Source organism: Zobellia sp. OII3 (assembly GCF_002211465.1).
Lineage (GTDB): Bacteria > Bacteroidota > Bacteroidia > Flavobacteriales > Flavobacteriaceae > Zobellia > Zobellia galactanivorans.
Map to the genome: position 1 here is coordinate 403699 of NZ_MWRZ01000002.1, position 57671 is coordinate 461369.

Consider the following 57671-nt stretch of genomic DNA (forward strand, 5'->3'; position numbering starts at 1 on the left):
ATATTCTAACTGATATATATTCAACTTCAAAAATTGAATCTCAAAAATTTTGGAGCAACCTGAAATCTCTCGAAAAGAATAGACATAATATCATTCATCAAAAATCAATAAACCGAACTGAGTTCTATAAAGAATATTTTAAAGAAAGTATTTTCAAGCAAATTGACTGTGCTCAATCTGTATTGCAATTCTTTTACGATACTCACTCAAAAGAAAACAAAACCAATCCTTTATGGCCTTGGACTATTGGAAAGGAAAAAGCATTCCCAACTGCAGGATTCGAATCAGAAAAATTTGAAGTTATAGGGAATCTTTATGAAGGTAAAAAGAAAACAAAAAAACGATAATACTAGTAACCGTTGCACAACCCGTCATCAGGAATAAATTGATAGTTTTTGAATCATTATAAATAATTAAAAACCAATACATTAGATAGTTATATTTTATAAAAAAAAATGACCTAACAAGTAGGTATTGATGGAATTTATGGTTGTGCAACAAGCACAATGGCTATAAGTAATCGCTTGTTCTCGCATCCTTCTGTAAATCCTTGCCACTAGCCCTAACCGAGACTTTCACATAATTATGAAAAAAATACTAGCATACTTCATTCTATTCCACTTCATGACTTCCTGCAATTCTGTTTTTAGTCAACAAATAGAAATCACGAAAGAAGAAAACTCTTCAATAGAAAAATTGTTGATGAGTAAAAGCATTGATTTTATTAAAAAGAATGATTTTCAGAATTGGGACGTTGGATTATATGGTGAAAGCATAGACTCTACAATCACTACAATGTATAAATCATATTATACAATTGATTGGGAAAAAGAAAATGCTATACCAAATGTTTTCTACAATAAAATCCCTTTAAAAGAACCTGCGTTCTTAACAAACAAGAATGATGAATTAAAAATATTTACTGCAACTGTTGGAAACACGCACCCAATAGAAGTCAGAGAATTAGATACTTTTAATAATGATCAAGTAATCAATCTTAAAACAATACTAACTGAAAAATACGGGAAACCAACTTATTACGAAGAAAACACTTACCAAGGAAATGTATATTATTGGGATGTAGAAAATAAAGTTATTAGGCTTAGTATAGAAAATGAATGTCTATGCAAAAATGCCAGATCCTATAGACCAAAAGATTATAATGGAACACCAAAAGGTGGGAGGTTTGGGTTACTCACTGTTTATTATGGAATTAAACCTCAATTTTTTTAAAATATGAAAACAAACGTATTTTTTATAATCTGCTTTATGCTTATTTCTCAATCTGTTTTATCTCAAAACACCTATTGGAAATACGAAAAAACGAAGACAGTACTAGCTACAGCTATAGACATTGAGGCATATATAGACCTATTTACCGAAAACGATTATGCTGAATATAACCCAGAATCTAAAGAGATTATATTGTATATGTATGAAGCAAATATGAAACCTACGAATCTTAAAGAAGAGAATGAAAAATATGAAATACTCCAATATAGCTTTAAAATCAACAATGACCGTTTAAAGATTTTAATAAGAGCCGGAGTTGACGATATTTATTTTATAACTTTCAGAAAAGTGGACATGACCAAAAAAGATTTTAGAAAGAAAATAAAAGAACTAAAAGATTAACTATACACAATAATGGTAAGCGTTCCGCAAGTCCTTGAACAGCGAAAAAAACACCTTCTTTAAGCCCTTTTCAGCGACTTTTTGTTCTTAGGCAGGTCTTTGCTCTGTGGTCGTTGGGCAGCCCAAAAGAGTGAAGAACTGTTGGCGCAGGACCATTTCACATACCCACCCTTACAAAGGACTTGTCAAAAACTTTCTTAAAAACCTTACGTAAATCTGTAAGGCAGGTATTCGTAAAGGTGTTAAATTAGAGGTTTAGAAAAAACATATAGGTTCGCTAGTGCTATACGTAGGATAGCATTAATAATTATATCCGATTGGTTAGCAAAAATTAAAAAATGAATTTCAAAAACAGATATAAAAAAATCATATTTCTAATAACAATATTTATTCTAACTACAGCTTGTAGCCAAACAGAAAAAAAATACCACGAAAATGGAAAACTAAAAGAAATTGGGAAATATAAAGATAACAAAAAGACTGGTATTTGGAATCTATATTATGATAATGGTCAATTAGATAAAACAATTGAATATCTCAATGGAGAAAAAAATGGTGAATGGAAGTCTTATCACTACAATGGTCAATTAGAAACTATAGGAGAGTTTAAAAACGGAAAAGAAAATGGTGAGTGGAATTCTTTTTATTCGTCGGGTCAACTAAAAGAAATTAGACAATACAAAGATGGAATATGGTTTGGAGAATGGAAATCTTATCACAGTAATGGGCAATTAGAAGTTATTGGAAGTATTGAAAACTCAAAGGAAATTGGAGAATGGAAATGGTACGATTACAATGGGGAATTAGAATTAATCGGAACGTTTAAAGAAGGTAAGGAAATTGGAGAATGGAAATCATATTACGGTTTTAATGAATCACAGTTAAAAAACATTGGCAAATACAGTAACGGAGAAAAAATAGGTAAATGGGAAACTTATTATATAACAGGTGAACTTTGGTCAATAACTAATTATGAAAATGGAAAAAAGTCTGGAGAGTATAAATCATTCTCACAGAATGGAGAAATAGTGGAATATGGACAATTCAAAAAAGGAAAAAAAATAGGAGAATGGAAATTCTATGATGAGGAAATTGAGAGCTACTTTGAGGGTAAATATAATGAAAATGGGCAAAAGATAGGAAAAGGTATATACTACTACCCTAGTAATAGAAAAATTAAAGCAGTAGGTTTTTATGAAAAAGGAAATAAAATTGGTGAATGGAAATATTATTTAAAAAATGGTAAGCTTGATAGAATTGAAAATAGAGAATAATAACATTTGCCAACAAAAGTAACCATTGCTCAAGCCATTGATAAGCCAAAAAACGAATTCATATAAGCCCCTTGAAGGGGCTTTTTGTTTTTAGGCCGGTCTTTGCACGTTGGTCGTTGGGCAGCCCAGAAGAGCGAAGAACAGTTGGCGCAGGACCTTTTCGGTTCTTTTCAAGGAACCAAATGCCCCCAAAACAGGGAAACCTTCAAAGCGACCCGGTTTTTCCGAAGCGCCACCTAAAAATTTATCTTGGTTCCTGAAGTAACTTAAAAAACGACAAAGGCCTTTCTGTATCATCAGAGCGCCTTTGTCGTTTAATTGAAATTGTTATTGTGTTTATTGGACAATAAGTTTTGTACTCTGACCATTCGAATTGATAAAGTACATTCCTTTAGCAAATCCTTCTAGTGATATTTTCTGATTTTCGGAAACCACACTTACTTTTTTCACTACTTGACCTGCACTATTATAGATGATTATACTACTTCCAATTTCACTATTGGGAACAGTCACAAAATCATCTGTTTTTGCGGGGTTAGGATATAAAAATTCCGTAGTTTCCACAGGATCTTCCAATGTTAATCCTTTTGCCGCTAACAAATTAGCGCTGTTGCTCGTAACTTTTCTAATCCAGATTCTTGTAATGGACCACACATCCCCGCCATTACCAACTGAAAATCGCAAATCTAGTTTTCCGTCGTTGACATTTACGTCAAACGACCTACTAACATATTGCCCGGCATTGGTGTTTATGTTTGTTAATTTATTTTGCCCTTCGGCCGCGACGTTCATATTTTTTCGGGCATAGGTGTCCCCAAAAGTGATCAATACGTTATAAGTGCCATTGGATAGGTCTTGAGTGAAGAACCTAGTTTGTGAACTAAAATTAATATCACGGTTTATATTGTTCCTTCCGTTAGAAGCCCCACGATCTCTTGATCCGATGTCATTGGTGTTCGCCCATCCAAAATTACCAGCCCTAGTGGTGTTGGAAACCCGTGTATACCCTGGCCATACTGCCGAGGTGTCCGTTCCTAAATCATATTGAAATTCAGTGGCACCGTCGTTACCGTTGTTTCCACCTCCACTTACCGCAACAGGCTTGTACACACGTATCCAATCGACCCAGAAGATATTTTTGCTATCATCGGCCAGTTCTTCTTGAGTAGCCGCAGGCCTCCAATCTGTTTGATTTTCACAATCAATAATAATATTTGTTGCCTGATTCAACCCTGTTCCGCCGAGATGATTATTAGGATCAATTTCGGCTCTTGTGACCGTTCTAACCTTTACCCCGTCAATATAATATTCCAATGTAAATGGATCTTTCCAATAACATCCATAACGGTGATATGCTGAACGCCATGGTGTACCTCCGTTGTAATACCATGTAGCGTCTCCCATAGGCTGATAATCCGTAAAGGGGTTACGAATAAATGTATGGTGGCTCAAATGCATTCTTTGGGCGAACCAAGTCCCCCCCCGATCACTGCCATAGCCTTCCATAATATCAATTTCCTGAGTCTCGTCGTCAGTCAAGGTCCAGAAAGCATTTGCTAGTACCTGGTCCATTATCTTGGCCTTAATTTCCATATACACCGGGTACTGGATCTTATTTTTGGAGGTGATAATTCCGTTGTAAGATTTTCCATTCCCTGCTGGTTGTGCCTGAATTGCCAATTGAGAACCATTGGTCCATGCCTGCGGCGCATTAAAAATTGTTGATCCAGGACCAGTCCATCCATTGATATAGGAAGGTTTCCATTTACTAGTAAAGGCAGTAGGCCTATTTCCTTCACTACTTGTGTAATTAAAACTATCCGAAACATTATCCTGTAATTGCCAAGTCATACCATTTCCGGGATTGGCAGGTACAGGAATTCCGTTCCAGTCCTGTGCAGCGATAGAGCCACACAAAAGAAAAATAAAATACAGTAAAAGATAATTTTTTTTCATGATAATGTAATTTTAGGGGTTAATAAAAATGTATTCAACAAACAAACAGATGAATCATCGCCAAATATACAATGCCGTGTCTGTTTTCTAGGTTTTACCAACTCGACAAAAACTGAACAAAGATGTTTTTTGTGTTAAATTTTCCTACAATATTAGTAAAGAATAATCCTATTAATACAGTAGGCTTTTGAAGCTATTTTATCAATACTACACCCTAATAGGCTAGGGCTTCATAGACGCCTGTAGAGAAGTGTCAAATATGGGAAGGTATCCGAACCCGCCAAATGAAGGACTGGAAATGTCCCTGCTATTGGCCGAGTATTTTGAATATTACAATAAGGAAAGAAAATATGAATCCATAGCTTATCATAGACCGATGGACATGTTTGGAAAAGTAGCATCAATTAACCGAGATATGTATAAAGGCTATCCTACTTATTGGGGAATGAACATAGAGCGAACTATACACGAAACCTATTCTTCGATTTTAATGAGGTTGGTGTACTTTTTTATTGTTTTGTCAACGGTTTTATCCTTCAGCTTTATTTTTTTATAGGTATTGTTCTTTATGGCAGCAGGAAAGCCCCTGTTCTCTATAATATAGTCCAACACATCTTCTTTATCTTCGGGGCTAAGGAGACGTTTCTTTTTTTCCTGACCATCAACGATTAAGTTTTCTCCTTTGAAAGTAAATTCTGCGTTTTCAAATTTCCTGATCTCATCGCTAGTTACATTATAGGCAATGATAAAATCGTTATATGCGTGAAGGGTTTCAGCTTCAAGTATGCTATGCAGTATTTTGGACTGACCATCCTTGGTTTTGATACCTAATTTTAAGGAGGTGGGTTTCTTTACATCTACTTGAAAAGTTTCATAACTATGCGAATAATTTTCCATTGCTTGCTGGGGATCATCGTCCAAGGCATACCATTGCTTGTTCAATTGCAGTAAGGGTTTACTTGGAGAATCGTAATTATAATACTGAATGCGAATGGTGTCTTTTAGGGTATCGTCCTTTCTGCCATACACTGCAAAGGCCTGCTTTTGTTCTTTGGGCACTTGTAGTTTCAAGGATCCCTTTTTTAAATGATAGGCTCCGTACATAACCAGGTCCATACTGCCCACACTTAGTGAGAAGAAAAACTGGTGGGTGTCTAAAAAGACTATGGAACTTGCCATTTCAAAACCGCCCATGTTATACCCGCCTTCCACCGTATCGGAACCTTTTGAAAAGGCTTGTAAGCGCTCTTGTTCTTCACTGTCTACCACTACATTTTCCCTAATCCGTACCCCATTTTTATAAGCACGGTATTCATCATTGAACAAGACTATACCTTCAAATGGTTTTCCGTCTTTATAGGTTGCCTCTGCAAGTACTTCCCCGTCATAATAAAAAGCGGCATAGGCCCCTTCTTTTATTCCCGCTTTTGCATGGTAATACCCTATGGTCATATCCCTGGCTACATTGTAGAATCTTTGTTGGCCTTCTTCCTTGCCATCCTTTAAATTCACAATAATGGGGATTTTAGACCAACCGGTAAATTGTCTTTTTTCAACAAAAGTCCCGTCCTGTTTTAGGCCTTCTTTATAAAATCCTTCGGCAATTTTCTTTCCCTTGTTCCATACCGTTTCCTTTCCATTTTTGGTCCCCTTGGTATAGGTTGTGATATAGGTCAGGTTATCCTCATCTTCCGTCTCAAAAGTACCTTCGTAAGGTTCGTTATCTTTGTAGATGCCGGAATAAATTACGTCGCCATTATTGTCATACCTCGTATAGGGGCCGTTAAATCCCCCATGTTCAATTTTTGTAATGGATTTTATACCTTTTACGTATCCACACCGATTTCCTTTGAAAAAGCTTATGGCCGCGCCATCCAAAACTTTTTCATCCATACAGTTGTTTTTTTGGATTACCCTTCCGGATTTGTCGTAAAAGATCTCTGTGTTTTCATCATAACAACCCTTATCGGGGCAAATACGTTCATAGGCCAGTATTTTAGTGTTTTCATAATACAATTGCTCTGCTATTATACGCCCCTCTTTATACTGTATAAAACATTTACTAATCCCTTCGTTTGCCCTGCCATCTTTATAGTGCAATGTGGTCAGTAATTTACCTTCCTTGTCATAGGATTTGGAGGATTGCCATTCGCCATCCAAAACTTCGGCATCACTTTTTACGGCACCATTTTCATAATAAGAGGTGATCGCTCCGTTCTCTTTCTTATTTTTATAGGTAATCGTTGTTTTTTTATGACCATTGGGATAATACCACACTACGGTACCGTCGTAATAAGTATTGGCGCCCAAAGGTGCCGCTTCCGTAGCGTCCATCCTTAGCTCCCATCCCTCAAATTGCAGGGTGCCATCGATATAATAGTCTTTTACCAAATATTTATTCCCGTCTTGCTTTAACGGCAAGGGCCTGTAAAAACTGGCATTTGATTTTGTGGTTTCGCCCCAATTGTGATCGTAATAAATGGTGTCATTTTGGGCGTTTATTTCGGTTTGAAAGAATAGGGTAAAAACTAAAAGGCAAAGGGTGTAGTATTTTGTGTTCATGATTTTATTTTAATTAGGCGGAAATGGCACCGCACATAGCAAATTTAGGCGTTAATAGATAGGGGACACGGTAAAGACGGGTAGGGGGGATAGGTAGGCTTGGTTCCCTTTTCCAAAGCTAAAAAAGCGGGTGGAATCGAGAAATTATTCGCCCCATTAGGGCAAGTGTCGCCCCCTTGGCAATTTATGTTTTTACTAAACTTGATGGCAATATGTGAAATAGGATTTTTCTTTTAATCTTATAATTAATTTACTAGCCTAAACCAACCCTTAAATTTTAGTGGAAAAAAATATGTTCACCCCGAATCCCATAAGGCCTATGCTTCAATTCAAGCTTAGCTACGCACTATTGGGGATATGGGCACAGAACGGATATAACATTTACAAAAAAAAACAAGGATTACTTTATGAGGCTATAAACGGTAATTTGTTTAAAATATTTTCAGGGAAAATGAACCCCGTCCCCATGTTGATGAAGATGACACCTATACAAGTACCCCTTAAAACCGAACCTGCCCTTGCCAAACTATTGGGCATCACGGAAAATCAATGCCAAGCCTTGTTTTAACTAAAATCCGAGGCCCCATTAAGGGAGCAACGCCACCAGAGATCCAAATAAAGTCAATTCGCCGTTATTTTCAACTTGCACATTTATGGTGTTAGGGCCAAAACTATTTGAAATGTATTGTGAACGTCGTTCCTACATTAACCTTGCTAGATGCAGAGATAACGCCGCCCATGGCTTCAATCTGCGTTCTTGTCAAAAATAAACCTACACCTTTTGCATCAGGATGTCTGTGAAAAACCTTATTCAATCCAAACAATTTATGCCCGTGTTGCTCTAAATCAATACCGAGTCCATTGTCATGGAACTTAAGTATGGTTTTTTCGTTTTCAATCTCTGTGGTAATACGTATTTCCGGTAAGCGGTCTTCCGATTTATATTTGATCGCATTTCCGACCAAATTGAGGAAAATGCTTTCCATGTAAATTCTATTATAGGGAATGGTAGAAACCTTGGAAAAGTCGCTCTTGATGATGACACCGGACTTTAATATTGCCCCACTAAGAATTTCTTTGGTATCTAATAGCACATCGGCCAAATTGATCTCTTCAAGGTCTTCCCCTGAATCACTGATCTTTGTTTTTAATGCATCGACCAAGGTATTAAGCGTTAAGGTCAGATGTTGAACAACTATTTTAAACTTGCTAAATATATCAATACGGTCTACTTCATTTTCCGACTGATCATATATTTGAAGTAAGGCATTAAGGTTGGCCACTGGGGCCCTTAAATTATGAGAGGTTATATGGGTGAAATCTGCAAGCTGCTTGTTTTGTGCGGACAGCGTTTGAGCTACGAGTTCTAAATTATTTTTTGCGTCATTAATTTTTTGTTCGGCTAATTTCTGTTTAGTAATATCACGTATAGCAGCGGAAACCAACAAACCCTCTTCTGTGTGAAGAGGACTCAAACTTATTTGAATGGGTACTTCTTTCCCATTTTTTTTTAATGCGAACAACTCTCTGCCATCGCCCATTTCTCGTGATATCGGGGAATGGAAAAAACGATTTCGGTGGTTGGAATGTTTATGATAAAATCTAGCGGGTATTAAGATTTCTACCGGTTTATTAACTAACTCTTCTGGTGTATATCCAAATAATTTTTCCGATTGTTTATTGATCAACTGTATAACTCCTTTATCATTTACGATAACCATGGCGTCAGGAGCAGATTCTAGAAGCCCTCTGAACTTCCTTTCCTCCATTTTAATTTCAGTAACATCTTGGCAAGTGCCGATCATTTCTATAATCTGGCCTTTTTCGTTTGTAAAAACTTCCCCAAAAAGTTGAATTGTTTTGACCTTGCCCGAGGTTGTTATTATACGATGCGTAAAGCTCTCCCACTTTTTGTCGTTTTCTACGTTCTCAAAATGTTGATCGACAATTTTTATATCCTTAGGATGGACAAACCTATAATACGAGTCAAAATTAAGGTCGGATATGTCTTCGTCAAGCTCTAAAATTTTATAGAAATTTTGTGACCATTTCACCTTATCGGCAACTGTATCCCATTTCCAACTGGCCATCATTGAAATCTGTTCCGCAAAATTCAAAAGCTGATTTTTTTTCAGTAATTCATTCTCAACGTACTTTATTTCAGAAATATCTTTTGAGATTGCAATAAACCCTTCATTTTCATTGTCGCGATTTTTTATACCCGTTATTGTAGAGATGACGTAAACCGGCGAACCATCTTTTTTATAATACGTCCATTCACGAGTGTCGTTTAACTCTATTTTATGAAAATTTACATAATGATCAAAGGTGGCCGGGTCTCTTCCGTTAAGTTCTGCTATGTCATTTCTAAATTTTATTATTTCTTCCTCGCCAATATATAATCTAGGCTTTTCTTTTCCTACCATTTCAGCCGCAGAATACCCCAATAAAGCCTCGGCACCCTGGTTAAAACGTTTAATAACACCCTTCTTATCCGTTGATACGATCATAATCGATTTAGAATCGAATATAGCCTGCAATTCAGAATGGGCCTTATTTAATTGTTGTTCGGCAAATTTTGTTTTATCAATGTCTTGTATTATTCCAAAAAGCCTAGATGGTTTTCCATTCGAGTATTCTGCCCTTCCAACCACCCTAGTCCAACAGACATTACCTTTGGCTGTAATAATTTCTAATTCTAAATTAAAATGAGTGCCGTCAGCCTCAGCATTATCAAACGCATTTAGTAATTTATCCCTACTTTCTCCTTCTTTGAAAAAGTTAATTCCATTATCAAAAACGGGGATAAAGTCTTCTGAAACCTCGTGTATTTCACGAGTTATTTTATTCCAATACACCACTTTTGTTATAAGATTCAACTCCCAAGCCCCTATTCTCGCAATTTCATTTGTTTTTTCAAATATGTCATCAATTCTGGCTTTTTCCAGCTCTTTTTCCTTTCGACGTGTAATATCGCCAGTATGCATTAAAATTCCGCCAATTTTGTCCTCTGATATAAACCAAGGGCGAACATCCCAATAGATCCATTGTATGGAACCATTTTTACGCTTAAAAGCCGTTTCTTCACAAATATCCGTAGCTCCGTTTAGGCATCTCTTGTGCATAGCTTTCCAATCATCACCTATTTCAGGAAAAATTTCATAGTGCGAACGGCCTATTATTTCAATTCCTTCCAGGCCATAATCTTTTATCCATGATCGAGATGCTGCAATGTAGCGCATGTCATTATCGACCATAGCCATTGCGGTAGAAGCCTGGTCAATGAACATTTTCTGATACTCTTTCTGTGACTTCGAATCGTTTTTAGCTACACCCAATGATTCTAATTTTATAGAAATTTTATTTAAGGTAATGAAAATTAGTGATGTAGAATAGAATAGTTGGCTTGAGTAGCTGTTTTTACCTAATAAAAAAAATCTTACAACATTTAAACGAATTATCGTAATAATAAACTGTTTTTTTTATATAACCCAATAGTCTTGACATTGTATGGGGTAGTAGATCGAATAGACGTATTTACGAACATGGGGCTTTTGGGTTTTCTTAAGCCTACGGTAATCGATTCCGTCAAATCTGCACACCGGTAAATACATTGTCCTGATCAAATATTATCGTGGGTGCCGAATATCATCATAGGCCGTTCCGTAATTATTATTAAATTCCCGCAGGAATTTCGAAATGATTTTATGCAAATGGACTTCACGCAAAGCGTAAAAAATGAATATAGCTACATTTGAGGCGAATTGCACCCAACCTACTTGCGGACATAAATTTGACGCCCCGTTATTATCGAATTTCAGCTATGGGGAATATATTTATAGTTCAAACGACGGTATGGAAATTAAATATTTTTGTGGTTTAAAAAGTGAAGCCTGGAAGCTTATTGGAGAAATAATATCCGAAGCGGATGAAAAAGATAAAACACTAAAAATTGGTCCTACTATTCAAAGGTTAATCGGACTTGTTGCAGACAGGAAAAATCCTGATTCCTATTTCACTCAAGATATCTATTGTCCAAAATGTCGCTCAAAAGTTTTCACTATCGATTCTGATAAAAAAACAGGAATTAACGATTACCTAACTTTGACATTTGAAAATTTCATGAATTTACCTGAGCTTAAACGAAAATATTTAATAGAGAGCTTGATAATGGAACAATAAATTCAAAGAACCTCGGGTTAATTAAACCTACAAACAAAAGCTTTCGCTATGGGAATATTAGATAACCTCTTTGGAGGAAAGAAACAGAAAGGGAAACCTGAAATTGATTCTTCCACATTCAAAGTAATTGAAAAAACCGATTACAACAGTTTTAAGGAAGCTGTTGAACAAAATGCTGGACTTTCCTTTGAAAAACAAATGATTTTCGGGGATGTAATCGGTTCAAAAGCTTGGGAGCTTGATATGGGAGAGGGAAAAATCATATTCGATTCCTTAGAGTTTCCTATTCAAATAATAGGCTCACTATCTTTTAATGACAACTCTTGGATGTGGGCCTGGGCGAATACGCAAAGTGGAATGCCTGAAAACCTGTTAATTCAATCCAACCAACTGAAAGCCATAGGGGAAGAGAAGCATATTGAAGAATTGACCGATCCTCATTTTAATGTGGAGGAAGGTTTTGAACACAAAATAGGAATGATGGTTTGTGGCTTGTTTGGCTCTAAAAGCTATTACTGTGCCAATTACGGGCAAGGAACCCTCGTTGTAACCATAGATGACGATAAAATACCCGGCATTGACAAAAACCACTTTGAAAAAATAATGACTTGTTTCCCACAATTAATAAGTGGAGTAGAATTAAACCATAAAAATGCTTTCATGAATTATCTGATCGACCGAGACTTTCAATTGGTTATTTCAGAAGATAAGGTTGAAGGATTGAGAAATGGTAAAGTCGTTGTAGCGGAATTTGACGAATTGAACCGGCTGAAGTCCTTGAAAGGGAAAATATAAAATAATTAGGAACAACAGGTATCAGATACACCTTCCTTTGGTCTGTCCCTCGATATCATCATAGGTCTACATACATTGAAAAAACATATACTGAGCATATACCCGCTGATTTTTGCGGTCCTGTTTCTGATTTCTTGCAATGCGGAAAAGAAAGAAATACCAACTACCGAAAAAGATTGGGATCAAGTCATACACTTAAGCGATCTATACTCCGAAGAACAAATTGACCAATATTTTACAGAGGTCAAATCCGATTTTAAAAAGTTTGTTGAAGATGATGGAATAATTACTTACGAGTTACAACAAGAACAAATAGCAAATAAAAGTGTCTTAGGATTATATAATAAAACCACAGCCTTTCCTCTAGATGTAGAAGAAAATCTATTTATGGGTTTTGTAATGGACCAAACCGTAGAATTATTAGATTCTAAGGAATTAGATTACACTAAAGTCGAAAACATTACCATAAATTCAACAAATTATGTGACGTATGAAGTTTTTTCGGATAATCGCAAATTTGGTTACTTTATATTATTTCACAAAAAGAATAAAATGTTCTCCGTAAATCTATTTGCCCTTCCTTTTATAGAACCTGATTTTGAACGGTTGAATAAAAAAATAGATGATATGGAGAAAAGTATAAACCGATAAGCGCCCTTTGTTAACGCTTAGCTATTGCACGACTTACGTGAGCATCCCATGTATGGGAGCATATGTAAATGGCCTCAATAAATTACCCCACTTCGGCAGGCTCAGTGCAAGGCTTTGAAGGGGCAAGCGCAGGCCGAAAAAAAGGAAAAGAATTTCACCATGTGCGTGGCGGAGAGCAAGAGGAGGTTTGTCACCCATCGTTAAGAGCTCATCCCTTGGCACCATTAATAACAGAAATGTGGATATAAAAAAAGTAGTTCAAAATGTATACGACAAAGTAAAGGGTATTGATGATAAGGGAAATTTAGCATCGTATATCCCTGAATTAGGAAATGTAAATCCCGATTTTTTCGGGGTGCATATTTCAACCATAGACCATTTAAATTTTGGCGTAGGAAATAGTTCCGATAAATTTTCTATACAAAGTATCGTCAAGGTGCTTTCGTTAATTATGGCATATCGTCTATTGGGCGAAGAACTATGGAATAGGGTAAAGGTGGAGCCCTCCGGAACCGCTTTTAATTCCCTTATCCAACTTGAAGTCGAAAATGGAATCCCTAGAAACCCATTTATCAACGCTGGAGCTCTTGTCATTGCAGACATACTCATAAGTAATTTAAGATATCCCAAGGAAGATTTTTTGAACTTTGTAAAAAAACTTTCAAACAGTAAGGAGATTCGTTATTCCGAAAGAATAGCGACTTCCGAAAAAAATGTAGGCTACCGCAATGCCGCCTTATGTAATTTAATAAAGTCGTTCGGGAACATTGAAAACAATCCCTCAGAAGTTCTTGACTTCTATTTTAACCTTTGTTCACTCGAAATGAGTTGCGAAGACCTTTCGAATCTATTCTTGTTTTTAGCCAATGACGGCTTTACTTTAGGCGATAAGCAACAAATACTTACAAGAAGCCAAACCAAAAGGATAAATGCCCTAATGCAAACCTGCGGCTTCTATGATGAATCTGGGGAATTTGCTTTCAAGGTAGGACTTCCGGGCAAAAGCGGTGTTGGTGGAGGAATTGTAGCGGTGCACCCAAAACAATATGCCATAGCCGTTTGGAGTCCCAAATTAAACGAAAAGGGGAATTCATATAAAGGAGTGAGATTCCTTGAAGAGTTTACAACAGAAACCGAATTATCAATATTTTAAGAGACCGAAGCCATACCAAGAGGTAAAACCAAGGGTAGGTAAGCAACCTTGATTTCCTATAAAAAAACGGCATATACCCCTTTCGATACGTGTACAAGTAAGGCCTCCTCAAACATTTATGGGACCGGAAAAAGGAAAAAATTACAAGCGTTGATTTTCAACCCTCTCTAGCTCGAGCAGTATGCTTGTGCTATCAATTCCTACCCGCAGGGCTGGGGATGTTCTCCCGGAACCAAGCCATCAATGGTCCTATCCGATTATTGGCCAATGGAGACAAAAAACGCGTCGGCAAAGAATGAAGAAGCGAATCAAACCCCATAAAAATTTGCTTATCCATATACCGTAGAGTATATTAGCAATATGATACGATCGGAAAAAACCAGGCAATTAATCATTGAGAAAACCGCTTCCATATTCAATAAAAAGGGATATACAGGAACGTATTTGTCCGATTTAACCAAGGCTACCGGGTTAACAAAGGGTAGTATTTACGGTAATTTTAAAGATAAAAACGAGGTTGCACTAGAGGCTTTTCGGTACAATTATAAATTTCAGACGAGACAAATACTAGATAAAATTGAAAAGGAAAACAAGGCGATAGATAAATTAATCGCTTTCTTGAACCATTACAAAACATCCTTTAAACCCATTTTTAAAAACGGTGGCTGTGCCATATTGAATACGGCTGTAGATTCAGATGATGGAAATGATCTATTGAATAAGGAAGTCGTAAAAACCATTCACAATTGGCACCACAAGGTCACTTCAATTTTAGAAGACGGGGTCAATAGTAAGGAACTTAAAGAAATAGACGTCAACCAATTTTCCTACCGAATGATTTCTATGATCGAGGGTAGCATCTTACTGGCCAAAACACTGAACAAACCAGAAATTTTATTAAACAATATAGCCTATCTAGAAACAGAAATTCTTCAATTAAAACAAGAGTAAAAAAAATTTAACCCACTATATACCTTACGGTATATGAAAAAAAAGACAATTATGAAAAGAGTAGTAGTAACAGGATTGGGAGCAATTACGCCGATTGGCAAAAACGTAAAGGAGTATTGGGATAATTTATTGAAAGGGGTTTCAGGGGCGAACAAGATAACGCGTTTTGATGCGAACAAATTCAAAACCCAATTTGCTTGTGAAATAAAGGATTATGATGCTTTGGACTATTTTGACCGCAAGGAAGCAAGAAAACTCGATAGGTTTAGTCAATACGGACTAATCGCGTCAGAAGAGGCTATCAAAGATGCTGAACTGGAATTTTCAAAATTGGACACGAATAGAATTGGTGTGATATTCTCAAGTGGAATCGGTGGCTTTGAAACTTTTGAAAAGGAAATAATCGATTATACCAATAACCATTTCAACCCTCGTTTTAATCCTTTTTTTATAACCAAAATAATTTCCAATGGTTTATCGGGAACCATTTCAATCAATAACGGATTAAGAGGTGTAAACTATTGTCCGGTAACGGCCTGTGCTTCATCAACTCAAAGTATAATTCAAGCTTTTAACTATATCCGATTAGAAAAGGCGGATATCATTATCGCAGGTGGCTCGGAAGCTCCAATTACAGAAGCTTCAATTGGGGGGTTCAATGCAATGAAAGCCATGTCTACGAATAATGAAGACTATAGTTCCGCCTCAAAACCATTTGATAAAAAGAGAGATGGCTTTGTTGTTGGTGAAGGAGCTGGAGCTTTAATCATAGAGAGCTTGGATTCCGCGATAAGGAGAAATGCCAAAATTTACGCCGAAGTTGTCGGAGGCGGGGAAAGTTCAGATGCCTATCATATTACCGGCACACACCCTGAAGGACTTGGAGGGTATTTAGCCATGCAAAACGGAATAAGCGAAGCGAATATTACGCCCAAAGAAATTGATTATATAAATGCGCACGCCACATCTACAGGCTTAGGAGACTTGTCTGAAATTAAAGCGATCGAAAAGCTATTTGATTCGAATCTAGATAGAATCCAAATTAGTGCGACTAAATCCATGACAGGACATTTATTAGGGGGAACAGGTGCCATAGAAGCGATATCAACTTGTTTATCGGTAAAAACAGCTATGATTCCCCCAACGATAAACACCACCGAAGTAGATGAAAAAATATCAAAAAAACTGAATTTATCCCTCGGTAAAAAGACCTCTAAAGATATTAATTACGCCCTGAGCAACAGTTTTGGATTTGGAGGACATTGTGCCGCCCTTATACTAAAAAAATATGTTGGCTAACCATACATAAAAATGCCCCCCACTTCGGCAGGCTCAGTGCAAGGCACTAAAGGGCGCCCCTAGGGTGGGGGATGCTTCCTAGGCCAATACACCGAACTCCAATATAGGTAATTTCCCATCTTAGTCCTTGTAGGCTGTGTCGCATCGACACCCATCTATTGGTTGGTCACACGGTATATAAAGTCATAGTTCCCTAACGGATGCCTGGCCTTATATGTCCCTCAATAACAAAGCAAACCAACCTATATCCGCTTTGTCTTATTTAGTCCTTATTGGTGCAATAATCCTTTCTACAAATTCGTTCTTTGGGATCATAAGCAATAACCTGACGAAACCATAAAAAGAATACCTAAAAAATTAAAAACGTGTTACCCCAATCCCTTATAAAAACCTGGTAAACCCCATACCGTCCCTTGAAAGGACTTGTCCGAAGAGCAGGGAATATCTTCCCTAGATCCACGCATCATCTAAACATCAGGGATTTATTATGTTAATCGCTATAAGGGGAAACGATATCAACCCCAATGGTATGTAACAGTTGGCCATCATTAAAAAAACGCAATGAATATAGATAACAGATCATCTCAATTTTGGAATTGGTTCAATAGCAACAAAGCGAAATACGAGTATACTTTGGCCAATTTGAATTCACTACATCAAGGCGAAATTGATGAAGCAATGAATGTTTTTGAAGAAAAATTGCACGTATACAATGAAAACATTTGGTTTAGAATGGGGGGAGAAAAACCATATGAACTATTAATAACGGCTGAAGGGAATGTAGAACAATTTGATGCTGTAATCGACCTGGTAAATAGCGCTCATACGATAGAAAACTGGAAAATCATACCCTTTATACAAGCTCGGGATATTTCTAAGTTTAACTACAGGCTTGACGATTTTGAACTTACCGAAAAAGATGTCTTTTTTACCTATACAGAAAATCTAAGTGGTGAAAATGGCTATTATTTGGAAACCATGTTCTACGTAACCGATGACAAATTTATCAATGATGATTCTTTTAAATCTTCTATCATTAGAATTGCAGAGACGGCACTTGGCGAATACGATTTTGCCAAAATCATTGGTTTTATAGATGTTGAAAAAGTCTCCAATACATACTCCGAACACAAAAGCGAAATGCTACCCATATATAAGTTAAAAGACATTTCAGAAAGTATTAAAAATAAACTACGGGAATAACAAGCATAGCTAGCAAAGGTAAATCAAGTCTTCAGCTGGAGCGAGCGTCCCGCACCCATTTCGAAGGAGGGGCAAGGTGGAAGATACGCCCGCCATGGTACGCACCCCACTTATCACATCAATCGGATTCGAGGGGTGGTTTTACGTAAGTTCCTTTTTTCCAGTTGAAAAACCTAGGGTATAGCGATGGTGATTTCCAAAAAAAAATATAATTTACGATAGAAACGCCCTTTGTTATGATTAGAAGAACATCAGGAAAGTTTGCGCAAAACTACGAAGCAAAAAAGTACGCCCGACCAAAGTCCGCCACCGACAAACCCGATAAGGCAGCCGACCCTTCGGCCGAGTTTAGGCTTCTGCAGGCTTCCTACCTGAACGAGCTTGTAGAAGCTGCCGAATACAAGGTAGTTACAAAAAAGAAGAAGAAATTGTTTTGGACGGTTAAAGAAGAAGTTGTTGTCGATAATTATAAAGACTTCTTAAAATCGAAAACAAGCTTGGTCGGCGCATTGAACGATCGAGCCTTTTTAATGTTCGATGACCTTCAAAATTTTCTAAAGCAAAAAGGAATACACATAACGAATAGTTTGACCGAAGAGGCCCGGCAAAAATTTAGGACACGGGACGAACATCCTATTTTGATCAATTACCAAACCGCCAAGAAGCTCGCAGAGCAATTAAAACACCTGAATATAACGGACGAAGACCTGCGCAAGGCCGATACCGACAACTTGCATCAATTAAATGAAAGCCTTTTCGAAAAGCAGCGTTCGGAAGTAAAGATGTTTGAACAGGCAGTCAACGAAATCGAGAAAGACGCCATCTTATTGGTTAGGATTAGGGATTAATGTGCCCTTCTTCCCAACTAACACGAATGTACCATTTAAAAAACCGTCCAAAACACCCCCCTCCTGGAGGAGCCCGTAAGGCGGGGGATGCTACCCTTAACGTTTGTACTTCCTAAAATGCTTCTATTATGGAGTCAGAGACACGGTATTCCTTCCCATCTATATAATAATTGCCCTCACTGAAACGTTGGCTATAATCCAATCATTTATAAAAACCGTACATGAAAGCCATTGCCCAGGCCTTTTGCGCCTTATTGATCTTGACCGCTTGTTCCGAAGATGCCATTGAAGATCCCCTTCCCACCTTACCCTCTGCAGAAAACGAACTTCAAGGCCCCATTGCAAAACCCTTGGACGGCTATGGGAGCGATGGTACCTATACGGTGGCAAAGACCACATTTGAAAGTCCTATCTACGAAGGGAAAAATGTAGAAATATTCTATCCCCAAGAAGCCACTGAAGCTTTACCCACCATCTTCTATTCGCATCCTTACGGAGGTGAGGAAAGTGAATATAACATCGGACTGTATGAGTTTATAGCCAAAAAGGGATATGCCGTGGTCTTCGCGCCCTATCCCACGACCGGGGTATCGGTCGACGAACGCTACGATACCTTATGGGAAAGTTTTAAAAAGGCCGCAACCGATTATCCCGATATTATCGATACGGAAAAAGTCGGTTTTATGGGACACTCCTTCGGCGGCGGGGCATCATTTAGCCTGGCCTACAAAGGTTTTGTAGAAGAGGGCTGGGGCGAAAACGGCAGGTTTATTTTTGCCATGGCCCAATGGTTTTCCTACCAATTGTCCGATACCCAGTTAGACCATTTTCCATCGAACACAAAACTCATCACACAAGTCTATGACGATGATGTCACCAACGACCATAGAATGGCCATTGATATTTTTAAGAACATCAACATAGCCGATGCGGAAAAGGACTTTATCTTGATCAAAAGCAGTGTTTTGAACGACTATACCTATTCGGCCGAACACAATCTGCCCAATACGAAGTCGGCCTACGATGCCTATGATTATTATGGGATTTACAGACTCTTAGATGCCATGATCGATTATAGCTTTAACGGAAACCTTGAAGGAAAGAAGGTCGCCTTGGGCAACGGCTCCCTAGAGCAAATAAGCATGCCCAGTTACGATGGGCAGGCACTGGAACCCTTGGTCGTAACCGATGATCCCTCACCAAATTACCCACAGTCAAAATATTTGTTTAAATGCGCCTCATTGAAAAACCCAAGGAGCGCCCATTGTGAATAAGGGTGGGGCAGGACCTGAGTGGGACCGATCGTGTCCAACACGTTCTATTTATTTTAAGATATAGATAAAGGCCCCATTCCGGGGCTTTTTACTCGAATAACCTCCCCTTCACTATACTCCGGATTTTAAATTGAAAATGGCTAGGATCCCACAATTTATTTAACTTGTGCCCATAACCCTACGAAGAAAACCGACGGAATACCTAAGACGTTTAATCGCGTGGGCGCATATACCAAAAGCCAAGATAGATGAAAACCAGCCTAAGCAAAATCCTACTATTCATTAGCCTATTCCTTTCCCTAGGCACATATGGCCAAGACCCCATTTTTACGGAATACAAGGTCAAGGAATTTTCGTTTCAAGGACATGAGGCCAAAATAGTCTTTCCCAACACAGGAAACGCCAACCGTTATTGGATTTGGAGAGCAAGGTTCTGGGGCCATGAACCGCAAGTCGACAAAGCCCTTTTGGAAAAAGGTTTTCACGTGGTATATGTTGATGTGTCCGATCTATTTGGGAGCAAGACGGCCGTGGACCTGTGGAACGACTTCTATACGTTTTGCACTTCGGAATACGGACTCCATAAAAAAGTGGTTTTAGAGGGAATGAGCCGAGGGGGACTGATCGTCTATAATTGGGCCTCACAAAACACCGACAAGGTATTCGCCATTTATGCCGACGCCCCGGTCTGCGATATTAAAAGCTGGCCAGGAGGCATGTTTAGCGGAGAGGGGAGTCCCCAAGCCTGGAAACGCTGCCTGGAAGCCTATGGCCTAGATGCCGATTCGGTCAAAGACTTTGATGATATCCCCATAAACAATAGTGTAAAAGTGGCCAAAGCCGGTATTCCGGTAATGCATGTATATGGAGATGCCGATGTAGTAGTACCTTACGGGGAAAATACGGCCCTACTTGCCAAGAACTTCAAGGAAGCAGGAGGCCACATTGAACTCATCGGAAAAAAAGGGGTAGGCCATCATCCCCATTCCTTAAAAGATCCTTCTCCTATCGTTGATTTTATATTACAAAGTGTAACTTACAAAGAATAGCCCAAACCGGGTATCCGCGCCGAAACGAAAGGCCAAGAATCCCCTTTCATGGGACATTCCGGTTTTAAAACGGAACCACTGGAAAAATTGGGGGCGGCCGATTAAACTTTACCCTAAAAATACCGTCCAATAGGGGAGGACGCATCGGTCCTTTTAGGGCTTTTGAAGGAAGTCCGCAGCTAGTCGGCAGGAGTAAATCACCCAAAAAAAGCCTTAACAAACTATAATAAAGCGATTTACACCTGTGTATTTAATTTATAAAAATAACAAAAATGGGAATAGTAGAGACCCTCATCAAAAAGATACTGGAGAAAGGAAGGATCGTAGAAAAATTGAAGCTCTCCGAATCGGTTTATAAAATTCGAATAACAAGCAAGCACATTAAAGACGTTGATTTTACCCCCGGATATTTTATACGACTAGGGGTCGGTATCGGCCAAGAGGAAATTGCCTTAAAGGATAAGGTAAGAAGCTATAGCGTTTGGGCCATTGACAGGGAAAACGAGACCATAGATCTGGCCATTGCCACCCACAGCATGGGAATAGGGGCAGTGTGGGCCGAAATTTGCCAAACGGATACCGAGGTACACTTCAAGTGGAAAAAGGGAAATTTTCTTTTAGACGATAGTGCCGACAGTTACTTGATGATCGGCGATCTATCGGCTTTATCGCATCTCTATGTGATAAAACGACATTTGCCAGAGGAAAAGCAGGTGGAAAGCATTATTTATAATCACGACCTAAGCGAAATGTTTCCCGATATTGATGGAAGCACGCCCTTTCGTTTTTTCGAAATGCCCGAAAATCCCGCAGAAGAGGTCTTGACCGAACTAAGACCCTTACTAAAAAAAATGCAGGGCAGAAAGATGGTCTATATTGCGGGCGACAGTAGGTTGTGCGTTGCCTTGAACAAATACTTTAGAAAGGAATTGCATTGGGATACGAAGCAAATCAAGACCAAGCCTTTTTGGAACCCTGATAAAAAAGGATTGGAGTAAAGACTTCCGAAGGGTGATTTTATGTGTCGCTTTTTAGGTTCGGGTTTCACATTTACCATTTATCCCTATACTTTAACCTTTACTTGAATGGATTTTAAACACATATTTGCGAGTTTCACCCCCATCATATGAAATATATTTTAAAGGCCTAAAGCAATGAACGAGACTTCCAAAACCAAGAAAACGTCCAAGGTAAGAGTATATGTGGATTTGTTCTTTTTTACCCTTATGGTCTTAGTGCTCATTCCTCAAACTACAGGGATTCCTCTTCATGAATGGGCCAGTTTTATCATTATCCTCCCTTTTTTTTTACACCTCATTATTAATTGGAATTGGATCGCTACGAATTCGAAAAAATTCTTTCAAAGGGAATCCAACAAAACCCGATTCGATTATGTCCTAAACTGGACCCTCTATTTTTTTATGATTGTCATAACGGTTTCCGGTATCGTTATTTCAGAGGCCGCTTTGCCCGTTTTTGGAATCCATTTTGAACCCGACCCGTTTTGGACAAAAATCCATAACCTTAGCGCCACCCTCTTTATGCCTGTCTTCGGTATTCATATCGCCTTGCATTGGCGATGGATCCTCGGTGCTTTCAGCAAATTTAAATTTAAGTCCGATTTACACCATTTAACCGAAGTGGGCCCCATCATATCAAAACGTATGCTCCAGCTGCTACTGTTGATTTGTTTAAGTATTGTTCTGTCTTTAACAGTGTATTTATTTGAATTCAGCGAATGGGCCGAAGGTTTTAGAACAAGTGCGGAAAGCAACTCGGGACAAGAGCCCGGAGGACCGGGCATGGGTTGGATGAGATATGTTTTACCCTTGGTCAAGGTTACCGTACTTACTGGTGTTCCGGCACTTATTGCGGGGGGCATCATACGACTCAAAAGGAAACTTCGAGGGAAGGGAATCCATTCTTAAAATTTAAGCACAATCTTTACAAACCCCAATAAGTACACAATTCACACTTTCCACTTCATAGCCCTTAGCTATGGTGAAATTTACGGGAAGGGGCAAGCATTCTATGGTCTCGCAATTTTTGCAGCGAAAATGAAAATGGTGCAAAGGTTTTTCGTTCTCGTCGCACTTTAAACACAGGGCGAAATATTGCTTCCCGTCGTCGGCTACTACCCTATGTAAAACCCCGTCCTCACAAAAGCGGTTCAGCACCCTGTAAATTGTAGCTCTGTCAATGGCGACATCTATTTTCTTCGCAATGGCATCAGGACTCATGGCCTTGGTACTAGAATTCAAAACGGAAAGTACCGCCTCCTTTGTGGGCGTATTTCTTCTTTTCATAGTATAAAATTACATATAAATAAATTAATGCGATGTTGTTGCAATTATATAAAAAACGCATATATTCGCCAAAAGTTTAATGCGACTATTTTGCATTTACAAATAAAATCCATCTTGCAATGAACAGTACCGCACATTTTGAAATAATAGTTGTCGGAGGAAGTTACGCCGGTCTTTCCGCGGCAATGGCCTTAGGTCGTTCCTTACGAAGCGTATTGCTCATCGATAGTGGCATGCCGTGTAATCGGTACACCCCACACGCCCATAATTTTATTACCCATGACGGGGTAAAACCAAGTAACATATCAGAACAAGCCAAATCCCAGGTATTGAATTACCCCTCCGTTACGTATATTGATGATGTTGCCATACAGGGAGTTAAAAGCGACCCAGGTTTTCGGATCTTCACGAAGAAAGGAAAGGAGTTTACCGCAAAAAAATTGATTTTTGCCACAGGAATCAAGGATACAATGCCCGATATATATAATTTTTCCTCTTGCTGGGGAATATCTGTTGTGCATTGCCCGTACTGCCATGGATATGAAATCCGTCATAAAAAAACAGCGATAATAAGCAATGGGGAACAAGCGATGCACTTGGCATCACTCGTTCTTAATCTCACGAAAGACCTTGTTATCTTAACCTCGGGAAAAGCAAATTTCAATACCGATCAAATCTTGAAGCTTACCAAAAACAACATAACGCTAATTGAAAAGGAGGTCGCTGGAATCGAACATGAAAATGGCTATATTAAAAATGTTGTATTTAAGGACAATAGCAAAGAAGATTTTCATGCCGCATATGCAAGCCTTCCGTTCACACAGAGCTCCGATATACCTGATTTATTAGGTTGCCAACTGAATGAACAGGGGCTTATAAAAGTCGATGGCATGCAAAAAACTACTGTTGATGGGGTATTTGCTTGCGGTGACAACAGTCTAAGGGCCCGTTCCATAGCCAATGCGGTCTCTACGGGAAATATGGCCGGGGCCATGGCAAATATGGAGCTCGCCCAGGAAGAATTTTAAGATCATTGTAAAAAATAAGGTTATGGTTGAAGTTTTGATTACCAATATTGAAAAAATTTCAAAAGCAAAGAGAATGGTTAAACTGCTTGAAAAGGAATTCGACCAGTTAAAAATTGATTATGACATGAATGAAACGAAATTAGCCTATCCTTGCGGTCATACGATATTGCGCATCGAAGGGCGACATATTTACACAAAAGAAATAATCTCAACAATTGAGAGAGAAGGTATTCTTTGCGAACTTATCAAGGATGAAATTTGTAGATAAAAAGGAAAAGTATGTCTGAGTTTTGGGAAGATAGTTTTTTAGACAAACAAGAAATGTGGGGGTTTAAACCGGCTAAGTCCGCTTTGTTGGCCCTAGATTTTTTTGATGGGCCATCGGTTAAAAATATACTCATCCCAGGTATCGGTTATGGTCGGAATGCGCAAATATTCAGATCAAAAGGTATACAGGTCACTGGCATAGAAATATCGAAAACCGCTATTGAATTGGCCCGAAAGCACTTCGGCGAAGCAATGGTTATACATCACGGTTCCGTAACCGACATGCCTTTTGACGACAAAAAATACGACGGAATCTTTTGTCATGCCCTAATCCACCTATTAAATCCAAGCCAAAGGGCTAAGCTTATAAGGGACTGTTATGACCAACTAGCCGATAAGGGCCATATGGTGTTTACGGCCATAACAAAGACCGCTCCCAATTTTGGAAAAGGAAAATTGCTGGGCAAGGATTGTTATGAGTTTCACCAGGGTGTGCCCATATTCTTTTACGACACCGAAGCAGTGAAAGCCGAGTTCGATAAAGTTGGACTCTGTGAAATTATAGAGGTAGACGAAAACCAACCCATGTTTTTGATACGGTGTAAGAAGGCCTGATCATCCGATTCCATAGATTTTAGATCGATATAAAGCTTGGCCATCTTCAGGGTCAAGCTTTTATTTTGTTTATTTCCATAATTGCCCCTTAATTTTTTTCTATTTACGTAACCAGTTACGAAAAATGATTTACATTTGCGTAACCAGTTACATATAAATTTATGAATGACTTTTTGACGGAGATAGAGTATGCAGGATTAATGAGTAGAATAAAGCGATTGAGCGATGAAGTGCTCTATAGCACAAGAGATTATTACAAGACGGTGGGCCTTGATATCGAGCCCAACTGGCATTTAATATTCTTATTGTTGGAGAAGCACAAGTGCATGACGATTACCGAAATAGCGCAGGAGCTGCGAATGTCACACCCTGCCTGTGTAAAGATCATTAAGAAAATGAAAAAAAAAGGATACATAAATACAAGTACGGACGATAATGACTCACGAAAACAATTGCTTGAGCTATCGGAAAAATCAAAGGAGCAACTACCGGTTTTTCGTGAACATTGGAATGCAGGGGCAAAGACCACGGAAGATTTGATCAAAAATAGTCCGCATTTTGTTGAAGAATTAAAAGAAATGGAAATATTAGTAAGTGAAAAAAATTATAAAGAAAGAACCTTAAGCCACCTTAATTTGAAATGAACCTGATTACAGAATTGTTTGGATATATTGCTATTGCAACTGGTTTTTTTGCAATAACAAAAAAGGAAATGGGGCCATTCAGGGTATGGCACCTAATCTCCAGTTTTTTCTATATCATTTATGGCGTGTTTTTAGAATCGATTCCTTTGGTCATCGCCGGCCTAGTTTTCTGTGTAATCCACGTATACCATTTGAAAAAGATCAAGCGCAACCAAGTCAATAAGCCTCATAAATTATAACCGATTTATGCGAACACCAGTCAATATTTCGTTAATTCAAGACGACTCTTAATGTAAGGGTCATATATTCTAAAACAAAAAGAACTCACCCATACCGGTGGGCTCTTTGTGAATTGGAGGAAGTTCGATCATTTAAACGGTCATGTCTTTTAGCCCCCTAACCCAATTACCTTCTGGCGAAGCGTGGATTGACAATAGGTAGGTCAATTGCATACATGCCCACCTGATTTGCACCTGATAATCAAGACCATATCGATAAGTCGGACGCCGGTATCTTTTTCGGTCCAACGATTTAAAACCTTTCAATAGCCTTATATTTATCTAAAAAAAAATGAACTTTACATTTTTTTATGGAAGACCAGCTTAGAAAGCACATTGAAAAAGTGGTTTCAATATCGGATAAGGAGTTTGCTCATGTGTTGTCTCATTTCTCAAAAGCAAGCTATAAAAAAAACGATTTTCTTATCCAAAGGGGAGAAGAGGTCAACCATTGCTATTATGTTGTTTCGGGCCTCATGAAATTGGTTTATGATGATGTGGATGGAAGGGAACACATCGCATCATTTGCGATGAAGAATTGGTGGGAAAGCGACTTTACCGCCTATTTTACCCGAAGTAAGGCCAAACTGGCACTTCAATGTATTGAAGATACTCAGGTGTTTTGTATTACTCTGGGCAACTACTACAAACTTGCAGCAGAGCTTCCTAAAATGGGACATTTCTTTTTAGAGAAATCCAATGCCGGCCATATGGCTTCACAACGAAGGATTTTATCCTTTCTAACTTCAAGTGCCAAAGAAAGATATGGGCAGCTCTTAAAGGAACATCCCACTTTGTTTCAACGGCTCCCCAAAACCCTTTTAGCTTCCTACTTGGGCGTATCTCGGGAAACGCTAAGTAGAATGTCTTCTTGATTATTTTCTGATTTTTCATAATTGTGATGTTTATCACACCGTAAGCGATGCTAAAGTTCCAACCTTTGTAAGGCACATTCGAATCGAAGCCGTGACTTATAAAAAAAAGAATCTTAACCATCGCGCTATCGACTATCATGTCGGTAGCTGCACAACATCAAAAACAAATGGAGAAAAAAATTATCAACCCATGGCAATGGCAAAACGAAAGGAGTTATGTACAAGCGGTTGAAGTAATCAACCCAAAAGCTACGCTTTATATATCTGGTCAAACCGCAATTGATGCCCATGGAAAATCCAGCACGGAGGGTATGAAAACACAATTAATAAAGACGATTCAAAATCTGGAAAAAATTATAGAAGAGGCCGGGTTTGAATGTAATAATATCGTTAGATTAAATGTCTACACTACATCTACCGATGATTTTTTTAGCTGTTTTGATATATTTCAAAATTGGATTTCAGGGCATAACATACAACAAGCAAGTACCGTATTGGAAGTTAAAAGCCTTTTTGAAACCTTGAAAGTCGAATTGGAAGCCACCGTCATCAGATAAGATGGCCATGGTTCAAGGGAAATATTAAAGATAAAAAAAAGGCCTACCGGTACACCCGGTAAGCCTTTTGCAAAAAGGGGGAACTACAATTAGTTCAAACTGGCCAATAGTTTTTCGGCCATCAATTCCGATGAGGCAGGGTTTTGCCCTGTAATCAGGTTTCCGTCTTGCAAAGCATAGGCGGCCCAATCTTCCCCTCTAGAATATATTCCTCCATTGGCCTTTAAGGCGTCTTCGACCAAAAATGGCACTACATTGGTCAATTGTACGGCTTCTTCTTCGGTATTGGAAAATCCTGTTACCTTTTTGTCCTTTACCAAGAAGTTTCCATCTCTACCCTTTACCTCTTTTAAGGCGGCAGGGGCGTGACATACGAAGGCTATAGGCTTGTTCTGCGCGTTGAACTTCTCGATCAAGGCCTTGGAATTTGAATCGGTAGCCAAATCCCATAGGGGACCGTGACCTCCAGGATAGAAAACCGCATCGAAGTCATCGGCCTTCATATCGGCCAATACTTTTGTGTTTTTGATTTTTTCCTGGGCTACCGGATCATTGTTGAAACGTTCGGTATCCTTGGTGCTGGCATCGGGCGTATCACTGCTCGGGTCAATTGGGGCGGCACCGCCCTTAGGGGTTGCCAGGGTAATATCGGCCCCTTTGTCAAGCAAGGTGTAATACGGATTTGCGAATTCCTCTACCCAAAATCCTGTTTTTTTTCCTGTGTCTCCCAACTTGTCATGGGAGGTTAAAACGAATAATATTTTCATCTTTTAATTTTTGAGGTTAATATGCCATTTTTACGATCTTCTCGGCATCTTGAGGAGTTAAGGCCTGACGTTCGCCAAGACCTTTCCATCCGCGATCGGTAAAACGTTGTGCTATTTTTTCGGCCGTACCTTCGTAATCGGAAGTATAGTCCGATAGTTTGGTGTCAATACCCAAGCCCTTAAAGAAGGCTTCGGTTTTTTCTATGGCCGCATAGGCCTTATCATCGATACTACCTTCGGTGATGTTCCAAACACGCTCGCCATATTGGGCCAATTTTTCCTTCTTGGCCTCAAAGTTGTACTTATAATGACTTGGTGCTACGACCGCTAACGTCCTGGCGTGATCGATGCCGTACATTGCCGTAAGCTCGTGGCCCATCATATGTACCGCCCAGTCACCGGGAACCCCTTGTTGAATGAGTCCGTTAAGGGCCATGGTACAGCTCCACATAAAGTTGGCCGCGGCCTCGTAATCACTCGGGTCTTTGATCACCCTAGGAGCGATCTCGATTAGGGTCTGCAAGATACTTTCCGCGAAACGGTCCTGTAGAAGTCCCCCTGCAGGATAGGTCATATACTGTTCGAGAACATGGGTAAAGGCATCGGTGATACCGTTTACCAATTGTCTTTCTGGAATGGAGGTGATTACCTGTGGATCCAATACCGAAAACTGCGGGAATAGGGCAGGACCTCCAAAGGCCAACTTCTCTTGGGTTTCCTTCCTAGAGATTACCGTTCCCGAGTTCATTTCCGAACCGGTCGCCGGCAAGGTCAACACCGTACCGAAGGGCATTCCTTTTTGAATAGGCTCTCTTTTCCTTACAAAGTCCCATGGTTCTTCACCTTCATAAACTGCTGCCGCGGATAAAAACTTGGTTCCGTCAATAACCGAACCACCACCGACAGCTAGTAGGTAGGTAATATTTTCTTCCTTGATAACCTTTAAGGCATCCATAAGTACGGCGTACTCTGGGTTGGCCGGAATACCTCCGAACTCAACGACATCCGCCTTGGCCAAGGCCGTCTTCACCTGTTCGTAAACCCCGTTCTTTTTGATACTTCCCCCGCCATAGAGCATTAATATTTTGGCATCGGAAGGAATTTCCTCTGTTATTTTATGGATCGTATCCTTCCCAAATATGATTTTGGTAGGATTTTTAAATTCAAAATTATTCATAGCGTTTTTACTTTTGTGATTTGTGATCCTTAGATCTTAACGACCATTTTTCCTTTATTCTTTCCATCGAACAAGTCGATAAATGCTTGGGGAATGTTTTCAAAACCTTCCACTATAGTCTCGCTATAGGTCAGTTTTCCTTCGGCCAACCAAGCGGATAATTGTTTTAGGGCTTCAGGATATTTTTCGTGGTAATTGAAGACGATAAAACCTTGCATTAGGGCACTGTTCCTCACCAAAAACGGTTGAACACTGATGCTCTTGGGCAGTTCGGTATTGTTATACACTGAAATGGCCCCGCAAATGATCAGTCGCGCAAACTGATTGATGTTGAACAAGACCGCATCTGAAATAGGTCCGCCCACATTGTCAAAGTAAATATCAACTCCCTCGGGTGCCGCTTTTTTAATAGCTGCGGTCATATCATCGGTAGTGTTATAATTGATTCCCTCGTCAAAACCGAATTTCGATTTTAGCAAGTCTACCTTTTCATCACTGCCGGCAATACCGATAACCTTAAGTCCGAGTATCTTCCCGATTTGGCCAACAACGCTTCCTACGGCACCTGCAGCCCCTGAGACTACCAAGGTTTCACCCTTCTTGGGTTTTCCTATTTCGGTGAGTCCCAAATAAGCGGTAAGTCCCGTCATCCCCAGAATACCCAAGTATGCACTTAAGGGGGCCTTGGTCTCGTCTACTTTGGTCAAACCTTCACCATTTGAAACCTGCTGGGTTTTCCAGTCCAACATTCCCGCTAAGTAATCCCCGGGCTTGTAATCGGCATGTTTAGATGCCACTACCTTGGCCACGATTCCCGAATGAATGGGCTTGTTCAATTCAAAAGGAGGGGTGTACGACTTCACATCGTTCATCTTTCCCCTTAAATAGGGGTCTACGGAAACATAAGCGGTTTCCAAAAGCATTTCGCCCTCTTTTATTTCCGAAGGGGCCTCACTTTCAATAAACTCAAAATCGGAGACCGTCGGTCTTCCCTTAGGCCTGTTCTTTAATAGGATTGTTTTCATTTTCTTTTTTTTTAATCGAGCACGGTAACTAGGTCTTCAGTGCTCTTTCTCACTTTTACCAAGTTTACCAACCAATCGTTACTTGTATCCCTATAACCGATGGGCAATAACACACAGCTGCGTAGCCCCTTTGATCTTAGATCGAGGATTTCATCTACCGCATCTGGGTCAAAACCTTCCATCGGGGTAGAATCTACCCCTTCAAAGGCGGCAGCGGCAATCGCCTGTGAAAATGCGATATAGGCTTGGCGTGCGGCGTGTTGAAAATTTACCTCGGGGTCACGCTGTGGGTACATCCCCAACAATTGCTGTCTGTAATTTTCCCATCCTTCGTTCTTAAAGCCCCTAATTTCATTGGTGAGGTCGAACATTTTATTGATGCGCTCTTCGGTATAGTTGTCCCAGGCCGCAAAAACCAATAAATGCGATGAATCGGTGACCACCGACTGGTTCCATGCTACCGCTTTTATCTTTTCCTTTAATTCTTGATTCGTAACCACTATGATTTCAAAAGGTTGCAAACCACTAGAGGTAGGAGCGAGGCGGGCCGCCTCAAGTATACGGTCCACTTTCTCCTGTGGTACGGTCTCTCCATTCATCGCCTTAGCTGCGTATCTCCAGTTTAATTTATCGAGTAATTCCATATATATATTTATTGTTTAATGATGTTCTGTTTATTTTTTAATACTGCTCCAAGCCGATTGATAGGCTTCCTCCAAATGGTCTTCGTTCAATTGAAACGCCCCCCTTTTTTGCATGATCATTAAAAAGGATAAGGGGTTAATGGCATAGGCATATAAAATGTAATCGGATAAAGGTTTGATCCTTCCCTCTTTTCTGCCGCGTTCCCAAAGATCCAATAAGGGTTGTAAATGCTTAATACCTTGCTGACGGCTCGGCTCGTCAATGATGGGAGTATTGTCGCACTGCGCCAAGAACATGGCTTCCTCACATTCCTTAAGTTTAAAATCGGCTATGCGTTTCCAAATGATCTCAAAGCCCTTTTCAACATCCATTTTGGGGTCGTAGGTAGCAAAGGCATATTCCGTAAAGGCCGCCTTTACTTCTATATATACCTTATTGACCAAATCTTGTTTGTTCTCAAAATAGAGGTAAATAGTAGCAGGGGACACATTGGCCATTTTTGCTATTTTCGACATGGGAGCCGCATGGAAACCGCTATTGTTCACCAATTCTATGGTGGCTTCTACCAGCGCCTTTCTTTTAATTTGACTCTTTGTTAATGCTGTCATGGTTCTAAGTTCTGGCACAAAGGTAAGAACAAAAATGAACGTTCATTCTTTTTTAACAAAGGTTTAGTTTTTCCGTGGGAATAGAGTGGTCTCCCTACCGATTACTTTAGTAAATTTGTAGGTAAGCGACTATCCATACATCTGGAAGCCCGCATTCACATTAGACCGAACCGATTTTATTCAGTAAACACTATTTATTATGGATCACAAGGAAGGATCGACCCTAGCCACCGTTTTTGAAAAGTTGAAACAACCCGAGCCTAATTGGCAGCAGCTCTTGGAGGACATTATCAGTGGTTTTGACTGCACTACGGGAACCATCCACTTTTTAGACCAAGACACTTCTTTATTGCAATTACAGGCCCATAAGGGCATTCCTCTCTTTTTGATACCCAAGTTATCTACCATTCCCATCGGAAAAGGTATGGCCGGTATTGCGGCCGAGCGCAAGGAGGCCGTTGAGATGTGTAATTTACAGACCGACAGTTCAGGCGTGGCCCGTCCTGCCGCCAAAGAAACCAAAGTAGAGGGTTCCATTGCGGCCCCTATGTTATTGGACGGGAAGTTATACGGCACCTTGGGTATTGCCAAGCCCGTACCCTATGATTTTACGGAAGAAGAGCGTAACGACCTCCTTAAGATAGGGGAAGAGATGAGCAGGGTTCTCGCCACGCGATAAGTCGCTTGTCGTTTAAATGGAAAAGGTAAGTCCTAATTTCAGATTAGACGAACGATCGCTTTCCGAAGAGGTAGAAAAACTACTAAAGGAATAGTTGTACAAGGCGGAAAGGCTAAGATGACCCGTTAGGGGCATTTCGGCCTTTAGCTGACTTAGTATACGATGGTTGGCTATATAGCGGTACAAGGGCTGGAAGTATACAGTTCCGGTAAAATCCAAACGCGTCTTCGGAAAGGCATAGGTAGCCGATAGATAACTGCTGTTCCTATGGTTATAGAATTGTTCTTCCGTATCTTTTTGTACCTCTATTTCGTACATATAGGCATTGCCAAAATAGACCTTTGCATTTTCTTCTGAAATTAACTTTAACCGAAGCCCTGCACCGACCAGGTTTCTGTTCCGTATAGATAACAGGGTGTTGTTCTGGTTTTGAACAAAACCTTCGAGCCTAAACAAATCGGTCAGTTTGTGATTGTAGCGTAGATGGAAGAAATAGGAATTCTGAAAATCCTCGTCCTTACTTCGTATGAGGTTGTAGTTTCCGATAAAGAAAAGGATTTTTTTTAAATCCCTTGATTTCAACTGGGTGGTAAGGTTGGATCCTATCTGAAGGATATAGGCCCCATTATTGTCCGTATAATTGAAGAGCAGGTCGCTTTTCAGGGCAAAGCGCACCGAGTCTTTTTGCATGCGTTTGGACTCAATATTCACCAACTGGGCGTTGGAAACACCAATAAAAATGAGGGCGGCACCTATGGTCAATGCTAGTTTCATGCGGCAAGCGATTTTATCAAGCTGCAAAACTATCATATTCCAAGGTGAATTTCGGTACACTTTACCAATTTGTACATAAATGAACCGACCTCTCTCGTTTTTACGGTTAGAAAAGCTTCCCTATCACCCCAAGACCAGCTCCGCACCTAAGATGGAAGCCCCTTGTTTTTCAATCTCATCGAGCAAGTCCTGAAAATCAGCCTTCGAGGTCAATGGATTCATAATAGAACACCTTAGGGTCCGTTGATCCCCAATGGTGGTCTGCACGATGTAAAAACTTCCAGTGGACACCAAGCGCTTCCTGATTTCGGTATTCAGGTGGTTTAATTTATCGGTAGGCATATTTTTATGGGGCGTATACCTGAAATTGACAATGTTCGATTCGGGTTCGTGCAGCAGTTCCATCCCAGGCTTCCCCTTGATCATTTGTGCCAGTACTTGGGCCGAATCGTAGAGACGGTCTACATTTTTTTCAAAAATATCGTTGCCATAGGTCTTTAGAATCATATAGACATTTGCCGAGAGAAACGGTTTGCTACACTCAAAAGTCCTTTTCGCCGAATTGTACCATTCTTCAGATTCCGGTGAATCCCATAAATATTGGGCCCTTTGCATAAAGGTCCTATAAATTTTGTTTCCCTCCTTAAACAAGAGGGCCGTACTCAAAACCGGGGTCATCAACATCTTATGGAAATCGATAACTACGGAGTCCGCTTTTTCGATTCCCTTAACCAAGGGCCTGTATTTTTCGGAAAACACCACCGCACCGCCATGGGCACCATCAACATGTAACCAAAGCTTATGGGATTTGCTAAACTCCGCCAAGGCCTCAAGGTCATCGTAAGAACCCGTAGCCGTAGAGCCAGCACAGCCAATAACACAAAACACATGGAGTCCGTCTTCCTTGGCCTTTTCCAAATAATGGGGGAGTAGGTCGGCACGCATTTTGAACTCATCATCTACCGGAACTTTAATGATTCCTTTATCGCCTAGCCCCATGATTCGTGCCGCCCTGTCAATACAGTAATGGGCCTCTTCGGAGACCAATACCGCCAATTTTTCGTTATGGCCTTCTTCCCAAACATTGTGGGGTGCCCGGTCTTTTCTTGCGGCCAATAAGGCGGTAAGATTCCCTAGGCTTCCTCCCGAGGTCATAAGGCCCGAGGCCGTCTTGGGATAGCCCACTTTCTTTTGCGTAAAGTCGGTAACGACTCGCTCCATGGCATTGGAAACCGGTCCCATTTCATAAACCCCCGAACTATTGTTCAAAAGGTCCGTTACCATGCCCGTAAGGGCCGTTATTGGAGCCGGAACCGCAGTTTGGTGCCCCATATACCTTGGGTGCTGGGTTTGTTGCGAGCGAGCGATAATCGTTTTGAAGGTCGACATAGGATCTGATGGGCGCCCTAGGTCCCTTTCCCAAAACTGCAGCTCGTCTTCAGGGGCATTATCAGGGTAAACGGTTTTAGTATCTTGGTTTTGAAGGCTTCCCAAATGGTCGGCTAGAACATCGATAAGCTCCTTTCCCATTTCCCTAAATCGTTCCGCTTCGTAAACCTTCGATACTCTATTGTCTTTCATCATCGGGTGCTTTTTTTAATTCTACATCTTCCTAAGCATTACAAAGCTAGACATCCTTATTAATAAGAATAAATACTTAATTTTGATAAACTAATAACAAATACGTATTACTGAAATGGATTTACAACACATACGTAGCGCCATATTGCTTTCAAAAAAACTGAATTTCACCAAAACCGCCGAGGCCCTACATATTGTACAACCGGCCCTTAGCCGTAAAATCAAGCAATTGGAAGAAGGTATCAACACCCCCTTGTTCAAACGAAACAAGCGGAATGTTGAGTTGACGGAGGCCGGAAGGTATTTTATTCCGGAAATGGAAAAGCTCCTTCTTCAGTATGAATTTATCATTAAGAGGACGAACCAAATCCACAAAGGTGAAGCCGGGGAACTTAAAATCGGCTTTACCCATTCGGTAATGCAGTCCATACTCCCCGAAATCCTAATAGACATTCGTCAAAACCTTCCGAACATCAAGACCATTTTAAAGGAACTCAACAACCGCGACCAATATATACGCCTGCAATCGGGGGAACTCGATATCGGTTTTGCCACCAACCCCTTGGTGCCGGTAGGATTAAAAAGCAAGGTATTACATATAGATAATTATGCCGTGTTGGTACCCAAGGGGTTTGATATGGAGCGGTTGCAAAAGAATGGCTTTGCCACATTTACAAAAGAGCCCTTTATCTTTCCCTCAAAGACCGATGGCCCCAACTATGTGAATATTATAGAGTCGATTTGCACCAGTGCCGGTTTTATACCTAATGTGGTACACGAAACCGATTCGGTAAGCACCAGTATACGATTGATCGAGGCGGGCATGGGGGTGTCATTGGAGCCTATGTCATCGATACGGGGACTCCATTTGCCCATAGACTTTCACGAATTGTCCGATACGCCCCAAAAGGCCCAATTGACCATGATATGGAATCCGAAATTAGAGTTTGAACACCCCAAGCTGTTTCAAATTCTACACCAAGTAAACCATGTAATGCCCCTAGACGGGCCAAAGGGAGAAACACACTGAAAAGATGGCAGCCCCGTACAGCGCTAACCCCTTGAAAAAGTGTCACTTTACATTGTCAAAATGACATTTTCAAAAGTGTTTTTCTAACGCTTTTTTAACCCTTTTTCTTAAAAAGTTTTAAAAGTAAACCACAGTCCGTTTTAAGGCGTATTGTGGTATTTTTTTTGCGGGCATTTCAATGAATTTATTGTTTAACTTAAATCAAATTTATTATGAGCACTTTGGTTAAAAATGCTCCTGAAAAAGGAGGTTTGACAAGAACAAATTCAACTAGTTTATCAACTTACCCCATGCTTTCATCTTGGGTGGATGATCTGTTCACGCGAGATTGGCCATCGGTATTTTCACAAAACTTCAACACGGGAATAAGCTTACCCATGGTGAACATCAAAGAGACCCCCGATGCCTTTTCGGTGGATATGGCCGTACCCGGACTCAATAAATCGAATTTCCATATTGACCTAGACAACCAGGTATTGTCCATTTCAGCCGAGATTACCGAAGAGAACGAAGCCAAGGACGAAAAGTACACCCGTAGGGAGTTTGGCTACTCATCTTTTAAACGGAGCTTTACGCTTCCTGAAACGGTCGACGACAGCCAAATAAAGGCCAACTACCAAGAAGGTATACTCAGCGTATACTTGCCAAAAAAAGAAGAGGCCAAAAAGAAACCGCCCAAACGTATTGCTATTGCATAGAACAGACAAATAACAACGTAAGCGGACCAAGGTATAGGTCCGCTTATTTTCCGAATACAAAACCTAAAATTTATAAGTCATGAGAACATTACCTTTTTTCTTGTTATTGGCTCTCTTGAACCTAGGCTGTAACGCCCAAGAGAGCAAAGACATAGCAGAACACAAAGAAGCGGAAAAACAAATAAACGAAGAGCCAAAGGGCACTTGGAAAGTGAACAAGGAATTTGACGAAAACGGCAACCTGATCCGTTTTGACTCCATCTACTCATGGTCTTCCGGAAACTTAGAAGACTTGGCGGGCCTTGATAAGGATAGCACCCTTCAACAAATGCGCTCAAAATTCTACAGTAGATTTTCACACTTTAACCAAGAGGGATTTGAGGATGTTTTCGGACCGGACTCCCTGTTTACCAAACATTTTTTTAACGACGACTTTTTTGAAAGTCCATTTGGCAAAGATTTTTTCGATTTAGACGCCTGGCATAAACATATGGAAAACAGGCAAAAGGAATTCTTGAAAAAATATAGGTCCCAGTGGAAAGATGACCAACAGCCACAAGAAAGTACGCTATAAAGAGCGTAACAAATCTACATTTCTTATATATTTTGTAAAAACGTTAATATTATTATTTTTTTGTATAAAAAAAGGACAAATAATTGTACTAAATTAAAATACCCCTATATATTTGTCCTTTTTGCACATAAATAGTGGTAGAATAGCATAGAATATATAAAATTTTGAACAAAATTCCTTTTTTTTTACTATAAAATCCTTTTAATTTACTGAAGAGATATTGTTGCTTTACCAGCAAACCACCCTTGATTAACAAAACCGATGACAGGGCGACATATTACATGGTAAATCAATACAAAAGGAGAGTAGTTCTAGAAGTTTAAATATTCGTGCTTGTCACCAACAAGGACGATGGTAAATTACATTTATGGCATTTGTACTATCAAGTATGATGGAACTAGGTACGAAAGCCCCTAATTTTAGGTTGCGCGATACCGTTTCCAATAACTTTATGAGCCTGTGCGACATCAAATCCGATATAGCTACGGTCATAGTTTTTCTTTGCAACCACTGCCCCTTTGTTCAACACATCAATCCGAAATTGGTGGAAATCGCTAACAAATACCAAGAATTAGGCGTTACATTTATTGCAATCAGTAGCAATGACGTTGAACAAAGTCCCAAAGACGCCCCGGTATTTATGAAGCAAATTGCGGAATACCACAACTATCCTTTTCCTTACCTGTACGACGAGCACCAAGATGCCGCCCTTACCTACGAAGCACAGAGCACCCCTGATTTTTTTGTTTTCGACCACAACATGGAATGTGCCTACTCGGGAAGATTCGACATGACCCGTCCCTGCATTGCAAAAGCTACGGGCCAAGATTTGTGCAAGGCCCTTGACCGCCTGATAGAAGGCAAAGAAGTCGATTCTAACCAATACCCCAGCATGGGCTCGAGTATCATTTGGAAAAGAAGCTATACCAACAAGAAGACTGACTTCCCCTAAAAGTTCATTTTTGAACTATACCTGAGCAGAACAGGAGTTTCTCTTTAAGATCATATATTCCCCATTGTTCTTGAATTCCCGAATCGAAGTCCCCGCATAACGCTTAAAGGTTTTGGATAAGTGGCTTACATCGGTAAACCCAAGGTCATCGGCAATCTCGGAAAGGGTAAAGTCGGAGTTTAACAAGCGTATCTCCACCAACTTAAGCTTGGCCTTAATAATATACTCGCGGAGGGATATTTTTACTTGCTTCCTAAAATACTCGCTTACATAGGTGGGCGACATCATAAAAGTCTTTGCCAGGTTATCGATTTTCAAAAGCTCCGGCTTATCGATATGCTCATTGATATAGGCCAACATTTTAGTAATCCGCTCGTCACTGACCTTTTGCGCCATCTCATAATAACTTCCTTTTTTAATGTTGCGGATCAAAAGTTCCAATATACTGGTCATAAGACTGGTTATAAGCTGTACCGATTCCCGCTCATAGCTCCGTGATTCTTGCAATATCATGGTCACCAGATTCTGAAGGTGCTGTCGGTCAAGATCCGTCTTAATGATATCACCTGGCAATTGATTGTAGTTTGAAAGAATATAGGCCGCCTCATTGAACCACTCGTTCCGGTCAATATGCATGCCACGGCTTCCCTTTTTAAAGAAAGAATCGGTGAATTTTAAAAAAACAAATCGCGTCGGCCTGGTTATGGTAAACGAATGACATTTTAAAGGAGGAAGCAAAAAGACACTGTCCTTCGTATAAGGATAGTGATTGTAATTGATACACTGGGTACCCGAACCTTCCTTAATAAGAACCAATTCAAAAAAATTGTTTTTGACGGGACGCTGTTTCCAATCCGTTAATTCTATTTCTTGTATTTCAAAAGGTTTATGAGCTTCTAATACTTGCATGTTTGTTTGATTTATTCAAAATCACCCGTTAAAATTAAAAAAAATAATAGTATAAGTGGTGTATCCGAGCCCAAAAACCTTTTATTGTACAAAAATATCCAATTTTTATACCAAACGTGGCTAGAGCGAAACTAGTTCCCGTCGCAAGGTTTCCTTTCTAAAAACACCCTTCAAAACCACCTTATGTTTATAGGCCAATAGCCATAGCAAAATGATGCTTATTAAGGTCATTTTGACCCTTTTTCACCACAACCAAGGAGACATAATTATAAGTTTACGCCTTAAGTTTTATAAGTAAATACTATAAATATTGTAGGAATTAAAATAATAAATAAAAATAATTATTTTTTTAATTCCTGCGTTAACCCTATATAATTCAGCGGACCATCGGTAAAATGCAACTTCTTTTAATCGACTACAAAAACCATGTTTAGTTTTTGTCAAGTCGCCTTTATTTAATTATACGTCCTAAAGATTAATTTGGACGTGTTAATTTTTTTAAGAACCCTAAAATCAAATACAAATGAAAAGAAGTATCCTACTTGCGGTTATCACATTTTTACAGTTTTTTACATCCTACGGACAATACGATTGGGACAACGTGCCCATACCGGCCAATGCAGGGGCCGGCAAAATATGGAAGCTGCAAACCGCCGCCAGTGACGATTTCAATTACACCTTTAATCCCACGAACAATGTGGTAGATTTTGGTCCCAATGAAAATATGAAATGGTACAACAAATACCACAATCGTCCCAATGGGCAACCCAATAATTTTGAAGGCCCCGGCCCGACCAAATGGATGCAAAACCATGTAGCCGTTTCTGGAGGCAACCTGAACATTTGGGCATCTCGAATTCCCGGAGCCACAAAATCCTTTACCGGCTCAAACAATACCCCTATAAGCAGACCCGAGACTAGGGCCGGTTGTATCACCAATAAAACGCGGGTAAAATATCCGGTATTCGTAGAAGCCAGGGTAAAAGTCATGAATTCCACCTTGGCCTCCGATATTTGGCTATTGAGTCCTGATGACACCCAGGAAATCGATATTATGGAATGCTATGGAGGCCCTGGAAACGACAACAGGAACAGTTATTTTGCGTCTAAGATCCACTTGAGCCACCATGTTTTTATCAGACCCCCTAATTTTAAGGATTACCAACCCGCCGACCTTAATAGCTGGTGGGGCAAAAACGGCGTAACCCAATGGGGAGGCAAAACCATCAGGATCGGGGTGAACTGGGTATCCCCAACACGACTGGAGTATTTTGTAGACGGACAAATGGTAAGGATATTGGACAACGACGCCGTACAGACAAGGTTGGCCGATGGCACTTGGCAATATACCTACCCGGCCGGTGTTACGAGCACAGGGGTAAACGGACAACTGATCAAGGAGAATGGCTATCAAAAAATGAATATCGCATCTAGCTTAAGCGACGCCAAAAACAAGTCGAACATTAGCGTTATCGACCCCTTTAATTACTTAAACAACGGCAGAAAATTTAGTAAAGAGATGGATATCATCATTAATGTGGAAGACCAAAGTTGGCAAGCCGAAGCCTATCGATCCCCCAATGCTGCGGAGATGGCCAACTTTTACGACAACAACTTATTGGTAGACTGGATCCGGGTTTACAAACCTGTGAACGCAAGTGCCGCCAATAGTGCCGAAACTACATCGACTGTAGAAAAACCCGCTAGTTTTGAGCCTCAAGGCCAACCTACGGAAAAATTACAGGTATACCCCGTTCCCGCAACGGATGTATTGAACATTTCGCAATCCGATTATGCTGAAGCCAGAGTGTACAACCTAAAAGGTTGGGTTATGCTAAGGAAAGATGTGATCGATCAAAAAATCGATGTTTCTTCCCTGAAAAAGGGCATCTATATATTGGAAATTACCAAAGCCACCGGTGAGACGGTAAAACAAAAAATCGTTATCTCCGAGTAAATCCCCCTATTTCATATCTATGCCCAAAACAGTTGATTTCTGTTTTGGGCTTTTTCTTTTTACAAACCTTCATTTGTACACAAATACCCATTTTTTATACACCAAACGAACTATAAGCCTACCTTATCTTTGTATGACATAAAGCCAGTGCCGAGCTTAGCCCTCAAAGCTTTTTAAAGACCTCTTCTACAAATCAATACGAGCTGCACCAGAAGTCCTTATAAAGTCATAGGGGAGCACTGTTTAAACCTTCGTTCAGACGGAATGGCAGCTAATCAAAAAGGAACGGTTTATGTGTTTACATACACCCCCTCCAAATCTTAAACGTCAAAAAACTCGAGCCCGTAGGTATGGGCAAAACCGAATTAATAACAACACATAACACTAAAGAAAAAACAACATGAAAAAATCGTATTTGACCATAGTCGCCAAAATTGTGGTAAAAGAAGGACACAGGGAGTTTGTAAAGGCCGAATTGCTCAAGTTGTTGGACAGCACGAGGGCAGAAGAAGGTAATATCTGTTACGACCTACACCAAGACAACGAAAACCCCAATCTCTTTCTGTTTTTCGAAAGATGGGTAAACCGCGAGTTGTGGCAGGCTCATATGAAAAACGAACAATTGGCTCATTACCTAAAGGTCACCGAAGGCAAAATAGAAGAATTTACCTTGAACGAAATGACAGAAATAATAAACTGATTACAAACAGCACACGCAGCCCATGCGTGTGTTTTTTTTTTAACACCATAGAATATTAGGGACATGAAAACGAATATCGGTATTTCAGAAGAAAACAGACAGGCCGTAGCCGATGAATTGGCCAAACTGCTGGCGGACGAATACGTATTGTACACCAAAACCAGAAACGCACATTGGAATGTGGAAGGCCCCGATTTTTATGACAAGCATAAATTTTTCGAGACTCAGTACGAGGAATTGGCAGAAAGGGTAGATAACATTGCGGAACGCATACGTTCTTTGGGACACTATGCCCCGGCCACCCTAAAAGAGTTTTTGGCCTTGACGCACTTGACCGAACGCGAACAGAACGATAATAGTTCCACCGGATTTATTAAAGAATTACTGCAAGACCACGAGAACATTTGTATTCATCTCAGGGAGATTATTATTCCTTTGGCGGACACATACAAAGATTTGGGAACCAGTGATTTTATCACCGCCTTATTGGAAGAACACGAGAAAACGGCGTGGTTCTTAAGGGCTCATTTAAAATAGCATAATTATAGACAGGATTAAGATGAAAAAAGTAAACATAGAAAATACAGATCTAGAAGTATCACGAATTAATTTTGGGGGCAATGTCTTTGGTTGGACATTGGACGAAAAGCAATCCTTTGAAATTTTAGATGCCTTTACCGATGCAGGCTTTAATTTTATCGACACCGCGGATACCTACAGCTGGTGGGTGAACGGTGTTGGCGGACAATCGGAGACCATTATCGGAAAATGGATGAAAGAGCGGGGCAACAGGGACCAAATAGTGCTGGCCACCAAAGTAGGTTCCGAAACCAAGGAACACCCCAATGACATTAGCAAGAAGCATATTCTAAAGTCCGTTGACGAGTCGCTACAACGCCTTCAGACCGACTACATAGACTTGTACTACACCCATTTTGACGATGATGTTACCCCAGTGGAAGAAACGCTGTCCGCCTACGATGAAATCATAAAGGCAGGCAAGGTACGCCATATTGCGGCCTCCAATCTATCGCCCGAAAGATTGGTTGAGTCCTTTAAGGTGTCTGAAGCGAACAACCTTCCCAAATACGTGGCCTTACAACCGCATTACAACTTAGTGGAGCGTGAAGGGTACGAAAGCAAATATGCCGGGATTGTTGAAGAATACGGACTAAGTGTAATGACCTATTTTTCTTTGGCAAGTGGATTCCTGACCGGTAAATACCGTTCTGAGGATGATTTGAACAAAAGTGTTCGTGGAGGTAGCGTAAAGCAATACTTGACCCCAAAAGGTTTGGAAATCATCAAGGCCCTCGATACCGTTTCGGAAAAACACGGCACCAAACCGGCAACGGTGGCCCTGGCCTGGTTAATGGCCCAACCACATGTTGCGGCACCCATTGTAAGCGCCACTAGCAAAAGTCAATTGCAAACCTTGTTCGACGCCCCTAAATTGAATTTAGATACAGAAGACCTGGAATTACTTGAAACAGCCAGCAAATAACTTTTAAAAGAGAAGAAAATGGATTTAAGAATTAAAGACAAAATCGCCTTTATCAGCGGCTCTACCGCAGGTATCGGTTACGCCACAGCAGAGCGTTTTTTAAACGAAGGCGCCACGGTTATCATTAACGGCAGAAAACAAGAATCCGTTGACACTGCGGTAGAAAAACTAAAGGCAAGTACCCAAAGTAATAATGTTTCGGGGGTTGCAGCGGATTTTTCTAAAGTGGAGGATATCGACAGGCTGCTCAAGGAAGTGCCCGAAGTAGACATCTTGGTAAATAACACCGGTATTTTCGAACCTAAGGCATTTGTCGATATTCCCGATGAGGACTGGTTTCGTTTTTTTGAGGTCAATGTCATGAGCGGCATCCGTTTGTCTCGTCATTATTTCCCGAAAATGCTGAAGAAAAACTGGGGCCGTATCATTTTTATCTCCAGTGAATCGGCCGTATTCATTCCCGATGAGATGATCCATTACGGAATGACAAAAACCGCACAATTGGCCGTGAGCAGGGGATTGGCGGAATTGACCAAAGGCACCAATGTTACGGTGAATTCCATTCTACCAGGACCGACAAAATCAAAAGGCGTAAGTGGTTTTATTAAAGATTTGGCCAAGGCCGATAACCTTTCCGAGGAAGCCGTTGAAGAAAATTTCTTTAAAAACATGCGCCCAACATCCTTGATCGGACGCTTTGCCTCTGTCGATGAAGTTGCCAATACCATTGTATATTATTGTAGTGAATTGGCCTCGGCTACCAATGGGGCATCGATTAGGGTTGAAGGCGGATTGATCCGGTCTATCCTGTAAGGCAATGGGTAACATAAAAAGCTGCTGGTAGATTTGGGTTCCTAGTTCGGTTTAAATAAGAATGGTTTAAGGAAGGAAGAGATGGATTTATTTAATCAGGGGGACTTATTTTCAACAAATGAAGTCCGTAAAACGGAATTTGATCTACCAGGAGCCGATGTTACCTTATTCGAGAATTTCTTTAGTTTAGAAGAGAGCAATAGGCTATTCAACAACTTATTAAAAAACACTCCTTGGCAACAAGAGCAAATTACCATTCACGGTAAAAATGTGAATTACCCGCGACTGACCGCTTGGTATGGCGATGTTAGCAAGGATATTCAATACACGAATACAAAAAGTAAAATGCACTTATGGAATGCAGATTTACTTTTTATAAAAGAGCGAATAGAGCAGGAGGTCAGCGTTAATTTCACACGCTGCTTACTGAATTATTACAGAGATGGCAAAGACAGCGTAGACTGGCATCAAGATTACAAGGGAGACCAAAGAAAGAACACCGCTATCGCTTCGGTAACCTTTGGGGCTACCAGGCCCTTTCAATTAAAACATGTGTCAAGAACAGATTTAAAACGCATTGATATTCCGTTGACGAGTGGCAGCCTTTTATTGATGCAAGGGGCTACACAGCAAAACTATAAGCATAAGATACCTAAAACCGCTAAGCAAACCAAACCAAGGATCAACTTGACATTTAGGTGGCTTCCCCAAAGGTAACCTTGTACTTATAAAGGCTTACTATATAATCAACGGAGTGATATCTCCAATTTTTCTTAAAAAACCCTGTTTATTGGGGAAATTTTATGACCAAGTCCCTCCAAAACCTTTTTTTGTACCAACAACACCTTTTTTTATACACCAACTCGGGCATGTCACCTATTTATCTTTGCCATAAAATATTCAATCAATATAATAACAACACAAATGAACCTAAGAGAAATATTGAACTGGAGGTACACCACCAAAGCGTATGACGCAAGTAAAAAAATATCCGATGCGGATATGGCGGAAATCAAGAATCTTCTAAGGATGAGTCCATCCAGTGTTAACTTACAACCTTGGCATTTTATCATTGCCGAAACGGAAGAAGGAAAAGCACGCATGGCAAAAGGAACCCAAGGATTTTTTCATTTTAACGAACCCAAGATAAGCAATGCCTCGGCCGTGGTTTTGTTTTGTTCAAAAACCGATGCGGACGAAGACTACTACAAGCATATTGCCGACACTGAAGACAAAAACGGAAGATTCCCCAACGAGGATATAAAAAATGGATTTTTAGGTGCCGTTAAAACATTTGCCGGTATCCATAAATACGATCTAAAGGACCTGCAACACTGGATGGAGAAACAAGTTTACCTTAACATAGGAAGCTTCTTATTGGGCGTGGCAAGTTTAGGTATCGACGCAACGCCCATGGAAGGAATCGATGTGAAGGCTTTGGATGAAGAATTCGGATTAAGGGAAAAAGGATATACTGCTTTGGTAGCCGTTTCCTTAGGATATAGAGCGGAATCCGATTTCAATTCTACGGATAAAACACCAAAATCCAGATTGCCCGAAAGCGAAATTTTAACGGTGATATAAATTCATTCAAAATACGAAACCAAGATGAAAGCAATAGGATACAAAGAGAATTTACCAATTGAGAACGTAAATTCTTTACAGGACATAAAATTAGAAACTCCAAAAGCTACAGGAAAAGACATTTTAGTTGAAATAAAAGCCATTTCCGTAAACCCGGCGGATTATAAAGTACGGGGCGGAATGCCTGTTGAGGGCGATGATTGGAAGGTTATCGGTTGGGATGCTACCGGTGTTGTTAAAGAAGTAGGAGAGGATGTTACCCTTTTTAATGTAGGGGATGAAGTGTGGTATGCCGGCGATTTTACCCGTCAAGGTAGTTATGCGGAGTACCAAATTGTAGATGAACGCATCGTGGGCAAAAAACCAGCGAGCTTGTCTTATGCGGAAGCAGCTGCCTTACCCTTGACTTCACTTACGGCCTGGGAAATGTTGTTCGATAGATTGGAAGTCGCCAAAAACGATGCTAGTAAGTCCATTTTAGTCATAGGTGCCGCCGGTGGAGTGGGTTCGATTTTGGTGCAATTGGCCAAGAAACTGACCCAACTGAATATCATTGCTACTGCTTCCCGTGAAGAAACTACGGCCTGGTTAAAGGAATTAGGCGCAGATACGGTTATCAACCACAGGAATAAATTAAGCGAGGAGTTTGAAAAATATGATTTGCCGGCTCCCGAATATGTAGTGAGCCTAAACGCAACGGAACAACATGTGGAGGAAATTGCCAAGTTGATCAAACCCCAAGGTAAATTCGGGTTTATAGACGACCCAAAATCGTTGAACGTAATGCCTTTTAAAGGAAAAGCGGTTTCTACGCATATCGAATTGATGTTTACGCGCTCTATGTTCCAGACAGAGGATATGATCGAGCAGCATAACATCTTGAACGAAGTTTCTGAATTGATAGACAACGGAACCATCCGAACCACTTTAGGTGAGCACTTCGGAACCATAAATGCCGAAAACCTCCGTAAAGCCCACGCTTTTTTGGAAACGGGAAAAGCAAAAGGAAAGATTGTTTTGGAAGGATTTTAGACACCATGAGTCAAATAATTTAAATAGAAAATGAAAACTACTTTTAAAATATTGGTTATAGCAGCACTATACGCTGGAACTACGGCCAATGCACAGGTAACAACAATAGATTCCATAGCCACCTCAAAAGTGCAGCATTTCAATTTTGATGAAATGGCATCGGAAACCATTGGAGAGGGAATAAAACGCAAGTGGTTTCACGGCGAAAAAGGACAAATGACCATTTTCGATTTGGAAGAAGGCGCACATATTCCTTGGCACCAACATCCGAACGAGCAGATTACCTATATCATGTCCGGAAAGGTAAAAATCAAGACCCTGGTCGATGGCAAAGAAGAGTTTGTAATTGTTTCGGGCGGAGAGGTCATTGTATTCCCTGAAAACGTACCGCATGAATTTTGGGCCTTGGAAAAAACGGTAGACTTAGATGTGCACGTTCCTGTTCGTGAAGATTGGTTGAGCAAAGAATTACCGGATTATTTAAAAAAGAGCGAATAAGATGAAAAAGCAAATAATCGCACTAAGTATAATTCTATCGGCCATGACTATAAATGCCCAAAAACCATTGGCCAGGGCGGAAGTTTTTGCGACCGTAGATCAAGCTGTCGGGAATATTGCCTTTACCAACGAAGGGGGTTTGGTATACAGTCACCATCCATTTTTTGCCCCGGAAATTCGAGTGGTCAAGTTTGATAAAGAAACGAACACAACTACGCCATTTCCCAATTTGGAATGGAACACCCCTAGGGATACCGACGACAATTACCTGAGCAATGTTTTGGGTATCCGTAATGATGAAAACGGGATTATCTGGATGCTCGATATGGCCCAACGCAACGATGTTACGCCTAAAATCGTGGGTTGGAATACAAAAACCGATAAATTAGAACGTATTTATTACTTGCCAAAATCGGCAGTGCCGGCAATATCACAGCCCAACGATATGGTGGTCGATACCAAACACGGCTATTTTATCATCGCCGATGAAGGCATTGGCAATGGGGGAGATGGGAGCAAGGCAGCTTTTATCATCGTAGATATGAAAACAGGCAAAACGCGTCGTGTTTTAGAAGGTACCCGCACTACGAAACCTGAAAATACTCCTACCGTAATCAATGGCAAGCATCTGGCAGTAAATGGAAAGGACTTGCTGATCGGAAATGACGGAATTACTGCCGATGCTAATTTTGAATATGTCTATTACGGACCTTTGAACGGAACCAAAATCTACAGGGTCAAAACCTTGGATTTGATAGACGAAACCTTAACTGAGGCCGAGTTGGACCAAAAAATTGAAACCTATTCCGAAAAACCCAACAATGGGGGAATGTCGATTGACAAAGAGGGCAATCTCTATTTAACCGCTTTGGAAACCAAGAGTGTCGCTGTGGTTCTCGCAAAAGACCGAAGTGTCCATACGATGATAAAGGACGATAATCTGGTATGGCCCGATGGCGTGAGTTATAACCATACCGATGGTTACATGTATGTCTCGGCCGCCCAGGTAAACCATGGGGCCGTATTTAACGACGGGAAGGACAAATCAACAAAACCGTTTTACATTTTCAGGTTTAAACCAATTGAAGAAGGGGTTTCTTTTCGATAAATTCACACGCTCCAATAGTGACTAAAAAATGTTCTACCTAAAGGAAGTGTAAACAGCTTCCCATTGAAGAAAAAAACAAAGGATTATTTAGAAATATGGGTAGATAGCATCCATTCGGTTGTCATCGGATCAGTATAAGGAAGAAGCCACAACATATTGTGGCTTCTTCTGTTTTAGATAAGGTCATCCGATGCAATAGGCCAACTAGCGAGGAAACGTATGTTATTGTGGGTAACTTCCTGAGAGCGATACGATAAATTCCCCGCAATGGATATCATTTATGAAAATCGAGAGGAATTATTCCGGAAAGCCTTTCAATAGATTAGTAATAACTTATTGAAGGTATTACCTTTGCAGGCTACAGAAAAAGATAACATGCCAGAGACTCAATTTGAACTACAAGAAAAGAAAACGGACAAAGAACTTTACAGCTACCAGCAAGGTGCTATTAATCAAATATTTGAAAAGTTCGATAATGAAAGAGATGACTACCACCTGTTATATCAATTACCCACTGGTGGCGGAAAGACCGTAATTTTTTCCGAAATAGTCCGGCAATACCTCAAAAACCACTCGAAAAAGGTCTTGGTCATGACACACCGAGTAGAGCTCTGCAACCAGACTTCCAAAATGCTCACCAGTTTTGGAGTGGTCAATAAAGTTGTCGATAGCAAAGCCAATTTAGATGACCATGAACGCTACAGTTGCTATGTGGCCATGGTAGAAACATTGAACAACAGGCTTAACGACGGCATATTGGATATCTCTGACGTTGGTTTGGTCATTATAGATGAGGCCCATTACAATTCCTTTACAAAACTGTTTAAATTTTTCGAAAACTCCTTTATCCTTGGGGTTACCGCTACCCCCTTAAGTTCCAATAAGGACTTACCCATGAACCGCAACTACGATGAGTTGATTCCTGGGGAATCCATAGAAAATTTAATTAAAAATGATTTTTTGGCCAGGGCCGAAACCTACCAGTATGATATGGGGTTGACTTCTTTGGAGGTAGGTTCCAATGGGGATTATACGGTTAAATCTTCTTCGGACCTCTATACGAGTCCGTCCATGTTAAATAAATTACTGGAAGCTTATACGACCCATTCCAAGGGCAAAAAAACGCTGATATTCAACAACGGTATAGAAACCTCTATCCAGGTATACCACACCTTTAACAGTGCGGGCTTGCCCATTATGCATTTAGACAATACCGCTACCAAAAAACAACGAAAACATATTTTAAAGTGGTTTCATGAAACTCCCGACGCGATACTTACATCGGTAAGTATTTTGACGACTGGTTTTGATGAACCCACTATAGATACCATAATACTAAACCGGGCCACAAAATCCTTGACCTTGTACTACCAAATGATTGGTAGGGGGTCTAGGGTCTTGAACAACAAATCTAAATTTACCGTTATCGATCTTGGTAACAATATCTATCGTTTTGGTCCTTGGGGTGCAGATTTAGACTGGGAGGCCATTTTTAAATCACCTAATTTCTACATAGACCGTATCAAGGACGATGAAGCTATTGAAAGTACCTTTAAACATGAGTTGGCCGAGGACATTCGATCAGAATTTTCAAAATCTAAAGAGACTTATCTAGATATTAATGCCATTTACAAGGAAGCCACTTTTTCCGGGGAATCGTCTAAAGTGGTGTTGGAAAAATCCATTGAACAACATGCCTATATCTGTATAGAAAATAGCGAAGATGTATATGATGCCCTTGCATTGGCAAAGTTACTTAAAGAAGACATTGACAATAGGATACAAGTCTATGGCAAGTGTATCAGTAAAAGCACCTATAATTTTATAAGTTGGCTAAAACTGGATTACCAAAAAAAGCTCAACGCCTATCTTAGAGAAAATTTTGATGCCGTCTTTGAACAAATTCACGGCCATCCACCAGAAGATTAATCAAGTCCTATCATCTAAAAATAACGTGTTTTTTGGCGCATCTAACCCTCCTTAAAATAGGGTACATGTACAATGATACTCTAATTTGGGCCGATGCTTACGACAAGGCCAAAATTGAAGAGTTGCTTGCATTGAGCGATAATATAATATTCCATTAGAATAGATTATGGGAATATATTTTTCATAAAAAGAAAATAAGATCGAATTTTCGCAAAGTACTTTCGACTAAATTCGCAATATGAAAAATATATTGGTTCTATTTTCTCACCCTAAGTTTGAAAAATCTAGGGCGAATGTCATTCTAGTCGATAAGATTAAAGATAAAGAGGGGGTAACGTTTCACGACCTATATGAACGTTACCCCGACTTCAATATAGATGTAGATGCCGAAAAAGCGCTCATGAGTGCGCACGATATAATTATCTTCCATCACCCATTTTACTGGTACAGCTGCCCACCTTTAATGAAACAATGGATAGATGTGGTCTTGGAGTTCGGGTGGGCCTACGGACCAAATGGCACGGCCCTACAGTCTAAGAAATGCTTAAACGTTATCACTACCGGAGGCAGCAGGGAACTTTACTGCTCACAAGGAAGCAATAGTTATTCGGTAACCGAGTTCTTGCGACCTTTTGAACAAACGGCTAATTTGTGCGGTATGCAGTATCTACCACCTTTTGCGGTTATGGGCACACATAGAATACCAATTGAAGAGTTGCACGCCTACGCCGAGCAATACGATCGGTTATTGGATGTATTGCAACAAAATCTAAAGCGGGCCGATGTTCGCGGCTTTTCCTTTATAAACGATATTCCCCAATTACAAACAACAGATAAGATATGACAGGAAGTATTCTTTTTGAAGCCATAGTCTTTTTATTGGGCGCTATTATTTGTGTTTCTATCGCCAAACGACTGGGGCTAAGTTCGGTATTGGGCTATTTGTTGGCCGGGGTATTGATCGGCCCCTATGTATTGGGATTTATCGGTAACGAAGGGGAAGACATTCTTCACTTTGCCGAATTTGGCGTGGTGATGATGTTGTTCTTGATCGGTCTGGAAATTGAACCTAAGAATTTCTGGAAAATGCGAAAAACCATAGTCGGTATGGGAGGGCTTCAGGTAGCGGCCACCATGCTGCTTTCGTATTTCCTTTTTATTCTATTTGGGTTTAACAAAACCGTTGCCTTGACATTGGCTATGGCCACCGCCTTGTCTTCCACGGCCATTGCCCTGCAGACCATAAAAGAAAAAGGCTTGTTGAATACCAATTTTGGACAATCTTCATTCTCCATATTGCTGTTCCAGGATATCATTGTGATTTTCATGCTCGGCGCCTTGCCTTTGTTGGCCAATACGGATAAGCCCACTGTTGAACACAGTAGCGAACACGCCAATTTGCTTCAAAATCTCCCCCTAGGTCTACAGACCCTGGCGATTTTGGTGTCGGTAGTGGCCATTGTGGTCGCAGGGAAGTACCTTATAGTACCAATGTTGCGAAAAGTGGCCAAGACAGGGGTCAGGGAACTATTGATTGCCGCCGCCCTGCTTATTGTTTTCGGAATTTCCTTTTTAATGGAACTGGTCGGATTGAGTCCTGCCCTAGGGGCCTTCCTTGGCGGTGTAGTCTTGTCGAATAGTGAATTCAAACACGAATTGGAAAGCACCCTTGAACCGTTTAAAAACTTGCTATTAGGTCTGTTCTTTATGGCCGTAGGCGCTTCCATCAATTTTATCGTAATTGCGAACAGCCCATTAACCGTTGGGGGCATTTTACTCGCCGTTATAGTGCTAAAAGCCTTGGCGCTCTTTATTACGGGCTCGGTATTCAAATTAAAATTAAACCAGAAATTACTGTTGACTTTCGGACTCGCACAAATAGGGGAGTTCGCCTTTGTACTGTTGTCGTTCGCATTTCAATTGAACATTTTGGAACAGGATCAATTGGACATGATGCTGGTGGTTACGGCATTGACCATGACCTTTACCCCGATCATTGGCATGGTAAACGAACGTCTGCTTTTGCCCCGTTTGGGCACCAAGGAATCCATAAAAAGGCCCATGGACCACATAGCCAAGTCGCAAAAAGTAATTTTGGTGGGTTTCGGACATTTTGGAAGCACTGTGGGCCGATTTCTGCGCACCCATGGCGTAGAGGCCACCATCTTGGACCACGACTCCAATCGTGTCGATTTTTTGCGCAAAATGGGTTTTGAGGTCTATTATGGCGATGCCACTAGAACCGACCTACTGGAATCTGCGGGAATAGCCGAGGCCAATATTCTAATTTGTGCCATGGACAACCCCGATGTCATCAAGCAATTGGCCAAGACGGTTAAGGACAAATATCCACAGGTTAAAATCATGGTCCGTGCCAAAAACAGGTACGTAGCCTACGAGTTTCTAAATATGGAAATAGACCATATTTACAGGGAATCATTGGAAACTTCCCTTAAACTGGCGAGTGAAGTCCTTAGTCAAATGGGCTTTAGAAAATACACCTTACAGCGCCAAGTGCAGAACTTTATCAAATACGATGAAGACAGCCTTAGGCGTCTGGCCAAAGAAGGTCAAATAGGGGACGATAATTATATTTTTAAGGCGCGGAAAGAACTCGAACAACAAGAAAAATTATTGGAACAGGACTTCAAACGTGGGATTGTCGAGTTCGATAGCCACTGGGATAGTGAACAGATCAGGATGGCCCTAGAAAACCCAGAGACATAATGTTTTTCCCATGAAGGTAACCGAAGGTTTCTTAGCCTATGTTTTAGACCAGTTGGCCCAATGGGAAGGCGTCTATACCAAAAAAATGTTCGGAGGTGTGGCTTATTTTACGAAGGCCTAATGTTCGGTCTGGTCTATAACGATTCGGTAGCCCTAAAAGTCGATCTTAGTAACCAGTCAAAATATATAGCAGCGGGAGAAGCCCCCATTACCGTATTTAAAACCAACACCCCATTGCCTTCATACTATACCGTACCTGGTTCGGTCTTCGAAAATGCAAGCGATTTTGTGTCTTGGGCAAAGGAATCGTACCAAATACAGGTTCAAAAGCTCTAAAATCCCAAAAGGATACAAGTCTTAGAAATCAAATATTTATCAGGTAATTTTTCTTAAACATCTTTTCGTACAGATCTAAGCTGAACATATAAAGCTGGGCAGGTCTTTTTGATACCCCAACTTGTTTTTCATCTAGGGCTATAATGTATTTTTTCTTAATTAGTTTCCTCCTGAAATTTCTATTATCGATTTCTATTCCCAATATAGATTGGTAGAGGTCCTGAACTTCATTTATGGTAAACTTATCAGGAAGGAGCTTAAAAATAATGGGCTCCGATAAGCATTTTGTCTTAAGATCTTCATAAGCCTCCAATATGATCTTTTCGTGGTCAAATCCGAGTTCGGGCAAATCGTTGACGGGAAACCATTTGGCCTGGTACTTATTGTTCTTTAAGTCAACATCGTCCGTTTTCAATAAAAAGTAATACGCAATAGTGATGGTTCTTGAATTGAATCCTTCATTCCGAATCCAGATAAGGTCTTTCTCGTTCGTTAATCGATCCGGATTTCCAAAGGCCTTAAACTGCTTTTTGTACTGGTCGGTCAAACCGGTCAATTCCTTTAAAACCCTCGTTGCCGTTTCATCAAGGGTTTCCTTTTGATAAACGTGATAACCCGTCAGCACATAATCGTTTACCAAGACCTCTTCTTCCCTTTCCAAAAATCGTTTGATCAATAAAACATTTAAGGATTTAGTGTTTATATCATATCCAAAAACGACACAATCAACGGATATATTCAATATTTTTTCGGGTTCCATAAGTAAGTTGTATTACGAAAATAGAGATTTACAATATTTGAGGTGAATATAATAAAATTAAGTATAAACGTACTTCATACGCTATAAAATAACACCTATTCGTTTTATCAAATGCGTACAAAATTCCTCATAACATACTGATAAAATGATAGTTTGCAAGTTTTTTTGATAAAATATTAGGATATTATAAATCTATTTATTTACATTTGAAAAATTAAACGTACAAATGACGTTTGTTAGTTTTAAAGCAAATTAAAACTGTGATCTTGAAAAAAACCAAAACCCCAATACAGAAGTATCGTACGGATCTACCTTCTAAAAAACAAAGAAGCTATTTTCAGGATTTATGTTTGTATAGCTGTTTTTTTCTTGGAGTGCTCAATTCAACTTCCGCACAGGAAGAAGTAAAGGAAGTTGAATATAGGCCGTTCCGTATCGGGGCGCATTTAAAAAATATGCATACCTGGCATGGGTCCGTGGTTCATCCGGGCGCGGTATTGGCGAGCCATATCGAGTACAACTCCGAAAACACAAAATTTACTTTCGGTTTTTGGGGAGGTGCCAGTTTTTCAACGGTCGACGTAGTCAATAGCGATACCGAAGAAAATGTACCCGCCTATTACAAGGAGGTTTCGATTTATTCAAAATATCGTTTTTCCGATTCGTTTTTTGTTGAAGCGGTATCGCATAACAACTATACGGGAGTAGAGGAGAGGGGCGATGACCTGCACTATTGGGGTTATGACAAAACCCAAGGTTACAATTTCGTAGACCTAAGCTTGGGTTACCACCCGACCCCGAATACCCTATTGTATTTTGCGACCATTATCAACGGGGGGTCGGGAGATTACGAACTGCAGGATAACGGAAGGTTAAAGAACTCGTGGACCCACTATTTTGAAGTGAGCGGTAAGGTTTGGAAAAACAAAACCTCCTCTTTATCGCTTTTTGCCGGTGGGGCATGGTCTTTCCTTACCAACAAGACATTTTACACTACAAATTCGGGCAATATCATAAATGTAGGGGCTACCTTTACTAGAAGCCTTGCCTTTGGCTCGTATGCACTGCCCATTGAAGTAATGGCCATGTGGAATCCAGAAAAGGAACTAACCGTTTTACAATTGGACATTATGATCCTATAGCTATCAAAAAATTTCACTCGATAATCGAGATTAAATACTCCGAGGCTTGCCTCATAATCAAGGTGTATTCCTGTTAATCCCTCGCGGGCTTGCCCCGAGGTAGTTTACTCAACGAAAACTAAAATCCAAATGAAACTCAACAAACATCTGCCCGTAAAACACCTGCTAAGGTTATTTGTGGTATCTACCATTTTACTTAACGCCTTAGGGTGTGCCGAACCCATTGAAAAGTCCGATAACACCCAAAAGGGTGAATTGAACGAAGATGGACTGATAGAAAGTGCCATCGATCTTTCAGGAAAAACCATTGGCTATTGCAGCCCCACTTTAAATGCGCCTTATTATCAGGCCTTGTTAAAAAGCATTCAAGAAACCACGGAAAAAAACGGAATGACCTTTTTGTCCGCCGACGGGCAAGACGATATCAGCAAACAGGTATCGGCCGTGGAAGATTTGATTACAAAGGGGGTAGACGCCTTGCTCTTGAACCCTAAAGACCCCGATGCCTTGGTAGGGGTCACCAAATTGGCCAAGGCCGCTGGCATCCCCGTTTTTATAATCGATAGCTCAATCGACCCTTCCGCCGAATATGTGACTACGATACAGTCCAATAATTTGGCCAACGGTGCCCTTGCGGGAGAGTGGTTGGCCAAAAAATTCGGGAGTAAAAAAATGAACATTGCCCTACTTAGCGGCAATGCGGGGAATCCGGTCGGAAGAACCCGAAAACAAGGACTCTTACAGGGGATAGCCGAAGAACAGCTAAGAAGTTTGGGCTACATCGATTTGAACGTTAAAACCCAAATGTATACGGAATGGTCTTATGCTGGAGGACTAAAGGCCATGGAAGATATTTTAGTGGCCCACCCAGACATCAATGTGGTTATTACCGAGTCCGATGTTTGTGTCCTCGGTGCCATAAAAGCCATTGCCCAGGCAGGAAAAACGGATGACATCCTGATTGTCGCGGGTGCCGACGGACAAAAAGAGGCCATTAAGTACATCATGGATACCGATTTCTATGGCTGTACCGCTATGAACAGTCCGGTTCAGATAGGTAAAAACGCCGTCACTTATGCGATTCAATATATGAACGGTAAGCGGGATTTTTCTAAAACATCGTTTACCGCCCCTTTGCTTATCACCAAAGAAAACGCTGCTCAGTATTACAATCCAGATGCATTGTTTTAACCCCTTATAATGGACGATATGCAAAATACAAAAAGCGAGTATAGACTTGAAATGACCGGAATATCAAAAAGTTTCGGAATCGTTTCAGTGCTGAAGGATGTCAATTTAAGGGTAAAGCATGGTGAAATCCATGCCCTACTTGGCGAAAACGGAGCGGGGAAATCCACTTTGATGAAAATACTAAGCGGGGTACACCAAAGGGATACCGGTCGCGTATTGCTCAATGGAGAGGAAATACATCCTAAAAACACCCATGAAGGCCGGGTCATGGGTATTAGCGTAGTATACCAAGAACTATCATTGATCAATGACCTCTCCGTAGCGGAAAACATATACCTGCATAAGTTGGGGGCCAGTAAGTTTTGGATGAACTGGAAGGAAATAACCAAGGATGCCCAAGAATTGATCAACTCCTTAGGTTTTGATATCGATGCCTCGGCCACGGTAAGGAACCTGAGTATTGTACAAAAACAAGTGGTAGAGATTGCCAAGGCGATTTCGGAAGACACCAAGGTTTTGGTTTTAGATGAGCCCACTACGGTATTTGACCCCACCGACACCCAAAAACTATTTGACAATTTGTTCAAACTTAGGGAGCGGGGTATTTCCATCATTTACATTTCGCATCACCTAGAGGAGATTTTCAAAATAGCCGACACCGTAACCGTGCTTAAGGATGGTGTAGATACGGGGAGTATGCCCGTTTCCGAAACCGATGCCGATGCCGTAATTCGATTGATGATCGGTAGGGAATTGAAAGATATGTTCCCGCCAAGGAACATAAAGGTAGGGAACGAAGCCATTTTTGAGGTCAAGGATTTGACGGCAAAAAACACCCTAGTACACAATGTTTCCTTTTCCGTAAAGCCTGGTGAAGTACTAGGTATTGCGGGACTAGGGGGAAGCGGAAGGACAGAAACCGCAAAATTGATCTTCGGAGCGGATAAAAAGAAATCGGGAAGCATTTTCTTGAACGGAAAGGAAATTCAAACCAAATCCCCTGCCGATGCAGTGAAGCAAGAAATAGGCCTGGTCTGTGAAGACAGAAAGGAAGAGGGCGTGTTCTTACCCCTGTCCATCCGAAAGAACATCAGTGTGACCAATTTTAAGTCCATTTCAAACCGGTTCGGCTTTATCAATGTCGAAAAAGAATACGCCAAGGTCCAGGAGCTGATAGAAAAACTCAACATCAAAACGCCTAGCTCTGGGGTACCGGTCGAAAACCTAAGTGGGGGTAACCAACAAAAAGTGGCCTTGGCCAAGTGGCTGAGTATAGACAGTAAGGTAATCATCATAGATGAGCCTACCCGAGGTGTCGATGTTGGCGCAAAAGTAGAAATCTACAACCTGATCAACGAAGTGGCCAAAAGAGGCGTCGGCGTTGTGGTCATCTCATCGGATATGCCCGAAATAATGGGTATTGCCGATAGAATTCTGGTGATGTACAAAGGAACGATCTATGGGGAACTGCCCAAAGAAAAATTTTCCGAAGAAAACATACTTCGTTACGCAATTGGAAAACCACTAAAAAATTAACTCAAAAACTTAAACGATGGCTTTAACTTTAAA

Annotated in this window: 61 protein-coding genes (2 of these 61 only partly in view); 47 read left to right on the forward strand and 14 right to left on the reverse strand. The window is 40.5% G+C overall.

Annotation, left to right across the window (positions count from 1 at the left end; translation table 11 throughout):
• The 4 genes from B4Q04_RS08880 to B4Q04_RS08895 all read left to right on the forward strand — a co-directional run.
• On the forward strand, positions 1 to 347 hold the 3' portion of the coding sequence (locus B4Q04_RS08880; RefSeq protein ID WP_088696594.1) for a hypothetical protein. Its footprint begins 19 nt before the window's first position; 347 of the gene's 366 nt are visible here — the last part of the coding sequence; its start codon lies off the left edge, out of view; it ends in the stop codon at positions 345 to 347.
• 238 nt (positions 348 to 585) lie between these two features.
• Complete coding sequence (locus B4Q04_RS08885; protein WP_088696595.1) at positions 586 to 1233, forward strand: hypothetical protein; 648 nt, start codon at positions 586 to 588, stop codon at positions 1231 to 1233.
• A 3-nt stretch (positions 1234 to 1236) separates the two neighbouring features.
• A complete protein-coding gene (locus tag B4Q04_RS08890; RefSeq protein WP_088696596.1) occupies positions 1237 to 1635 on the forward strand; it encodes a hypothetical protein in 399 nt (132 codons plus the stop codon).
• Between the two features lie 338 nt (positions 1636 to 1973).
• Complete coding sequence (locus B4Q04_RS08895; RefSeq protein WP_088696597.1) at positions 1974 to 2909, forward strand: toxin-antitoxin system YwqK family antitoxin; 936 nt, start codon at positions 1974 to 1976, stop codon at positions 2907 to 2909.
• Between the two features lie 90 nt (positions 2910 to 2999).
• Here B4Q04_RS08895 and B4Q04_RS08900 read toward each other — a convergent pair whose 3' ends face one another.
• The 3 genes from B4Q04_RS08900 to B4Q04_RS08910 form a co-directional block, all read right to left on the reverse strand.
• Positions 3000 to 3206: a hypothetical protein gene (locus tag B4Q04_RS08900; RefSeq protein WP_088696598.1), complete on the reverse strand. Its 207-nt coding sequence runs from the start codon at positions 3204 to 3206 to the stop codon at positions 3000 to 3002.
• A 39-nt stretch (positions 3207 to 3245) separates the two neighbouring features.
• Entirely contained in the window at positions 3246 to 4865 is a 1620-nt protein-coding gene (gene agaA, locus B4Q04_RS08905) for a beta-agarase AgaA (protein ID WP_088696599.1), read from the reverse strand.
• 474 nt (positions 4866 to 5339) lie between these two features.
• A complete protein-coding gene (locus tag B4Q04_RS08910) occupies positions 5340 to 7427 on the reverse strand; it encodes a toxin-antitoxin system YwqK family antitoxin (RefSeq protein ID WP_088696600.1) in 2088 nt (695 codons plus the stop codon).
• Positions 7428 to 7746: 319 nt separating this feature from the next.
• Between B4Q04_RS08910 and B4Q04_RS08915 the strand changes: the two genes are divergently transcribed.
• Positions 7747 to 7995: a hypothetical protein gene (locus B4Q04_RS08915; RefSeq protein WP_123772350.1), complete on the forward strand. Its 249-nt coding sequence runs from the start codon at positions 7747 to 7749 to the stop codon at positions 7993 to 7995.
• A gap of 103 nt (positions 7996 to 8098) precedes the next feature.
• On the opposite strand, the gene B4Q04_RS08920 is transcribed toward B4Q04_RS08915, so the two are convergent.
• A complete protein-coding gene (locus B4Q04_RS08920; protein ID WP_088696602.1) occupies positions 8099 to 10765 on the reverse strand; it encodes a PAS domain S-box protein in 2667 nt (888 codons plus the stop codon).
• A 400-nt stretch (positions 10766 to 11165) separates the two neighbouring features.
• Here B4Q04_RS08920 and B4Q04_RS08925 point away from each other — a divergent pair, with 400 nt between their 5' ends.
• The 12 genes from B4Q04_RS08925 (at position 11166) to B4Q04_RS08985 (ending at position 22760) form a co-directional block, all read left to right on the forward strand.
• Positions 11166 to 11609, forward strand: coding sequence for a hypothetical protein (locus tag B4Q04_RS08925; RefSeq protein WP_088696603.1), 444 nt, complete (start codon positions 11166 to 11168; stop codon positions 11607 to 11609).
• 48 nt (positions 11610 to 11657) lie between these two features.
• Entirely contained in the window at positions 11658 to 12404 is a 747-nt protein-coding gene (locus B4Q04_RS08930) for a DUF6882 domain-containing protein (RefSeq protein ID WP_236630992.1), read from the forward strand.
• Positions 12405 to 12479: 75 nt separating this feature from the next.
• Entirely contained in the window at positions 12480 to 13055 is a 576-nt protein-coding gene (locus B4Q04_RS08935; RefSeq protein WP_013995533.1) for a hypothetical protein, read from the forward strand.
• 238 nt (positions 13056 to 13293) lie between these two features.
• Entirely contained in the window at positions 13294 to 14208 is a 915-nt protein-coding gene (locus B4Q04_RS08945) for a glutaminase (protein WP_013995534.1), read from the forward strand.
• Positions 14209 to 14568: 360 nt separating this feature from the next.
• A complete protein-coding gene (locus B4Q04_RS08950) occupies positions 14569 to 15159 on the forward strand; it encodes a TetR/AcrR family transcriptional regulator (protein WP_013995535.1) in 591 nt (196 codons plus the stop codon).
• Between the two features lie 33 nt (positions 15160 to 15192).
• A complete protein-coding gene (gene fabF / locus B4Q04_RS08955) occupies positions 15193 to 16458 on the forward strand; it encodes a beta-ketoacyl-ACP synthase II (RefSeq protein ID WP_236630993.1) in 1266 nt (421 codons plus the stop codon).
• A 561-nt stretch (positions 16459 to 17019) separates the two neighbouring features.
• Positions 17020 to 17661: a hypothetical protein gene (locus tag B4Q04_RS08960; protein WP_013995537.1), complete on the forward strand. Its 642-nt coding sequence runs from the start codon at positions 17020 to 17022 to the stop codon at positions 17659 to 17661.
• Positions 17662 to 17897: 236 nt separating this feature from the next.
• Complete coding sequence (locus B4Q04_RS08965) at positions 17898 to 18509, forward strand: hypothetical protein (protein WP_013995538.1); 612 nt, start codon at positions 17898 to 17900, stop codon at positions 18507 to 18509.
• A gap of 221 nt (positions 18510 to 18730) precedes the next feature.
• Complete coding sequence (locus B4Q04_RS08970; protein ID WP_088696604.1) at positions 18731 to 19783, forward strand: alpha/beta hydrolase; 1053 nt, start codon at positions 18731 to 18733, stop codon at positions 19781 to 19783.
• A gap of 248 nt (positions 19784 to 20031) precedes the next feature.
• Positions 20032 to 20832 (forward strand): alpha/beta hydrolase family protein, encoded by an 801-nt coding sequence (locus B4Q04_RS08975; RefSeq protein ID WP_088696605.1) that lies wholly within the window; start codon positions 20032 to 20034, stop codon positions 20830 to 20832.
• 272 nt (positions 20833 to 21104) lie between these two features.
• A complete protein-coding gene (locus B4Q04_RS08980; RefSeq protein WP_088696606.1) occupies positions 21105 to 21830 on the forward strand; it encodes a siderophore-interacting protein in 726 nt (241 codons plus the stop codon).
• Between the two features lie 156 nt (positions 21831 to 21986).
• On the forward strand, positions 21987 to 22760 hold the full coding sequence (locus tag B4Q04_RS08985; protein WP_088696607.1) for a DUF4405 domain-containing protein: 774 nt from the start codon (positions 21987 to 21989) through the stop codon (positions 22758 to 22760).
• 3 nt (positions 22761 to 22763) lie between these two features.
• Here B4Q04_RS08985 and B4Q04_RS08990 read toward each other — a convergent pair whose 3' ends face one another.
• Positions 22764 to 23138 carry a Fur family transcriptional regulator gene (locus tag B4Q04_RS08990; RefSeq protein ID WP_088696608.1) on the reverse strand — a complete coding sequence of 125 codons (375 nt, stop codon included), beginning with the start codon at positions 23136 to 23138 and terminating at the stop codon, positions 22764 to 22766.
• Between the two features lie 119 nt (positions 23139 to 23257).
• On the opposite strand from B4Q04_RS08990, the gene B4Q04_RS08995 reads away from it, so the two are divergent.
• From B4Q04_RS08995 to B4Q04_RS09025, 7 genes are all read left to right on the forward strand, one after another.
• Positions 23258 to 24166 (forward strand): NAD(P)/FAD-dependent oxidoreductase, encoded by a 909-nt coding sequence (locus B4Q04_RS08995; protein ID WP_088696609.1) that lies wholly within the window; start codon positions 23258 to 23260, stop codon positions 24164 to 24166.
• Between the two features lie 22 nt (positions 24167 to 24188).
• Positions 24189 to 24434 carry a hypothetical protein gene (locus B4Q04_RS09000; RefSeq protein WP_013995545.1) on the forward strand — a complete coding sequence of 82 codons (246 nt, stop codon included), beginning with the start codon at positions 24189 to 24191 and terminating at the stop codon, positions 24432 to 24434.
• An 11-nt stretch (positions 24435 to 24445) separates the two neighbouring features.
• Positions 24446 to 25048: a class I SAM-dependent methyltransferase gene (locus B4Q04_RS09005; protein WP_013995546.1), complete on the forward strand. Its 603-nt coding sequence runs from the start codon at positions 24446 to 24448 to the stop codon at positions 25046 to 25048.
• 161 nt (positions 25049 to 25209) lie between these two features.
• A complete protein-coding gene (locus tag B4Q04_RS09010; protein ID WP_013995547.1) occupies positions 25210 to 25692 on the forward strand; it encodes a MarR family transcriptional regulator in 483 nt (160 codons plus the stop codon).
• Positions 25689 to 25931 (forward strand): YgjV family protein, encoded by a 243-nt coding sequence (locus B4Q04_RS23160; protein ID WP_013995548.1) that lies wholly within the window; start codon positions 25689 to 25691, stop codon positions 25929 to 25931. The genes B4Q04_RS09010 and B4Q04_RS23160 overlap by 4 nt, the downstream gene beginning before the upstream one ends.
• Before the next feature lie 350 nt (positions 25932 to 26281).
• Positions 26282 to 26845: a Crp/Fnr family transcriptional regulator gene (locus B4Q04_RS09020; RefSeq protein WP_088696610.1), complete on the forward strand. Its 564-nt coding sequence runs from the start codon at positions 26282 to 26284 to the stop codon at positions 26843 to 26845.
• Between the two features lie 167 nt (positions 26846 to 27012).
• Positions 27013 to 27402, forward strand: a complete 390-nt coding sequence (locus B4Q04_RS09025; RefSeq protein ID WP_046288104.1) for a RidA family protein — start codon at positions 27013 to 27015, stop codon at positions 27400 to 27402.
• Between the two features lie 89 nt (positions 27403 to 27491).
• On the opposite strand, the gene B4Q04_RS09030 is transcribed toward B4Q04_RS09025, so the two are convergent.
• From B4Q04_RS09030 to B4Q04_RS09050, 5 genes are read right to left on the reverse strand one after another with little or no spacing between them, the layout of a single operon-like run.
• On the reverse strand, positions 27492 to 28169 hold the full coding sequence (locus B4Q04_RS09030; protein WP_088696611.1) for a type 1 glutamine amidotransferase domain-containing protein: 678 nt from the start codon (positions 28167 to 28169) through the stop codon (positions 27492 to 27494).
• A gap of 16 nt (positions 28170 to 28185) precedes the next feature.
• On the reverse strand, positions 28186 to 29346 hold the full coding sequence (locus B4Q04_RS09035; RefSeq protein WP_013995552.1) for an iron-containing alcohol dehydrogenase: 1161 nt from the start codon (positions 29344 to 29346) through the stop codon (positions 28186 to 28188).
• Positions 29347 to 29375: 29 nt separating this feature from the next.
• On the reverse strand, positions 29376 to 30371 hold the full coding sequence (locus B4Q04_RS09040; protein WP_013995553.1) for an NADP-dependent oxidoreductase: 996 nt from the start codon (positions 30369 to 30371) through the stop codon (positions 29376 to 29378).
• Between the two features lie 11 nt (positions 30372 to 30382).
• Positions 30383 to 31015 (reverse strand): nitroreductase family protein, encoded by a 633-nt coding sequence (locus B4Q04_RS09045; RefSeq protein WP_013995554.1) that lies wholly within the window; start codon positions 31013 to 31015, stop codon positions 30383 to 30385.
• A 30-nt stretch (positions 31016 to 31045) separates the two neighbouring features.
• On the reverse strand, positions 31046 to 31624 hold the full coding sequence (locus B4Q04_RS09050; protein WP_013995555.1) for a TetR/AcrR family transcriptional regulator: 579 nt from the start codon (positions 31622 to 31624) through the stop codon (positions 31046 to 31048).
• Between the two features lie 199 nt (positions 31625 to 31823).
• On the opposite strand from B4Q04_RS09050, the gene B4Q04_RS09055 reads away from it, so the two are divergent.
• Positions 31824 to 32303 (forward strand): GAF domain-containing protein, encoded by a 480-nt coding sequence (locus tag B4Q04_RS09055; RefSeq protein WP_088696612.1) that lies wholly within the window; start codon positions 31824 to 31826, stop codon positions 32301 to 32303.
• A gap of 12 nt (positions 32304 to 32315) precedes the next feature.
• Here B4Q04_RS09055 and B4Q04_RS09060 read toward each other — a convergent pair whose 3' ends face one another.
• Positions 32316 to 33077 (reverse strand): DUF481 domain-containing protein, encoded by a 762-nt coding sequence (locus tag B4Q04_RS09060; RefSeq protein ID WP_013995557.1) that lies wholly within the window; start codon positions 33075 to 33077, stop codon positions 32316 to 32318.
• A gap of 123 nt (positions 33078 to 33200) precedes the next feature.
• Positions 33201 to 34661 (reverse strand): pyridoxal phosphate-dependent decarboxylase family protein, encoded by a 1461-nt coding sequence (locus B4Q04_RS09065; protein WP_013995558.1) that lies wholly within the window; start codon positions 34659 to 34661, stop codon positions 33201 to 33203.
• Positions 34662 to 34773: 112 nt separating this feature from the next.
• On the opposite strand from B4Q04_RS09065, the gene B4Q04_RS09070 reads away from it, so the two are divergent.
• The 4 genes from B4Q04_RS09070 to B4Q04_RS09085 all read left to right on the forward strand — a co-directional run bounded on the left by B4Q04_RS09070 (position 34774) and on the right by B4Q04_RS09085 (position 37912).
• Complete coding sequence (locus tag B4Q04_RS09070) at positions 34774 to 35688, forward strand: LysR substrate-binding domain-containing protein (RefSeq protein WP_013995559.1); 915 nt, start codon at positions 34774 to 34776, stop codon at positions 35686 to 35688.
• Between the two features lie 212 nt (positions 35689 to 35900).
• A complete protein-coding gene (locus B4Q04_RS09075) occupies positions 35901 to 36386 on the forward strand; it encodes an Hsp20/alpha crystallin family protein (protein WP_013995560.1) in 486 nt (161 codons plus the stop codon).
• Positions 36387 to 36465: 79 nt separating this feature from the next.
• The gene (locus B4Q04_RS09080; RefSeq protein ID WP_013995561.1) at positions 36466 to 36960 is read left to right on the forward strand and encodes a hypothetical protein; all 495 of its coding nucleotides are present in this window, start codon (positions 36466 to 36468) and stop codon (positions 36958 to 36960) included.
• 367 nt (positions 36961 to 37327) lie between these two features.
• Positions 37328 to 37912 (forward strand): thioredoxin family protein, encoded by a 585-nt coding sequence (locus B4Q04_RS09085; RefSeq protein WP_088696613.1) that lies wholly within the window; start codon positions 37328 to 37330, stop codon positions 37910 to 37912.
• 15 nt (positions 37913 to 37927) lie between these two features.
• Here the strand turns inward: B4Q04_RS09085 and B4Q04_RS09090 are convergent, their stop codons facing one another.
• A complete protein-coding gene (locus tag B4Q04_RS09090; protein WP_013995564.1) occupies positions 37928 to 38821 on the reverse strand; it encodes an AraC family transcriptional regulator in 894 nt (297 codons plus the stop codon).
• Between the two features lie 523 nt (positions 38822 to 39344).
• Between B4Q04_RS09090 and agaD the strand changes: the two genes are divergently transcribed.
• The 14 genes from agaD (at position 39345) to B4Q04_RS09160 (ending at position 53009) form a co-directional block, all read left to right on the forward strand.
• On the forward strand, positions 39345 to 40778 hold the full coding sequence (gene agaD / locus B4Q04_RS09095) for a beta-agarase AgaD (RefSeq protein ID WP_088696614.1): 1434 nt from the start codon (positions 39345 to 39347) through the stop codon (positions 40776 to 40778).
• Positions 40779 to 41178: 400 nt separating this feature from the next.
• Entirely contained in the window at positions 41179 to 41478 is a 300-nt protein-coding gene (locus B4Q04_RS09100; RefSeq protein WP_088696615.1) for a putative quinol monooxygenase, read from the forward strand.
• A 63-nt stretch (positions 41479 to 41541) separates the two neighbouring features.
• The gene (locus B4Q04_RS09105) at positions 41542 to 42015 is read left to right on the forward strand and encodes a Dps family protein (protein ID WP_088696616.1); all 474 of its coding nucleotides are present in this window, start codon (positions 41542 to 41544) and stop codon (positions 42013 to 42015) included.
• A gap of 22 nt (positions 42016 to 42037) precedes the next feature.
• Complete coding sequence (locus tag B4Q04_RS09110) at positions 42038 to 42982, forward strand: aldo/keto reductase (protein WP_088696617.1); 945 nt, start codon at positions 42038 to 42040, stop codon at positions 42980 to 42982.
• Between the two features lie 18 nt (positions 42983 to 43000).
• On the forward strand, positions 43001 to 43795 hold the full coding sequence (locus tag B4Q04_RS09115) for an SDR family NAD(P)-dependent oxidoreductase (protein ID WP_088696618.1): 795 nt from the start codon (positions 43001 to 43003) through the stop codon (positions 43793 to 43795).
• An 81-nt stretch (positions 43796 to 43876) separates the two neighbouring features.
• Positions 43877 to 44512: an alpha-ketoglutarate-dependent dioxygenase AlkB family protein gene (locus B4Q04_RS09120; protein WP_088696619.1), complete on the forward strand. Its 636-nt coding sequence runs from the start codon at positions 43877 to 43879 to the stop codon at positions 44510 to 44512.
• A 207-nt stretch (positions 44513 to 44719) separates the two neighbouring features.
• Positions 44720 to 45379, forward strand: a complete 660-nt coding sequence (nfsB, locus tag B4Q04_RS09125; RefSeq protein WP_088696620.1) for an oxygen-insensitive NAD(P)H nitroreductase — start codon at positions 44720 to 44722, stop codon at positions 45377 to 45379.
• A gap of 24 nt (positions 45380 to 45403) precedes the next feature.
• A complete protein-coding gene (locus B4Q04_RS09130; protein ID WP_088696621.1) occupies positions 45404 to 46411 on the forward strand; it encodes a zinc-binding alcohol dehydrogenase family protein in 1008 nt (335 codons plus the stop codon).
• 30 nt (positions 46412 to 46441) lie between these two features.
• Positions 46442 to 46909: a cupin domain-containing protein gene (locus B4Q04_RS09135; protein WP_088696622.1), complete on the forward strand. Its 468-nt coding sequence runs from the start codon at positions 46442 to 46444 to the stop codon at positions 46907 to 46909.
• 1 nt (position 46910) lies between these two features.
• The gene (locus B4Q04_RS09140; RefSeq protein WP_088696623.1) at positions 46911 to 48017 is read left to right on the forward strand and encodes an L-dopachrome tautomerase-related protein; all 1107 of its coding nucleotides are present in this window, start codon (positions 46911 to 46913) and stop codon (positions 48015 to 48017) included.
• A gap of 375 nt (positions 48018 to 48392) precedes the next feature.
• Entirely contained in the window at positions 48393 to 49946 is a 1554-nt protein-coding gene (locus B4Q04_RS09145) for a DEAD/DEAH box helicase (protein ID WP_013995576.1), read from the forward strand.
• A gap of 238 nt (positions 49947 to 50184) precedes the next feature.
• Complete coding sequence (locus B4Q04_RS09150; RefSeq protein ID WP_013995578.1) at positions 50185 to 50790, forward strand: NAD(P)H-dependent oxidoreductase; 606 nt, start codon at positions 50185 to 50187, stop codon at positions 50788 to 50790.
• Positions 50787 to 52673, forward strand: a complete 1887-nt coding sequence (locus B4Q04_RS09155; RefSeq protein ID WP_088696624.1) for a monovalent cation:proton antiporter-2 (CPA2) family protein — start codon at positions 50787 to 50789, stop codon at positions 52671 to 52673. Before B4Q04_RS09150 ends, B4Q04_RS09155 begins: the two co-directional genes overlap by 4 nt.
• 120 nt (positions 52674 to 52793) lie before the next feature.
• Positions 52794 to 53009, forward strand: coding sequence for a TfoX/Sxy family protein (locus B4Q04_RS09160; protein WP_161496057.1), 216 nt, complete (start codon positions 52794 to 52796; stop codon positions 53007 to 53009).
• 28 nt (positions 53010 to 53037) lie between these two features.
• Here the strand turns inward: B4Q04_RS09160 and B4Q04_RS09165 are convergent, their stop codons facing one another.
• A complete protein-coding gene (locus tag B4Q04_RS09165) occupies positions 53038 to 53769 on the reverse strand; it encodes an NUDIX hydrolase (protein WP_013995581.1) in 732 nt (243 codons plus the stop codon).
• A gap of 266 nt (positions 53770 to 54035) precedes the next feature.
• Between B4Q04_RS09165 and B4Q04_RS09170 the strand changes: the two genes are divergently transcribed.
• From B4Q04_RS09170 to B4Q04_RS09185, 4 genes are all read left to right on the forward strand, one after another.
• Positions 54036 to 54911, forward strand: a complete 876-nt coding sequence (locus tag B4Q04_RS09170) for a hypothetical protein (protein WP_201723387.1) — start codon at positions 54036 to 54038, stop codon at positions 54909 to 54911.
• A 129-nt stretch (positions 54912 to 55040) separates the two neighbouring features.
• Positions 55041 to 56102, forward strand: coding sequence for a substrate-binding domain-containing protein (locus tag B4Q04_RS09175; RefSeq protein WP_013995583.1), 1062 nt, complete (start codon positions 55041 to 55043; stop codon positions 56100 to 56102).
• Between the two features lie 18 nt (positions 56103 to 56120).
• Entirely contained in the window at positions 56121 to 57638 is a 1518-nt protein-coding gene (locus B4Q04_RS09180) for a sugar ABC transporter ATP-binding protein (protein ID WP_046288110.1), read from the forward strand.
• 16 nt (positions 57639 to 57654) lie between these two features.
• Positions 57655 to 57671: the start of an ABC transporter permease gene (locus tag B4Q04_RS09185; protein ID WP_013995585.1), read on the forward strand. The gene runs 952 nt beyond the window's last position; 17 of the gene's 969 nt are visible here — the first part of the coding sequence; it begins with the start codon at positions 57655 to 57657; its stop codon lies off the right edge, out of view.

Excerpts from the sequence above, each read along its gene's own strand:
- B4Q04_RS09140 (WP_088696623.1), top strand. The coding sequence starts at position 46,911 with ATGAAAAAGCAAATAATCGCACTAAGTATAATTCTATCGGCCATGACT.
- B4Q04_RS09180 (WP_046288110.1), top strand. The coding sequence starts at position 56,121 with ATGCAAAATACAAAAAGCGAGTATAGACTTGAAATGACCGGAATATCA.
- agaD (WP_088696614.1), top strand. The coding sequence starts at position 39,345 with ATGAAAAGAAGTATCCTACTTGCGGTTATCACATTTTTACAGTTTTTT.
- B4Q04_RS09080 (WP_013995561.1), top strand. The coding sequence starts at position 36,466 with ATGAGAACATTACCTTTTTTCTTGTTATTGGCTCTCTTGAACCTAGGC.
- B4Q04_RS09010 (WP_013995547.1), top strand. The coding sequence starts at position 25,210 with ATGAATGACTTTTTGACGGAGATAGAGTATGCAGGATTAATGAGTAGA.
- B4Q04_RS09130 (WP_088696621.1), top strand. The coding sequence starts at position 45,404 with ATGAAAGCAATAGGATACAAAGAGAATTTACCAATTGAGAACGTAAAT.
- B4Q04_RS09155 (WP_088696624.1), top strand. The coding sequence starts at position 50,787 with ATGACAGGAAGTATTCTTTTTGAAGCCATAGTCTTTTTATTGGGCGCT.
- B4Q04_RS09060 (WP_013995557.1), bottom strand. The coding sequence starts at position 33,077 with ATGAAACTAGCATTGACCATAGGTGCCGCCCTCATTTTTATTGGTGTT.
- B4Q04_RS09150 (WP_013995578.1), top strand. The coding sequence starts at position 50,185 with ATGAAAAATATATTGGTTCTATTTTCTCACCCTAAGTTTGAAAAATCT.
- B4Q04_RS09030 (WP_088696611.1), bottom strand. The coding sequence starts at position 28,169 with ATGAAAATATTATTCGTTTTAACCTCCCATGACAAGTTGGGAGACACA.
- B4Q04_RS08995 (WP_088696609.1), top strand. The coding sequence starts at position 23,258 with ATGAACAGTACCGCACATTTTGAAATAATAGTTGTCGGAGGAAGTTAC.
- B4Q04_RS08885 (WP_088696595.1), top strand. The coding sequence starts at position 586 with ATGAAAAAAATACTAGCATACTTCATTCTATTCCACTTCATGACTTCC.
- B4Q04_RS08985 (WP_088696607.1), top strand. The coding sequence starts at position 21,987 with ATGAACGAGACTTCCAAAACCAAGAAAACGTCCAAGGTAAGAGTATAT.
- B4Q04_RS09145 (WP_013995576.1), top strand. The coding sequence starts at position 48,393 with ATGCCAGAGACTCAATTTGAACTACAAGAAAAGAAAACGGACAAAGAA.
- B4Q04_RS09040 (WP_013995553.1), bottom strand. The coding sequence starts at position 30,371 with ATGAAAACAATCCTATTAAAGAACAGGCCTAAGGGAAGACCGACGGTC.
- B4Q04_RS09070 (WP_013995559.1), top strand. The coding sequence starts at position 34,774 with ATGGATTTACAACACATACGTAGCGCCATATTGCTTTCAAAAAAACTG.
- B4Q04_RS09175 (WP_013995583.1), top strand. The coding sequence starts at position 55,041 with ATGAAACTCAACAAACATCTGCCCGTAAAACACCTGCTAAGGTTATTT.
- B4Q04_RS09110 (WP_088696617.1), top strand. The coding sequence starts at position 42,038 with ATGAAAAAAGTAAACATAGAAAATACAGATCTAGAAGTATCACGAATT.
- B4Q04_RS09165 (WP_013995581.1), bottom strand. The coding sequence starts at position 53,769 with ATGGAACCCGAAAAAATATTGAATATATCCGTTGATTGTGTCGTTTTT.
- B4Q04_RS08895 (WP_088696597.1), top strand. The coding sequence starts at position 1,974 with ATGAATTTCAAAAACAGATATAAAAAAATCATATTTCTAATAACAATA.
- B4Q04_RS09115 (WP_088696618.1), top strand. The coding sequence starts at position 43,001 with ATGGATTTAAGAATTAAAGACAAAATCGCCTTTATCAGCGGCTCTACC.
- B4Q04_RS09090 (WP_013995564.1), bottom strand. The coding sequence starts at position 38,821 with ATGCAAGTATTAGAAGCTCATAAACCTTTTGAAATACAAGAAATAGAA.
- B4Q04_RS08915 (WP_123772350.1), top strand. The coding sequence starts at position 7,747 with ATGCTTCAATTCAAGCTTAGCTACGCACTATTGGGGATATGGGCACAG.
- B4Q04_RS09045 (WP_013995554.1), bottom strand. The coding sequence starts at position 31,015 with ATGGAATTACTCGATAAATTAAACTGGAGATACGCAGCTAAGGCGATG.
- B4Q04_RS09100 (WP_088696615.1), top strand. The coding sequence starts at position 41,179 with ATGAAAAAATCGTATTTGACCATAGTCGCCAAAATTGTGGTAAAAGAA.
- B4Q04_RS08930 (WP_236630992.1), top strand. The coding sequence starts at position 11,658 with ATGGGAATATTAGATAACCTCTTTGGAGGAAAGAAACAGAAAGGGAAA.
- B4Q04_RS09105 (WP_088696616.1), top strand. The coding sequence starts at position 41,542 with ATGAAAACGAATATCGGTATTTCAGAAGAAAACAGACAGGCCGTAGCC.
- B4Q04_RS08950 (WP_013995535.1), top strand. The coding sequence starts at position 14,569 with ATGATACGATCGGAAAAAACCAGGCAATTAATCATTGAGAAAACCGCT.
- B4Q04_RS09005 (WP_013995546.1), top strand. The coding sequence starts at position 24,446 with ATGTCTGAGTTTTGGGAAGATAGTTTTTTAGACAAACAAGAAATGTGG.
- agaA (WP_088696599.1), bottom strand. The coding sequence starts at position 4,865 with ATGAAAAAAAATTATCTTTTACTGTATTTTATTTTTCTTTTGTGTGGC.
- B4Q04_RS08925 (WP_088696603.1), top strand. The coding sequence starts at position 11,166 with ATGAATATAGCTACATTTGAGGCGAATTGCACCCAACCTACTTGCGGA.
- B4Q04_RS09000 (WP_013995545.1), top strand. The coding sequence starts at position 24,189 with ATGGTTGAAGTTTTGATTACCAATATTGAAAAAATTTCAAAAGCAAAG.
- B4Q04_RS09160 (WP_161496057.1), top strand. The coding sequence starts at position 52,794 with ATGTTCGGTCTGGTCTATAACGATTCGGTAGCCCTAAAAGTCGATCTT.
- B4Q04_RS08910 (WP_088696600.1), bottom strand. The coding sequence starts at position 7,427 with ATGAACACAAAATACTACACCCTTTGCCTTTTAGTTTTTACCCTATTC.
- B4Q04_RS09050 (WP_013995555.1), bottom strand. The coding sequence starts at position 31,624 with ATGACAGCATTAACAAAGAGTCAAATTAAAAGAAAGGCGCTGGTAGAA.
- B4Q04_RS09025 (WP_046288104.1), top strand. The coding sequence starts at position 27,013 with ATGGAGAAAAAAATTATCAACCCATGGCAATGGCAAAACGAAAGGAGT.
- B4Q04_RS09135 (WP_088696622.1), top strand. The coding sequence starts at position 46,442 with ATGAAAACTACTTTTAAAATATTGGTTATAGCAGCACTATACGCTGGA.
- B4Q04_RS09020 (WP_088696610.1), top strand. The coding sequence starts at position 26,282 with ATGGAAGACCAGCTTAGAAAGCACATTGAAAAAGTGGTTTCAATATCG.
- B4Q04_RS09075 (WP_013995560.1), top strand. The coding sequence starts at position 35,901 with ATGAGCACTTTGGTTAAAAATGCTCCTGAAAAAGGAGGTTTGACAAGA.
- B4Q04_RS23160 (WP_013995548.1), top strand. The coding sequence starts at position 25,689 with ATGAACCTGATTACAGAATTGTTTGGATATATTGCTATTGCAACTGGT.
- B4Q04_RS08975 (WP_088696605.1), top strand. The coding sequence starts at position 20,032 with ATGAAAACCAGCCTAAGCAAAATCCTACTATTCATTAGCCTATTCCTT.
- B4Q04_RS09120 (WP_088696619.1), top strand. The coding sequence starts at position 43,877 with ATGGATTTATTTAATCAGGGGGACTTATTTTCAACAAATGAAGTCCGT.
- B4Q04_RS09085 (WP_088696613.1), top strand. The coding sequence starts at position 37,328 with ATGGCATTTGTACTATCAAGTATGATGGAACTAGGTACGAAAGCCCCT.
- B4Q04_RS09065 (WP_013995558.1), bottom strand. The coding sequence starts at position 34,661 with ATGATGAAAGACAATAGAGTATCGAAGGTTTACGAAGCGGAACGATTT.
- B4Q04_RS08990 (WP_088696608.1), bottom strand. The coding sequence starts at position 23,138 with ATGAAAAGAAGAAATACGCCCACAAAGGAGGCGGTACTTTCCGTTTTG.
- nfsB (WP_088696620.1), top strand. The coding sequence starts at position 44,720 with ATGAACCTAAGAGAAATATTGAACTGGAGGTACACCACCAAAGCGTAT.
- fabF (WP_236630993.1), top strand. The coding sequence starts at position 15,193 with ATGAAAAAAAAGACAATTATGAAAAGAGTAGTAGTAACAGGATTGGGA.
- B4Q04_RS08900 (WP_088696598.1), bottom strand. The coding sequence starts at position 3,206 with ATGATACAGAAAGGCCTTTGTCGTTTTTTAAGTTACTTCAGGAACCAA.
- B4Q04_RS08890 (WP_088696596.1), top strand. The coding sequence starts at position 1,237 with ATGAAAACAAACGTATTTTTTATAATCTGCTTTATGCTTATTTCTCAA.
- B4Q04_RS09055 (WP_088696612.1), top strand. The coding sequence starts at position 31,824 with ATGGATCACAAGGAAGGATCGACCCTAGCCACCGTTTTTGAAAAGTTG.
- B4Q04_RS08970 (WP_088696604.1), top strand. The coding sequence starts at position 18,731 with ATGAAAGCCATTGCCCAGGCCTTTTGCGCCTTATTGATCTTGACCGCT.
- B4Q04_RS08960 (WP_013995537.1), top strand. The coding sequence starts at position 17,020 with ATGAATATAGATAACAGATCATCTCAATTTTGGAATTGGTTCAATAGC.
- B4Q04_RS09035 (WP_013995552.1), bottom strand. The coding sequence starts at position 29,346 with ATGAATAATTTTGAATTTAAAAATCCTACCAAAATCATATTTGGGAAG.
- B4Q04_RS08965 (WP_013995538.1), top strand. The coding sequence starts at position 17,898 with ATGATTAGAAGAACATCAGGAAAGTTTGCGCAAAACTACGAAGCAAAA.
- B4Q04_RS08980 (WP_088696606.1), top strand. The coding sequence starts at position 21,105 with ATGGGAATAGTAGAGACCCTCATCAAAAAGATACTGGAGAAAGGAAGG.